The following is a 56,924-nucleotide window of genomic DNA, read 5'->3' as shown; positions in this document are numbered from 1 at the left end:
CTTATTATCTAAAACCCAGCTGTTAATCAAAGGAACGCTCACGCCTGTTTTTCCAGACGAAATGGTGGTGCTGCGTGAACGGTATTACGGAGAAATTGAGCGAACCATTCAGCTTCCTGAAGCCACCGAATCCCATTTATTACAAATTCAGCTATTAAACGGGCTTCTCCACATTTCGTACCCAAGACAAGTCGAAACCATCCCGTTGCAAAAAGGGCTTTAAGATGGTTCCTTTCATTCCTTATCCACAGGGGCTGATATATGGTCTTTATATTGATCCACATAAATATCCCCATTACCAAGCAGCACTGCGTATACGGTCTCTTTCACCTTTATGTCTCTTTTTCGCAATTCTTCCAAAAGCCAGGATTCTGTCAATCGATTCTGCTGTAAATTATTCTGAATGATTTCTCCGTCCATAATAAGCTCTATCGGAAGCCTGTGTTCTTGGTTTACCGCAATCATTAAATCCTGTTTGGTTACATGCCGGAATTGCGGTTTTCTTAACACAGTCAGCTGACCATTCGTTTCAAGGATTGCAAAAAGTACTTCTTCGATATTAAATATTTCTTTTTCACGTAATTGCTGATTTAAATAATCAAGTGTGTAACGCATTTTCCTCATATTCGATTCAAGTATCTTCCCGTTTTGAATCAGCACTGTAGGATCTCCGGCAAAAAATTTTCTCAGCTTCCTGTTCTTTATCGACAGGAACGAAATAAGAAAAATGGTTAGCACAAAAATACTAAACGAAATGGCCATATTGTGCGGTTTTATTGAAGTATTGTAAGCTAATCCGGCAGCAATCGCCCCTAATGTGATCGCCGCAATAAAATCAAAAATCGTCATTTGAGAAATTGTCTGTTTGCCTAAAATCCGTTCTGCGATTAACAGCAATCCAAAGCTGGCAATCGTTCTAATGACAACTTCTAGTTCAATCATGTTATGGCGCTCCCCGCTTCCCAGATTGTGTTGGCCAAAAAACTCCTGCCGATATCATTGTTGGGCTTAATATATCCCATCTACCCCAAAAATATTGTTCGGTTTAGAGCAGAATGAACCGGCTGCCTTTCGGATATATTAAATTGCGATTGGCCAGAAGGAAAGCCAATCCCAGGACAAATCTAATTCCTCATTGGTCAGGTGGTAGCATGAAGTTCACTTGGGAATCTCTTGTTCTCATTGTAGCCGGGGTCATTTTGCTGAGAATTTCAGGAAGGAAATCAATCGCACAAATGACGTCAACTCAAACGGTTGTCATGATTTCGATCGGAACGATTATCGTTCAGCCAATCATCGAGTACAGCCTCTTCAAAACATTAATTGCAGCGGCAATTTTCACAAGCACACTCATCGTTATGGAATGGATCCAAATGAAATCGAACACCATTGAAAAGATGTTAACCGGAAAAGCAAAAATCGTCATTGAAAACGGACAGCTTCATATCGAAAACTTAAAGAAGATGAGACTTACAGCTGACCAGCTTGAAATGCAGCTAAGGCTTCACGGCGTTACGGCTATACAAGATGTTAAAATAGCGACATTAGAGGCCAACGGGCAATTAGGAATAGAATTGACTGATGACGCCAAGCCTTTAACAGTCAGGGATCTGAAAAAACTCATTCACCCGGATTTTCTAAATAAGGATGGACAAGCCCAGTCTGGCAATCAGAATATTTTTGATGAAGTTGGTAAAAAAAATAAAAAAAACGTCCCTAAAAAGCTGCATTAACAAAAGGCGCTTGTGGCATTTTGCAGGTTTTTGTCTCTTACTGAAAGTTTTTGCCGTTTTGCTTAAGCAACTGCTGCTCACACACCATATTGTATAAACAGTCATAACGGAGAGGAGAGATGAATGATGAAATGCCCAGTTTATATTCATTCGATATCCGGGAACAGCGTTTTTAATAACGGATTTGCAGTTTCCATCAGCCCGTTCTCTGTGTCTAAAACAACAGAGGGTTCCGGTGGGAGTAATACAGGTTTGGTTTTTGAATCCAATACTTTAAGCCAAACAAGCTCCGCCAATCAAGCCCAAAATGTAACATATGCGATCCAAGAGCTGCTTTCCAAGCTTTTAGCGTAAAAATTAAGAAATAAACACTTCATGAGGTGCCATATGGCTTTTCCAATTATTCATACAAACTTTTGGGATGCTGTGATAGCCATTCCAATCATCATAGTGATAACCCAAATCCTCAAAATATTATTGAAAATCCCCAAAACTTTTGTGCCATCGGTTGCTTTAATAATAGGTCTTGTCATTTCTGTTTTCATAAGCCATCGACACAGCCTCTTTTCCGGCGTGTTTATGGGCTGGTTTTATGGCTACGCCGCTATAGGCTCCTACTCATCATTAAAAACGACCATCATATCCTTCAGACAAACGAAAAACGATACATCAAATTCATAGATGACATATAACGATCTGCCGCCTCTTGATCAGGCGGCTTTAATTCTGCTGATAGGTTTGAGTGCTGTTACGTTCATCTTCAAAAGAGATGCTCATTGACTCGCTTAAAGAGGCACTATTATTTTTACCATTATGTTGATGCAATGAAATAAAAACGAAATATCATAGAAGTAAATAGACTGCCAGCGTCCTCTATGACATCTACTTCTGAATGAAAGGAGCTTGAAACATGCGATCTCAAATCAACATCTCAAATCTCACGATAAATGGGATGACACAAAACGCCAATACAGATATCGGACAAAACTTGCAAAACAGCCATACTGCGAACAGCAAAAACTACGGTGTCAATTTCACATTAGGAGATTACTCTCCTTCTAATTCCATTATTATTTCAGCAAGTTGTGATAATGATACAAGTGATCAAGGGCAGAATGATAACCCTTCTTCACCTAGTGAAGAATAACATGATCCACAAAAAAAGAACTCATATGAGTTCTTTTTTAAACGTTTGTCTCGTTTGATACTTCTTTTCTGAAAAGCCCAATGATGTTCCACAGGATGAGTGCTGCGGATATGATAAAGTGAGGACTATTCATATGCTGATGGGTTCATGACGACCAATAAAGAAGCGAAAAGATCTAAATGGATAAACCATTTATTCGCCTTCATATAATCGATAAACCCTATCCAGCTTTTGTTCAAGCTGTTCAAAATGAACAAAGCGGGCTTCTCTCAAATACTCAGTCCCATCAATGAACAAAAGAAGCACGGGAACAGTAAAGACTGAAAATCTGCCGGCGACCTCTGCTACATCGTCAGCATTGATATGCCCCAATTTGATGTTTGGATACTGATCCAACACTATTCTAAGCTGCGGCAGAACTGCGTGACATACTGTACAGCCAGGCCTTGATATATAGATAAAACTGAATTGGTGCTGTTTGATAAAATGATCTATAGAATCTAATGAATGTAATGCTGTCATTTCTTTCATCCATTTACTCCTTCAAATAGGTCTGCCTTTATGGCCAAGCTAATATATACCATTCACTATACAGATTTATATTTAGTATTTCCGCTTTTTTGCTTTTCAGATTACCTGCAAGCTTGCCGAAAATGTAAATACAAAAGAACAGTTACTGCATGACAGTAACTGTTCTGATTTACTTTCGTATTAAAAATGCAAAGTGTAAGCTCCTGAACCGATGAGTGCAACCCCTATGGAGACGGCAATGAGCACCACGTTATATTCAAAACCGCCGGCGCCATTCGCAAAGCCTTTCGCTCCATGAACTTTTACGATCGCACCTAGCATAATGATTGTGATGATAGCAGCTCCAAGCGGGAGGAACACACCTAAAATAAATAGAATTCCGCTTACTAACTCCCCAAGGCCTGACAGAGCGGCCGCAGCGTTACCTGGTTTTACCCCAATTGATTCGAACCATTGTCCGGTCCCTTTAATTCCGTATCCCCCAAACCAGCCGAATAATTTTTGTGTGCCATAAAACAGAAACACCACACCAATCATAATCCGAATTAGCAACAGTCCTGCATCTTCCATTTTTATCTCTCCTCATCTTTGATTTCATCTGATTCTTTGCTGCAATACCATCCAGCAATCATCAATTGAATATATGTTTCTTTATTTTTTTATGTGTCAAATCAATCTAATTCTCTTACTTCAAACGGCAGCAGCCCTTGTTCAATTTGTGCCCGATGCGGTTCATATTGCACAGGCAGCATCAATTTTCCGCCCATTGTTTCGTGTGATTCATCATGGGCAAAGCCCGGTGGATCAGTTGCGATTTCAAACAGAATTTCCCCGTGTTCCCTGAAGTAAATGGCATTAAAATAATGTCTATCCCGAACAGGCGTTACACCGTATCCGTGAGAAGCAATATATCTTTGCCAATCTAATTGATCTTGGTCATCACTAGCCCGCCAAGCAATGTGGTGCACCGTGCCGGCTCCCATTTGACCGCGGCCAATAGACGTTAACTTAAGGTCAATCACATTTCCGATATCACCGGCAGAACGATAACGAATGAAGTCTCCTTCCCTGCCGACTCGTTCCAGCCCCATAATGTTTTCCAATAGCTCCGCGGTTTTGTCAGGCTGCGCTGATAATAAAGTTGCGCCCCCAAAACCTTTAATGGCAACATCAGGCGTTACATCTCCGAAGGTCCACGTGTTAGCCGCTCCTTCTTCTCTTTCCACGATTTCTAAGTGCAGGCCATGAGGATCATCAAACTCAATATATTGTTCTCCAAAGCGCTCGATTTTGGTGTATGGAATGTTGAACTTTTCTAGTCTCTTTTCCCAAAATGCCATAGCCCCCTTCGGCACGACATATGACGTTACGCCAACTTGGCCGTCTCCAATGACGCCTTGGCTGGCTCCAGCCCACGGAAAGAAAGTGATGATTGTTCCCGGCTCCCCGCCCTCATTTCCAAAATAAAGATGATACGTACCTGGATCATCAAAATTGACAGTTTGCTTGACCAAACGAAGCCCAAGCACTCCTGCATAGAAATCTGTGTTCTCTTGAGGATGGCCGACAATCGCTGTAATATGATGAATTCCCATTGTTTTTTTAGCCATTTTTATCTGCTCCTTTTACATATACTCAACAAACTCATTCACAGGCTTACGGTAGCCGCGCGGCCTTCTGCTCTCTGTTTTTTCTTTCCCAATTGTAATCATCATGACAACCTCAAACTGGTCATCTATGTTCAAAATCTGTTTTACGGCTTCCGCATCAAAGCCGATCATCGGGCAGGTGTCCCAGCCTTTTTCTTTAGCACTCAGCATAAACATCATCGCAGAAAGTGAAGCGTTCCTTATCGCCTCATCTCTCTTAAATTGCTCTCCCCTGTTTTCATAAAACGAAATGGTGTCTTGAACCATATGGTCATACTCTTGCTTATTTAATACCCCTAACACCTTTAATCCTTCATAGATGTCAGCCGCTTGCTGATATGCCTGTTTATCCCCTAATACCAAAAGAACCGCAGATGAGCTAACCACTTTATATTGTCCGTTTGCGGCCTGTTTCAGCTTTTCTTTTACATCCGGGTCTAGAACCGTCACATATTTTGTATGCTGCAAATTAAAAGCCGATGGTGCCAATGCAACCAATTCAAACATCTCATTGAGGTCTTCTTTTGTGATTGGATGACCTGAAAGAAAATTGCTTGCAGATCTTCTTTCAGTGACTAACTGTGTAAATTCAGCCATTACGATACACTCCTTTTTATCTCGAATTCGAGATATTATTCTATAAAAAATCTCATTGAATTTTTAAAAAAGAACTGACTGCGATTGGACCTTGATCGTTGATCTTATTAACTTAATGTCTCGAATTAAAATATCTTGAATATGAGATAATAGTAAAATACAGATCATCTAATGTCAATAGTTTTTTTATAACAGATGGAATTTTTCGCTGAAGGCAGCATTATTATCGCCACTCCTTGTTGCATGAGAACTCATTTGTTTGCAGCTGAGCTTTTAGCACAGCTCCAACTTTTTTTCTGTTACCTTATTTATTAGTAACCAGGAAACAACGTTGCTATAGACCCACTCGAAATTGAATTGGTATGATAAGCAAAGTGATTACACAGAAAAGGATACGGAGAGCGTCTAAAGAGCACTCCTATTTTTTTTGTGCAGTTTTATAGGAGGAAAAAATGGCAAGTGAAAGAGAACAAATCAGCAGAAAAGTTGCTTTGATTGCATTGATCGCCAATCTGATCCTAATGGCAGGAAAGGTCTTTTTTGGACTAATAGGCGATAGTGAAGCCGTTTTTGCAGACGGAATCCATTCTGCGGCAGATGTCGTTGCTTCGATTGCGGTCTTGGCAGTGATCGGCATTTCCAATAAACCGCCCGATCAAGACCATCCTTTTGGACACGGAAAAGCAGAAGTCATTAGTGAGGCGATTGTAGGAATAATCTTAGTGATCGTATCCGTTTATATCCTCATTGAAGCGATTTTGTCCTTTGTTAAAGGGCCAAGCGTTCCCCAATACAGCGCATTATTTGCGGCTCTTATTTCGTACGTGGCTAAGGAAATCTTATATCGTTATTCTATCAAGCAAGGGGAAAAATGGAACAGCAAAGCGATTATAGCGATTGCATACGATCATAAAGGCGATATCGTTGCCTCCCTTGCCGCTTTTATCGGCGTCCTATTGGCTATCATCGGAAACACACGCGGCTGGTCCTATCTGTTGTACGCCGATGCAATAGCCAGTGCAATCGTTGCTTACCTCATTTTTAAGATTTCTATGGAATTAATCAGGCCGTCTGTTGATGTGCTTATGGAAAAGAGCGTTGACCCCAAGCTGATCGAGGAATATAAAGCTGTTATTTTTCAATGTGATCAGGTAAAACGAATCGATAGAATCCGCGCGAGAGAACACGGCCACTATAAATTGCTTGATGTCCGTCTATCTTTGGATCATGATTTGACAATTAAGCAGGGACATGACATTGCCCGCGAAATTCGAAATGAAATCAAAAGACAGTTTTCCGATGTTGAAGAAGTGCTCATCCATGTGAATCCTTATTTCGAAGAATGAAAAGCTCCTTTTGAAAAGGAGCTTTTGCTTTATGCTGTTAAACTTTCCCTTTAGAACTCGCTGTACTATATAATATGGATGTATATCAATCATAGGGACAGAAAGGTTGTTAGAATGAAGGAATTTTTTTCGATTGGAGAAGTGTCAAAGTTATTCAATGTGAAAATCTCTGCTCTTAGGTATTATGATGAAATCGGTCTTTTGAAGCCGGAATATAAAGACGAGCAAACGAACTATCGATATTATTCCACCCAACAGTTTGAGCGGCTGGATACCATCAAGTATTTGAGGGCCTTAGGCCTGCCAATCCATAAGCTGCTTGATTTTTATAACTCTCAAAATACAAATACCCTTCTTCATCTACTAAAAAGCCAGCAAGCTGAAATTGACCGCAAGAAGAAAGAATTGGAACGCATTGAACGAAAGATCTCCCGCCGCATCACACATATAGAAGATGCCGTTCACACACCGTTACATCACATTTCAAAAATCAAACTTCCCGCAATTCGTGTGGCTTATTTACAGCATGAATATGTTCTCGGCCATGATATCGAACATTCGTTAGCAGAATTGAGAACCCACCTGAATGTGAACGAAGATATATTTATAGGCAAAATCGGTTTATCTATTTCAGCAGCAAATGTGAAGGCAAAACAGTTTGACAAATATTCCAGTATATTTATGATTCTTGAAGATGAAAATGAAAAAACTTCATCAGAAATCATTTTCCCTTCAAGAGAATATCTGCAAATTAGGTTTAGAGGGTCACACCCAGAAGCCGAACCATACTACAAAACATTACTGGCGTATATGGAAGAGCATCATTATGAGGTAGCAGGAGATTCTATCGAAATCACACTCATTGATTATGGCATTACGAATAACCTAGACAATTATGTGACTGAAATCCTCTTGCCCATCAAATAATCTTATGAATATGTTTTTGATCTCCCTTGACTCTCTACTAACTAGAGGGTTTATTTTTTATGCAGGAATCATTATTGGAGGAGAAAGCTTATGTTTGGAACAATTTTTAACACAGTGATGATCATTGCGGGAAGCATAATCGGGGGGATATTCAAAAAAGGCATTAAAGATGAATACCAGGATATTTTGATGCAGGCAATGGGATTCGCTGCAGTCGCGCTGGGAATCAACGCCGTTACACAGCATTTGCCTGATAGTAAATACCCCATTCTTTTCATCGTGAGTTTAGCCATTGGAGGTTTGCTTGGCCAGATCATCAATCTGGAATTACGATTCAACAAGCTGGTGAACAAATTTTCTAAAAGCAATTTAGCGGAGGGGTTATCAACTGCGGTCTTATTATTTTGTATAGGTTCGCTGTCAATATTGGGTCCTGTTGAAGCGGCTTTGCATGGAGATTATACGTACCTTCTGACAAACGGTATGTTAGATGGGATCACCTCCATTGTGCTCGCCTCGACTTTTGGTTTTGGAATAGCGGCAGCTGCCATTGTATTGTTTGCTTGGCAGGGCTCCATCTATTTATTTGCTAAAGTAATGGAGAGCGCAATCAATACAGACCTTATTAACGAAATTACTATTGTGGGAGGCATACTCATCCTCAGTTCAGGTCTAAGCATTCTTGGAATCAAGAAGTTCAAAACACTGAATCTGCTGCCTTCCCTGTTGATCCCTCCTGTTGTGATTTTTGTAATTCATTCATTTGGATTGCATTTTTAACAAATCGCCATCAATTAAGCGGTAATCATGAATGCCGGCCATGTTTTATCACTGGAACAAACGGAGAATGGTCATATGGGCGTCAATTCATTCATCACAATCTTTGCGATCGTCTTTGTACATAAACCGATCGATGGCCGGCAGTTCACAACAAAAATACCAAGGTCGTCAAGATCCTTGGTATCATTCATGCTGAACATGCGCTGTGTTTCTGTCTCTGATCTACATTTGTAATGCTGAGTCTTTGATACCATGCATTCAAATCACAATGTACTGCCCTCTATAAGGCTTTCTCACCTCGGGGTGTGTTTTCATCAAAGTATTCATAAATGATGTCATATTCGAAATGTGTACGCCGGTTTCCTTTTCAATCCTTCTTTTCAAATCGATACTGCTCATTGGCTTATTCTGCTGCTTTAATATGTTTAATGCTGCTTCACGGGAGGCTTTTGATTCAGCTCTGCCCTGCCTTCTTTTTTTCTTTTGGATTGGTTTTGATGTTACGCGATATGTCTTTACATCATTTGCAGCTTGCTCCATGAACGCAACTTGAGATGGGCTCGTCTTTGATCGTTGTAGCTGAAACTCACGAAGGATCGATCTTTCGTGTTTATCTATGTGTGCTAATCTCATACACAAAGCTTCTCCCCCCAATTAAGCAGGCGGAAAAGAGCTTTATTCCACCTGCAGATCTGAGTCATTGTTCAACTCTTTAGAACACGGATCAGGGAAATCACCATCTATGAAGGTGAGTGGTTCTATCGGCCCTACAGCGCTAAATCATGATTTTTTTGCTCGGTACATACTCAGTATATAGCCGCCTATCCCCCCTGCAATGGCTGGAATAAGCCACCCAAGCCCTATGCTGTACATAGGAAGAACCTGAGTGAAAACGCGATTCACGACTTCAATTTTTATCCCAGCTGCATTCAAACCGTCAAATAGGCTGATGATAAACGTGAACAGTAAGCTCCCCTGATACACTTCAGCCTTCCCTTTAAATACAGAGTGCAAAAACGTTAAAAATATTAAGGAAATCGCGATTGGATACATCGTCATTAAGACAGGCTTGGACACCTTAATGAGCTCTGTTAATCCTATATTTGCAACAAGTGTGCTAAACACCGCTAACATCACAGCTATTTTTTTATAAGAAATGCCCGGAAATAATTCATGAAAAAACGAAGAGCACGCTGTGATGAGTCCGACACTTGTCGTCAAACATGCTACCGTAATCATTAAACCCAATAAGATAGAACCATAGGATCCAAAATAATAGGATGAAACCTTAGCCAAAACCTCGGCCCCATTTTCTAAAAACCCCAGCTTTTCAACGCTGGAGGCCCCCATATATGAAAGGGAAGTATAGATAAGGGCTAAAAGTGTCGCAGCAATCGCAGTGGCTTTCGCACAAATGATGATCAGCTGTTTTTTGGTGGCTGCCCCTTGTTCTTTCATTGCATTCACCACAATGATTCCAAAAACGAATGCTACAAGGGCATCCAGTGTAAGGTATCCCTCCTGAAAGCCTTTAAAAAACACATGCGATGTATACCCTTTTGATGGCGCTTGAATGGTTCCAATTGGATGAACAAGAGCTACCACTACAAGCAAACCGATAAACGTCAATTTAATTGGTGTTAAAACTTTTCCGACCACATCCACTATTTTTGTGGGATTAAGTGATAACAGACATGCAACTGTAAAAAACAATACTGTAAATATGATCAATGAAACAGGGCCTGCATCATCTGATAAAAAAGGTTTCACTCCAATTTCAAACGATACGTTCCCCGATCTTGGGATAGCGAAAAAAGGCCCGATGGCCAGATAGAGAATCGTTGTAAACACAATGCCAAACACCGGATGCACACGGCTGGCTAACGATTGTAAATTATCTTTACCTGAAAAAACAAATGCAGTCATTGCCAGCAGCGGCAAGCCGACTCCTGTCACCAAGAAACCCGCATTGGCAACCCATACATTTTTTCCAGCCATTTGCCCAAGCATAGGCGGAAAAATGAGATTTCCCGCCCCAAAAAACAATGCAAATAGCATTAGTCCTATAATGATGATATAGGAAGCAGACACTTTTTTTGACATGATAAATCCTCCGAATAAAGTAGACACCTCTTGAATGGCAAGGAAACACTACAGATGCTATATACATTGGCACGGTGCTGAGTCCAAAATAAGATTGTGTCAATTTCATTAATTTTTAAAAAGTTCAATAAAAGTTTGATCATTGATCGTTCCCCATACGGTTAAAAAAACAATTGTACCATAGCCATATAAACAACGGTTCCCCCCGCTATAGAAAGTAGCATATTTTTTTTCCAAAAGTGAAGCAATGCAACTGCAGCTGCTCCAATCAATTCAGGGATGCCGTGACTCCCAGAAAGTAGGCTCACGTCTTTAAAACAATAAATAACCAGAAGCCCGATTACCGCTGATGGCAGCACTCTGCCCAAAAATTGTATGTATTGCGGCGTCGGTTTGCCAGACGGGAAAATCATGAATGGCAGGAACCGTGTCAGCATTGTGCCAAGCACGACCATAGCAACGGTAATGATTTGCTGCGTTATACTCATCGTCATACAGAAACCTCAGCTTTCTCTAATGGTTTTCTCAGAACAGTAAGTATCCCTAAAATGGCGAGCATAGCAGGAATAATGAAATGGTTTCCGCCAAAAATGATAAGGCTGGCAGCTGAAAGCCCAAGGCCTGCGAGAGCACTGTGATGTTTTTGCTCTTTCATCCACTGCTCAATGAAGATCACAATAAAGAGGGCGGTCATCACAAATTCAAGCCCTTCGGTATTAAATTTCACATACGATCCAAAAATACCGCCTATCGCTGCTCCCGCGACCCAATATAAATGATTAAGCAATGTCACAAAAAACATAAACCAGCCCTTGTCAACATTCGCCGGAACATTAGCGGTATAATTGATAGAAAATGATTCATCGCACATCCCGAAGATCAAATAAAGCTTTTTCTTTCCAGTCCCCCTGTACTTATCCAACATGGAAATTCCATAAAACAAATGTCGGGCATTGATCATCAACGTCAAAAAAAGGGCATTCAACGGATTGAACGCGCCCAGCAAGAAATGGGCGGCAACAAACTCCATTGATCCTGCAAATATAATAAAACTCATGATGATCGGATAAATTGCACTAAACCCTATAGAATGCATAAAGATTCCATAAGCAATTCCCAAAAATAAAAATCCGGCAAAAATCGGAATCGTATACGGGAAGGCCGAACGAAATGCAGCCCCTATTTGAGTTCTTTTTGTCATAAGATTCACACCTTGCAACATTTTTATTTTAAAGTACCATATTAAATCCATACAACAAACAAGATAATTGTATGGATTACAATTATCCTTTGTATCATAATAGAGAAAACTTGCTGCACTCCTTTTAAAAACCATTCATGGAAAACGAAACAATAGAGGTGGATTATGCCGGTCAATTCATTCGACAATTACCCAATGTCTTGGAAGCCAGAAAGAGAGGCGTTAAAGCGGCCTTTCTATGAATCAATCGCTGCACTGCTTGAACACGATATCAAAAATGGTTTTTTGGCACCGGGTACAAAGCTCCCGCCCCAGCGAGAATTAGCTGACTTTCTTGACTTAAACTTCACTACAATTACCCGAGCCTATAAAGTGTGTGAGGTAAAGGGACTGATCTATGCGGTCACCGGAAAGGGAACCTTTGTTTCTCCTAGCGCCGCTCGTTCAATTACGATTTCTAAAGATAAAATCACCAACTGTATCGATCTTGGTTTAATCGCCTCTTTTGAAGAAACCAATCAAATTGTAACGGAAGTGATTTAACAGGTTGCGAGTAAACATTACGTAAAACAGTTACTCAATTACAATGATCCAACAGGCATTCCGCATCAAAAAACAGCAGGGCTAAACTGGATGAAATCGTTTGGCATTCAAACTGACCAAGACCATATCTCAATTGTTTCCGGTGCCCAAAATGCGCTGGCCATTTCATTGGCCGCGCTGTTTGAACCAGGGAATAGAATTGCCACTGACTTATACACGTACTCAAACTTTATTGAACTTGCAAAAATGCACCACATTCAGCTAGTGCCGATTCCCGGAGATGAGTATGGAATGCTGCCGGACGAACTAGAAAAGCAATGTACTCAACTCAACATTCATGGCATTTTTTTGATGCCTTCTTGCTGTAACCCAACTACTGTTATGATGTCGAGTGCCAGAAAGAAAGAAATCGCGGCAGTGATCCGCAAGCATCGTTTATTATTGATTGAGGACGATATTCATGCGTTTATGACCGCAGGCTTGATTTCTGATTATCAGGAGCCCATGTTCAACTTGCTCCCAGAACAAAGCGTATATATTTGCAGCACCTCTAAGTCAATCTGTTCAGGATTAAGAGTGGCCTATATGGTCTATGGAGATGCCTTGGGCGAGAAAATCCATCAGGCGATGTTCAACATTAATGTAAAAACGTCTTCTTTTGATGCAGAGGTCATAACAGAACTGATCTTATCAGGAAAAGCGCACGATATTGTTTCTCAAAAAAAACAGCTTGCCCAGTCGGCTAATGATATGTTTGCAGAGTTTTTTCCTGAAACAGAGCTGAATGGACATCCTCTCAGCTTTTATCGGTGGCTTTCCATCAATGATGATACCGATGCGTTACAGCTGGAAACGGATTTGAAGAAACATGGAATCCGCGCATTTCATTCTGATCGCTTTTTGAGCGGGTCTGCCACTCCTCATAAGCATTTGCGTGTTGCGCTTTCTTCAACAGAATCATTAGACGAGTTGAGAATAGGATTAGAGAGATTGAAACATTATCTCGGCTAACTTGATCAAACACACCCTATACCGCTTGATGTCCTCTACCTGCGTAAAAACAAAATGGCGGCTTCACCTTCTAAATACTGCCACATTGAGTGGCCATAGAATCGCCTACAACATGATCAGGCAATGAACGTGAAGCAAAAAAGCAGATCATAAAAGATCTGCTTTTTAAAAGGGGCTTTTTCATTATGCCGCAAACTTTACCTTTGGAACTCACTGTACTATTTAATGTGAATGTATAAATCATATGAACAGAAAGGTTGTTAAAATGAAAGAATTACGATTCAACATGCTGGTGAACAAAGCAATTTAGCGGGGGGTTTATCAACTGTGATCCTATTATTCTGTATCGGTTCCCTTTCAATTTTAAGCCCTGTTGAAGCCGCTTTGCATGGAGATTATCATACCTCCTGACAAACGGAATATTAGATGAGATCACCTCCATTGTGCTCGCTTCAACTTTTGGTTTTGGAATTGCTGCGGCGCTCCCAAAAAGGAGGTTAATATTCTGTTATATTGATTTTCAATAATCTGTTCCAATCGTTTTATTCCCTTTTTTATCTTGGATTTGACGTTGAATAACCTCTGTATTATATTGTAAATAAATTCTGTTATATCAAAATCAGACTCCCCATCACGAAACGGCACATTCATTTAAACAAAATTGAGAGGGGCACTTGTATGTCAAACCATTCATCTAGTATTCCCGAATTAAGTGACAGCGGTATCCGCTATTATCAAACTTATAATGAAAGCCTTAGTCTTTGGCCGGTCCGCTGCAAATCATTCTACATATCTACTCGTTTTGGACAAACCCATGTGATTGCTAGCGGGCCAGAGGATGCCCCGCCGCTTGTATTACTCCACGGAGCATTATTCAGTTCCACGATGTGGTATCCCAACATCGCCGATTGGAGCAGCAAATACAGAACTTATGCAGTTGATATCATAGGTGATAAAAACAAGAGTATTCCTGAGAATCTAAGCGGTACGAGAACGGATTACGCAAATTGGCTTCTTGATGTGTTTGACAATCTGGGGATCGAAAAGTCCCACATGATCGGACTTTCGCTTGGCGGTCTCCATACGATGAATTTCCTTTTACGTATGCCTGAGAGAGTAAAAAGCGCAGCTATACTGAGTCCGGCAGAAACATTTTTGCCATTTCATCACGATTTCTACAAATATGCTCTTGGCCTTACAGCTCCAAATGGAGTTGAAACATTCTTACATTGGATGATGAATGATCACAGTGTGCTGCACCCGATTTTTGTGAAGCAGTTTCAGGCGGGGGTAATGTGGCAGGATGGATCAAGAAATCCAAATCCTAAAGCCGACGGATTTCCGTATGTATTTACCGATGAGGAATTACAATCAGCAAGAGTCCCTATTCTATTATTACTCGGTGAACATGAAGTCATCTATGATCCCCACTCAGCCCTGCACCGAGCCTCTTCATTCGTTCCTGATATTGAGGCGGAAGTCATTAAAAATGCCGGACATGTTTTATCGATGAAGCAACCCGCATACGTAAATGAACGTGTAATGCGTTTTTTTAATGCAGAAAAAGACATTTCACAATAGGTGCTTATTAAGATAGTGATTCGCATTCATAAGACCTGCAATATGCTTCTAGCCAGCCATTTCAAAAAATAGAGTCTCTCTCATGGACTCTATTTTTTACACATCATTTTGTTTTTGCATTTATATCATGATCGATTGGACAAGACCCAGAACTGGTTTTGTGTGCTTGTTTCATTTGCATTTTTTACAGATCAGTTTTAAATTCCTTAATTTTTAAAAAGGATTCTCAAGATCCTTGGCATCAAGGAGTGAATGCAAAGTCAAAAAAATCATTTGATGTGCTTTATCACTTTTCCTAGGATGCCTGCTAGTATGACGCAGCTTCTGCCACATATCGAAAATGAGTGATGGCGCCATAAGTGTCTCCTTCACTTTCCAAATACCACCACAATGTTCGGCTATAAAATCGTTTACAGCTTGATCGGGAATAGTAAGCAAAAAAGCAGATCATAAAAGATCTGCTTTTTCTATTACATGATTTGTTTCTTTTGTTCATGAGCTATTTCTGGCTGTATTTCCTGTGTGAGTTGATGCCCTTCTATGTCCACATTCGGGATGATCTTGTCCAGCCATTTCGGCAAATACCAGGCTGCATTCCCCATCAGTTTCATCACACTTGGAATCAGTGTCATTCGCACAATAAATGCGTCAAAGAGCACACCAAAGGAAAGGGCCAATCCGTTGGCTTTCACAGTAGCTTCTCCGGCAAAGATAAATCCTGCGAAAACGAAAATCATGATTAAACCAGCCGCGGTGACAACAGGACCGCTGTGTTTTAATCCAGCCTGAATGGCTTGTACTGGATTCTTTGTTTTTACATATTCTTCACGCATTCTGCTGACAAGAAATACTTGATAATCCATAGCTAAACCGAACAGAATCCCAATCGATAAAATCGGCAGGAAGGCGAGTATCGGCCCTTTTTCAGGTATTTTGAAAAAGTCGATGAGATTGCCGTCTTGTAAGATAAATACACAGATCCCAAGAGTGGCTGTCATCGTTAAAATGAAACCTGCAACAGCAACAAGCGGCACAAGCAGCGAACGGAAAACAATGGTCAGCAATACAAATGCAAAGCCGACAATGAGTACAGCAAACACCGGTATCGCATCATTCAGGCGATCTGAAATGTCAATATTCACTGCAGTCGATCCAGTAACAAGCAAATCTACTCCGTTTTTATCTGACAAACTGCGTACATCGTGTACCAAATCTTTCGTTGCCACATCATTTGGACCTGTTTCCGGAACGACCGTAATGATGGCAAAGTTCCCTTCTTTATTAGGCATTGCAGGGGTGACACTTGCTACATGGTCTAAGCCCTTTATTTCTTTCACTGCATCTGCGAAAGCCTCCGCTTTATTTCCTTCGACACTTTCGGCATCCGCTACGATGGTTAATTGGCCATTGAATCCTTCTCCAAACCCATCGGCAAGCAAGTCATATGCCCGTCGATCCGGATTATCCTTCGCTTTCATCCCCGCATCAGGCAAGCCCAGTTCTAATTGCATAGATGGAATACTAATGACGATCAAAATGAGAATGCTGCAAACACTTAGCAGAATAGGATGTTTTGTGACAAAACGCCCCCATGCATTTGTGGCAGAGCTTTGTTTTCCTTTTTTCTTGTTTGCTTTCGGAATCATCCGTTTCCCTGCTATTGATAAGACGGCAGGCACCAGCGTGATGGAGGCAAGAACAGCCATCAGTACACTAAGCCCTGCTGTCAGCCCCATTGCAGACATAAAAGGAATGTTAACAACCGTCAATCCGCAAAGTGCGACGATCACAGTAAGTCCGGCAAAAACGACTGCACTCCCAGCTGTTCCGGTGGCTCTTGCAATCGAGTCATTCTTTTGTATGCCTTCACCTAAAAACTGGCGGTGTTTCGTAAAAATAAATAAAGCATAATCAATCCCAACAGCAAGACCAATCATTCCGGCTAATGAAAGACTGACGGAAGCAATATCGAATACTTGTGTCCCGATCAAAACCAGTCCAATGCTTACCCCTAAACCAAGCAGCGCAGTTAAAATCGGCAAACCCGCTATTAATAAAGAGCCAAACGTAATGGCTAACACCACAAAGGCCAAGATAATGCCGACAATTTCAGACACACCGCCTATTTCCATCTCGGCTCCCGGTATATCACCGCTCAGCTCCGTTTGCAATCCCTCATCATCAGCGATTTTCAAACTGTCTTTTAAGTGTTTAATAGAGTAATCTTTTATATCATCCGCTGAAGATTTATACTTGATATCAGCATAGGCAACTGTGCCGTCTTTCGCGATTGTTCCTGTCACAAAAGGACTTGCAATCGAGTCAACAGAATCATCTTTACTGATTTCCTTGAATGTTTTTTCTATTGCCTTTTTCGCTGAATTTGCAGTAAGTTTTTCTCCATCTTCAGCTCCGAAAATCACCCGTATGCTTCCTTTATCAGGGCCGTGCGGAAATTCTTTCTGAATCACATCCATCGCTTTTTCCGAAGGTGTGTCAGGTATAGACATATCCTCAGAAAAACTTGGTTTTAACGTGATGGCAAGCCCTATCGAAGCAACTAACAAAACGATCCACGCGCATATGACTTTTACGCGATGCCGAGCAACCCATCCTCCTAATGTATATAACATTTTTGACATGATAATCTCCTTTCAACACATTGCTTAATCACATTCTTTCTCATTGTAGTTGACCACGAAATAAAAAAAACGTACATTCGGGCATGTACGTTTGGGCAATTTTCAAATATGCAGTTTATTTGTCTAATGTCAGAATACCTTTTTGCATGGCAATCGTTACTGCTTCAGTTCTTGAATTCGCGCCTAATTTATTGTAAATGGACGTTAATCTGGCCTTTACTGTTCGCTCAGAGACGCCCAAATCAAAGGCAATCGCTTTGCTTTTAAGCCCTTTAGCAATTGCTTTTAAAACAATGACTTCCTTTTCTGTCAGCTGCGTCTCACTGCTCTGCTTCTTCATCCGCTCAAATTGGATTTCCTGCAAGCGTTTAAGGATATCAGGCTGCAATAGCACATTTCCTCTTATCGCTGCATCCATTGTGTGAAAAAGGGTTTCTGAACTCGTATCCTTTAACAGATATCCTTTCGCTCCTAATTCGATCCCTTCAATCATTAGGTGATCTTCATTATATGTAGTCAAAATAATGATGGGGATATCGTGTATTTCTTTTATTTTTTTAATGGCTTCTAACCCGCTCATCTCCGGCATATACAAATCCATAAGAATGATATCCGGTTGCAATTCATCTGCTAGACGGACTGCTGCTCTGCCATTTTCCGCCTCTCCTATAATGGTGTATTGATCGTTCGTTTCAATTAAAAGCTTCAGACCTTCCCTCACGACAAGATGGTCATCAACGATTAAAACCTTATTCATCTTGCATCTCTCCCTGAATTGGTACAGTAATCTCAATTTGTGTCCCTTTCAATTTTGTACTCTTTATATTGAATTGGCCATTCATGGATCTGACACGTTCTTGTATGCCAAGAAGCCCATAATGCCCTCTCTTTTTCTTTCCTTTTTCAACATCAAATCCTTTGCCGTTATCCTTAACTGTTAAATGGAGCCTCCCCTTATCGTCATCCCAAATGGAAATCCAGATTGTTTTTGCTTCAGCATGCTTTGCCGCATTCGTCATGCATTCTCCAATGATGAAATAACAGTTTTCAGCTGTACGCACATCCAGCACCTGATGCAATCTGTAATCTAATAAACAAGCCATGCCTGTCGACTCTATAAAATGATCCATCAGTGAGGTAATTCTTTCTTTTAAAACACCGATTTCTTCTGATTTGCTGCGAAGATCATCAATTGCTGAACGTGCATCAGCTAATGTGCTTTTCACTCTTTTCATCGATTGTTGTATGATTTCCTTCGCTCTCTCTGTGTTGCCTTTGGAGAGATGTACATGAATCGCGTCCAGCTGCATATTTAAACTGACCAGTCCTTGAGCAAGCGTATCGTGTAAGTCTCGGGCCATCCGCTGCCTTTCGTTCTGCAGCGTCAGCTGTTCGACCTGCTGATGAGCTAGCTCCAGCCTTTCAAGAGTCAATTGAGCTTTTATTTTTTCATCGACTTGGGCAAAAAATGTTGCGGCATAAGTGATGATGACAATCATGATCGGCGCAGCAATAACAATAAAATGCAGCACTTCACCTTTATTAAGGTGATACGCCGAATTTATGCCCAGCAGCAGCAATAGATAAAGAATGGGAAAAGCCCTTCTTCTGTCTGCCATTCCTATGATTTGCCCAATTAAAAATGCATAAAGGCCGATAATGACAAGTATAAAGAAGCCAGTCATGAGATTAGCAAGTGCAAAGGTGATCAAACCTTGTACCACGAAATACAGAATCACTCTTTTCTTAACCCAGCGATATGAGTGCCAATGAAGCAAAGCAAAAATGGCGATTAATATGGTAAACACATAAAACAATAAAATGGACCAGCTCCCAGAAACAAATTGCAGCACGATAGAGGCTGTATAGATCATAAGAATAAAAGCCAGGCCAGGCACTCTAAGCGCAAGCATGTTTAATGCACGCCTATCATGTGAGTAATATTTATCTTTGAAAGGATTCCTTATCAGCAAACCTTATCCACTTCCTTTACCTGTTTCACCACATCAAAATTCATGAGAATCGAACCCAACATTAGAGTTTCCAACAAAAGATCATTGCCCAAACGTACATGAACGTTCTGCCTTTATGTACGTTTTATCTTTTCAAATTTATCTTTAAAATCATAAGGAACATACTATTCATTGAAGGAATGATCATCATTGAAATCAATTGATCTTACAATTTTATCATTAAAAAGAAAAGGAATCCGGACTGAGAAGGTATTAAAAAATCAATATCCTGATCGATTAAGCCATATGACAGATAAAAATACGCAGCCAAAAATCAGATGCAAGGAAAAAGAGGAATGAACATGTATTGGTTTTTAGGTGCTTTATTATATTTTCTCATCGGTACTTGTGTATTCATTGGAGTCATTAGAGACAGCCACTCAGGCTCGTGGACCCTGCTTGCCTTAGCAGCTCCACTCATCATTTTGGGTTACCCTTATTTTTATTCTAAGCAGCTTTTTGCCAAAAAATAGTGAAATAACGCCATACAATTCGCACATTGGTAAAGATATCAATATCGAGATACAATTTAGATATACGACGGAAAGGAGTTTTGCCTGATGAGTCAAAGAGTGTCCTACTATGAGATTGCACCTGAAGGTATGAAAATCATGATGGATATGGAGAAATACACGAAACAATCCTCAATTAACCGAACTACGAGAGAACTAATCAAAATCAGAGTTTCTCAACTAAACGGCTGTGCCTTCTGCATAGATATGCATACTTCCGATGCCCGTAAAATGGGAGAAACTGAACAGCGAATTTACTGTTTACATGCTTGGAATGAATGTGATTTTTACTCCCCTGAAGAGAAAGTTGCTCTCGAACTGTCTGAACACATCACGCTCATTCCATCTAAAAGGGTTCCTGATGAGCTATATCATCGGGTGCGGGAACATTATGATGAAAAACAATATGTTGACCTTGTTCTCATCATTAATCAAATAAACAGCTGGAACCGCATCTCTATTGCAATGGGGAATCGAGCTGCTTCAAAATAAGAAGAAGGAGTAAGATTAGAACGAATCTTACTCCTTCTCCTGGATATCGTGCCGCATCACCATGTGTTTCCGTTTCAAAATCCTAAAGCTTCACGTTTAGGTGCTTTTCAAACGCAATTTTCCCGCTTTGTGTAATCCTAATCGCTCTCGTTTTAGGCATACGAACGATCCATTCTTCTTCTAACATGCGCATCAATAGGGCGTTTCCTAATGCTCCTGCAATATGATGCTGCCGTTCACTCCAATCCAAACAGCAGCGGGCAAAGGCTCTCCTCTTATTCCGTTGTTGCTCTTCATTGATGCCTAACTTCGAAAAGAATAAAGCACCCTCTGAAGTCACCTCAAAGTTTAAACCAACTTTTTTTAACATCCCCTGCTCAACTAGTGAATGTGCCATTTGCACGCCCACATAACCTGCCAAATGATCATAACAGGTACGGGCGAAATGCAAGTCCTTTTTCTCTTTTGACTCTTTTAAAGATTTGACTTTACCTTCAGGCGCAATATGAAGCAATTGTTCAATCATGTTGGCAGCATCTGAGTTAGACAATCTGTAATACCGATGTCTTCCATGCTTTTCTACGCTAATCAGCTTCGCATCAAGCAATTTATTCAGGTGAAAACTTGCGGTTTGAGGTTTAACGTTAGCGAGATATGCAAGCTCTCCCGCAGGGTGTATCCTTCCATCCATTAGACTCAAAAGTATGGAAGAACGCGAGGGATCTGATAGCAACGAAGAGATTTTTGCAATATTAGGATTCATGGTTTTCCTCCTTACATTCATATTTCGATGATAGTTGAAATGTTAATCCTTTACAATATAAATGTAAGCATGACAAGGAGGAATAGCGTTGGACATTAAAAAGCGAGACAATCTTCGTTTTAAAGAAATCAAGCCAAAGATCATGTATTATGGAACCTCGACATTTCTTCTAACCACGTTGAATGAGGATGGAACCACCAATATCAGTCCTATGTCTTCTTCTTGGGCTCTTGGACATTATATAATCCTTGGAGTAGGACTGGGCGGAAAAGCCATCGACAATTTGGAAAGACACAAAGAGTGTGTCATAAACTTGCCTGGCCCGGATTTATGGGAAAACGTAGAAAAAATTTCATCTTATAGCGGAAAAAAAAGTATACCGCCTTTAAAGAAGCAGCTCGGATTTACATATAAAAAAGAAAAATACGAGGCAGCAGGGTTAACGCCTTTACAATCAAAAACAGTATCACCAACACGAATTAAAGAATGCCCTATCCAAATCGAAGCCGAAGTGAAACATATTCGGATTCCAGAATATGATCAATCATTTGCCATTGTAGAGACGCAGGCACTGCACTTTCATGCCGATGAAAGTATTATACTGGACGAAAACCATATCAACCCCTCCAAATGGAGCCCACTGATCTATAATTTCAGACATTACTTTGGTTTAGGAAGAGAAGTCGGAAAGACCTTTCGTTCAGAGACATGATTATTTTAAGACCGAACCATGATTTGGTTTATTCTAGTAACTCTTGTTATTATCAGATCAAGCGATCTTTAGGCTTGATCTCTTTTTTAGTGAAACATCCATTTAAGGATATAAAAGTTACTTACTTGCCAATTCTTTTACCATCAAACCCAACTCATAAATCCCTTTTTGAAGGTCTTCAAGAGTTGCATAAGCATATGATAAGCGAATATAATTCCCTTTTTCCTGAGCATAGATACTGCCGAGATTGAGTAGAATCCCTTTTGATAAGGCTTTAGTATAAAGTAATTTCATTGATATGGAAGGCAATATTTTTATCCAGACAAAAAACCCCCCTTTTGGGATATTCCATGTCGCCACATCTTTCAAATGAGTTTCTAAAGCACTCAAGGCCAATTCTCTTCTCACCTTTAAATGCTGCCTAACCTTTTCTACATGCTGCTGGTATTGGCCGGAAGTAAACCACTCCGCCGCTACTCTTTGGGATAGCGAACTGGATCCGTAATCTGTTTGCATTTTAATGTCAGATAAACGTTCAATCACCGGTTCCGGTCCGACGATCCATCCAATCCTCAAACCTGGGCTTAAAGTTTTCGATAAACTTCCTATATACAGTACATGTCCATTTTTATCAATTGTTTTAATAGGATATGGCGGAATTTCATCGATCCATAACTCACGATAAATGTCATCTTCAATAATAGGAAGCTGTGTATTCTCACTTACTGCTAGGATTTCTTCCCGCCGCTTTTTAGACATAAGAATACCAGTCGGATTGTGAAAACATGGATTTGTATATAAGATAGCCCTTCCACGCTCTCCTCTTGTTAAATGAACATTTTCAGGCAAAAGTCCTTCATTATCCATAGGAAGTCCAGTCAGCTTCATACCAGCTGATTGAAATACGTGTAATGAATAAAGGTAGGAGGGCTGATCAAGATATACGGTTGATCCTCTTTGTAACAGCCCCATTGATATCAGCTGCAAGGCTTGCAATGCTCCTGAGACAATCAGAATGGAAGAAGATGAGACGTTGATTCCAATGATTTTTAAATAGTTGCTCAATGCCTCCCTCAAAGGTAAGTAACCTTTTGGTTCTTCATATCCGAATGCCTCCATGTGTTGAGATACCTTCCCCATCATCTCTTTCATAACAGCCAAAGGAAAAATCTCAGCTGAAAGTTCACCTTTACTGAGCTGTATAAGATCTGTATTTGATTCTGATTGATTGATCTCTTGAACGATTTTTCGGCTTGGCATCTGAATGCCAGAGGTGACATATCGATCCCAATCGGGAGCAGAATTCTTAGCCATCAGTGTCCATGTGTTGTTGATAACAACTGTGCCTTTCCCCATTGTGCCTTCTATTAACCCATCGGCCATCAATTCCTCTAAGGCTGTAATCACTGTGCTCCGATTCACCTGAAAATCTTTTGCAAGCGTGCGCTGGCTTGGAATCTTGCTTCCAATCGGCCACTCTCCATTTCCTATTTTCTCTTTAATAAAATGAACGATTTGTCTGTACTTAGGGAGCTTTTTCATCTTTTTTTCTTCTGGAAAGCTCATAAAATCGGTCTCCTTAAAATAAATTGGTTGGGTCAAAATCCGTTTAACTGGTTGAAGCCATATCACCAAATCTTTATTAATATAAAAACACATTAAATAACTGGTTGGTTTTTGTAAAGAGGAGAGGGGAATATGCAAAAGAAAACAGTTCAATTGATCACCTCAAACAGTCTGATGATCTGTTTATGGGCATCTGCTTTTCCGGGAATTCGCGCAGGTCTGGAAGGGTACACACCAGAACACCTTGCTTTATTTCGCTTGTTAATCGGCTCTATGGCATTATTGCTTTTTGCTGTTTTGACTCGGATGCGCCTACCCGACTTGAAAGACATTCCTGCCATTTTTCTTTTAGGGTTTTTAGGTTTTGCACTCTATCACATTTTGCTGAACATTAGTGAAAAAACAGTTAGTGCCGGAGTTGCAAGCTTACTCGTTACTACAGCACCGATCTTCTCAGCCATGCTATCCCGCCTGTTTTTTAGAGAGCATTTTGGATTTGCGAAATGGATTGGCTCTATGATCAGTTTATTGGGTGTGTCATTGATTGCATTTGGGTCTGGAGACTATACTTATTCAATGAAAGGTATTTTGTTCATCCTGCTGGCCGCTTTTTCGGAGAGTATTTATTTCGTTTTTCAACCCCGCTATATAAAAAAATATGGATTTATCCGATTCGTTACATTTTCAATTTGGGGCGGAACAATACCTATGCTTATGTTTCTGCCAGGCTTAGGCGGAGAGATGATAAACGCCTCTACGAACGCAACATTGTCAATTGTTTATTTAGGTTTATTGCCAACAGTTGTGCCATACTTTGCCCTTGCATATGTCACTTCACTCGTCGGGGCTTCAGAAGCAACCCTTTCACTTTATGTTACACCCGCTTTAGCCTTGGTCATATCTTGGATTTGGATCGGCGAGATACCCACATTGATCTCTCTGCTCGGCGGAGTGGTTACAGTTGGCGGGGTATGTTTTACCTACCTAAAAGTAAATAAAATGAATAAAATTTTCATCACCCATTTTTCTGCTAAAAGGATTAAAAAACTCTAAAACAAAAAAGATACCAACATCGTTTGGTATCTTCTTTAAAGGCTCTTTCTTAAGATTATCCAGAAAAGTAAATAGAGTATTCAGTTACCGGCTTAAATCCTAGTTTAGCTGCTAATGCAATGGACGATTTGTTGCAAACATCACAATCCCAGCCAGGAACAATCCCATTTTCCATACAAAACGCTATAAACCTATTTGCTACGCAATAAGCTAAGCCCAGTCCTCTGTATTCTTCAAGTGTATAGATATCCATTTCCGCTAATCCATGCCCTACAAATATAGAAGTACACTCACTTACTACATGATTGCCATGTAATACTGCAAATCCAAAGCCTTTTGAAGAAAACTGTGAGACAGAATCCCAATACTCCTCATAATAAGCGCTGTTAAAAGCTGTGCTGTTTGACATGATGTCTTCATCTATTCTTTTCAATACAAGCCCCTTTGGAAGTTCAAAAGGCGGTTTAGAGGGTTTTTGCCGAAAAGAAAATGCCATTCTCCTCATTTGGTTCATGTCATCTTTCAATATGGTTTTCAGTACGCTATCCCATCGATCACTGGAAGAAAACAGGGTAAATCGTTTTGTTGATTTCGCTTGTTTTTCATAATATTCAGCAATGAAATCATTAAAAACTTGATTCCCCGGGTCTCCCGCAAGAAAATAAATGCCTGATTTCGTTCCTATAAAAAACGATCTAGCAAATGTTTGGTCATCTACATAAACAACTCCCGGAATGGCTTGGTCTAATATTGAATAGACAAATGTGGGACAATATTTGTCAGCAAACGTTGTTTTTAAGCTGCTATATTTTTCTTTCGTTAATTCCTTCAAACAAACAACCCCTTTACAACTCTTCTCCTTCATGATTCTGTTAACAAAATCAATTTTCCTCCGTCACAAGCTAAATAACTTCTCTGTTACGGATCTCAGACAAATGAAAACAAAAAACAGGTCTCTGCACTCAGCTCGCAGACACCTGTTGAACAGCACATTTATTCCCCAGTTTCAGCAAACGGTTTTAAACGGTCACCAATTTCAGCACGGACTCTTTGGAAAAACGTCTTCTGTTCCGTGTGCTTTTGCCGGATCATCAAACCCCCAATTTATCTGCTGCACCCCGCAGAGTGTAACAACGAAATCAGCATTGTTTAAAATGTTCGGATCAATGATATCCGTTGTTGATTTGAAATATCAATCCCTGCTTCTTTCAATGGCTTTGACAGCATTCGGATGTCATCTATGAACTTCGATTGCTGCGCTGTACACATTCCACTTGTCTCCAAGTATTTCCCCCCCACCCTTCAGCCATTTGGCTGCGGCAAGAGTTACCTGTGCAATGTTTTCCTTGATATATTGACTTGTCCTTTTAGAAACAAGAATGGATGATCAGCAGCCAAATATACAGGCCGACAAGTGTGATCAATAAAGTGGGTATCGTGAGGATAATTCCTGTTTTAAAATACGTGCCCCAGGAAATCTTCATACCTTTTTGCGAAAGGACATGAAGCCATAATAATGTCGCCAAGGAACCAATCGGCGTTATTTTGGGCCCTAAATCTGAACCGATCACATTTGCATAAATAAGCGTTTCTCTCATCATCCCATGTGTATCTGTACCGGCAATAGCCAATGCGTCAATCATAACAGTCGGCAAGTTATTCATAATGGAAGAAAGAATGGCCGCAATAAAGCCCATTCCAATTGTCCCGGCAAACATCCCGTGATCAGCTGCGGCTTGAATGACGTCTGAAAGGACATCAGTTAATCCGGCATTTCGGACACCATACACAACAACATACATGCCAATTGAAAAGAATACGATAGCCCATGGCGCTTCTTTCACCACTTTCTTTGTATGGACGGCCGGACTCTTTTGCGCAGCGATTAAAAAAATGATTGCAATACTGCCAGCTACCATTGATACAGGGATAGATAAAAATTCACTTACAAAATATCCAACCACCAGGAGCCCCAAGATATACCACGATAGTCTGAACATGTTTTGATCTTTAATCGCTTCAATAGGTTTCTTCACCTCAGACAGATCATAACGTTTTGGTATGCTTTTTCTAAAGAAAAGGTAAAGCACAATGATGCTCGCCAGCAGCGAAAACAAGTTCGGGACAATCATTCTGGATGCATATTCAATAAATGTAATATGAAAATAATCCGCTGAAACGATGTTGACCAAATTGCTCACTACTAATGGAAGCGAGGTCGTATCTGCAATGAATCCGCTGGCAATGATAAAAGGAAAAACTAATTTTTCATTGAAATGTAATGCTCTGACCATCGCTAATACAATTGGTGTCAATATAAGAGCGGCGCCGTCATTTGCAAATAACGCAGCGACGATAGCTCCTAATATAGATACATAAACGAACATCCGCACACCGTTTCCTTTTGCAGCCTTAGCCATATGAAGCGCTGCCCATTCAAAGAAACCGATATTATCAAGAATTAACGATATCAGTATGATAGCCACAAAAGCCAATGTCGCATTCCAAACAATCCCTGTCACAGTTAACACATCATGAAAATTGACAACACCTGCTACTAGAGCTAAAGCTGCGCCTCCACAGGCTGACCACCCTATAGATAAATTTTTCGGCTGCCATATGACCAATACTAGAGTTAATAAAAAGATGAATACCGCCAAAATCATTGATGTCAATCTAATGCCTCCTTACTGGCAACACGCTTGAGTTTCCTTTTGTTTGATGTGGTTTAACAATTCACCCTCCTGATCGATTTGATGTAAGATCAATTGCAATGTATCAAACTCAGGACATGAACCATTTATTGAATAATAACGCCATTGGCCTCTTCTGTCCTCATTCATAAACCCTGCGTTTTTTAATTTTCGCAAATGCTGGCTTATGGCGGGCTGGCTTATTTCGAACATATCAACCAATTGACAGACACGATATTCTTGTTCAAGAAATCATTTCATCATTATAAGCCTTGTTTGATCACTAAGTGTTTTTAAACAGCGAGTCATCAAGTCATATGCACTCGTCCTTCTCAACTCGTTATAAAAGCAACAAATGTCTATACATTCCCCTTTACGTTTTTTTATACAGCGCTCTGTTTGTCTAAACGAAAGCATAAGCATGAGTCTCTCCCCGCGTTTTTTAGCGCCTCCGCCATTATATAAACTATTATTTATATAAACAATCCCTTATATTTGGAACATCAAGGCTTTTTGATTCCTTAACACCAACCTCATTCTGAAAACCCTTTGCATTGCTTCATTACACATTCGATTTGATTATTAAGATATAGGACCGGCTGTTTTCAATCATGATCCAGATCATGATAAAAATGAGACGATTTCAAGTTGCAGGGAGTGGTCATTCAGCCAAAGCTGAAAATAGACGGATCATCCGGTCATAAAAAAACAGGCCTCTTTAGAGACCTGTTTTATACTGCAAGTATTTTCTCCATTGCCATGACATCTACAAAATGGCCGTTGATTTCTCCCTGTTCTTTGAAGGCTTTCTGTACCAAATCTTTCACGTAGCTTGAACTCCCTTAAACGCATTCATCACCAAATCATGCACATAGGAGTCATTCACCTCGTCCCCTGTTATAAGCAGACGATAGAAAATCGGTCCGTATATGAGATCTATACTTACTTCAATATCAAGATTCTCTCTCAATTCACCTTTTTGAATTCCCTTTTCTAGAAGGCCTTTCGCTTGGAGGCGGCGAGGCTGGAAAAATCGTGTGCGATATTCTTCTGCCAATTTTTCATCCAACTGCCCTGCCCCTATTAATTCCTTAATAACGGTTCCTTCCCTGCTTGTCAAAAACCTTGCTAAATTCGTGGCGTGGGTTACTATATCATGTACTGACGACCCTGTATCAGGCACAGGCAGCCTGTCCGTCGCGGTCGAAAGAAAGCTGTCCATGATAACGGCAGCCTTGTTAGACCACCATTTATAAATCGTTGCTTTACTCACTTTCGCACGCTCGGCAATTTTATCGACTGTCACCGCATCGAAGCCTTTTTCCAGCAATAGGTCATAGGCTGCAGAGAGAATCGCCTTATGCGTTCCTTCATCACGCGGCCGCCCTCGTTTACTCTGCACATAAATCATTCCTTCCCGAAATATAAACGATACGTTCAGTATACTTAACCGGAATAAAAAAAGAAAACAGAAACCCATTTACAAAACTAAACGTTTAGTATATTATTTTCCTTAATAAACAAAACTAAACGTTCAGTTTAGAAATTAACATGAGAGAAGTCATGTTACACTCAAAAACCACTTAAAAAGGAGTTCATTCTTATGGCTAATGGAAACAAACAAGCAGGTCAGAAGATCTCACCCAGTTTAACCCTTCTTCTCGCAACAGCATGCGGTATCATTGTTGCTAATCTTTACTATGCACAACCCTTGGTCGGATTAATTAGTAAGGCAATTGGACTTTCTCCAAGCAGTGCTGGATTGATTGTCACACTAACCCAAATCGGATACGTTGCTGGCTTACTATTTCTTGTCCCTTTAGGAGATATTATCGAAAACAAAAAACTTGTCGTTGCATCGCTCCTTCTAAGCGCAGCGGCTTTGACACTAACAGCATTTGTGAAGCATGGAGCACTATTTTTAGCAGCTTCATTTTTCATCGGATTGGGGTCAATCGCAGCCCAGGTGCTTGTTCCATTTGCATCATACCTTGCATCAGACGCTGCACGAGGCCGGGTTGTTGGCAATGTCATGAGCGGCTTATTACTCGGTATTATGCTTTCCCGGCCGATATCCAGTCTAGTCGCTGATATCTGGGGGTGGAATGCAATATTTGCTTTGTCCGCCGTGGTAAGTGTTGCCCTGGCCATCGTATTATCAAAAGTGCTTCCTGCCAGAAAACCAACAGCCAATACAAACTATACGGCATTACTCGGTTCAATGTGGAAGCTGCTGCGCACGACTCCAGTCTTACGCCGCCGTGCCATCTATCATGGATTTGTATTTGGAGCTTTCAGCTTGTTTTGGACGACTGTTCCTTTATTATTGTCCGGTCCTGCTTTTCATTTTTCTCAGAAGGCAATAGCACTCTACGCATTGGTAGGCATTGCGGGTGCAGTCGCTGCACCAATAGGCGGCCGTCTGGCTGATCGCGGCTTGACCAGGATTGCCACTGGAATCGCTCTCGGTGTTGTCATTGTCTCTTTATTACTGCCGCTCATGATTCAGAGCAGCTCCCCCTTCGGCATAACAGTTCTAGTGGCTGCCGCTATTCTGTTAGATATGGGCGTATCTGCAAACCTTGTGCTCAGTCAACGTGCCATTTTTTCGTTGGCGCCTGAAATTCGCAGTCGATTAAACGGATTATTCATGGCAATCTTCTTTCTAGGCGGTGCTATAGGGTCATCTATTGGAGGATGGGCATATGCCACAGGCGGGTGGAGTACAGCATTATGGATTGGTATCGCTTTTCCGGTCATCGCTTTGCTTTATTTCGCCACAGAGAAATAATCTTTCACCAAAATGGCTTATTTTTGGCAGAAAAAATACCAAGGGTTTTGACACCCTTGGTATTTCTATAATTCAGGCCTTCACCGGTTACACCCACAAAACCCTCAAGAGTGTTTTTGATTATATGTACCGGCGGCATGTCAGTTACCGCTTTTTTCTAATGATGATTGAGATTTCTAAAATTGCTGCCCTTCACTTCAGCTACATCATACACGGTAACAAAGGCAGTTTTATCAATATCATTAATAATTTCCTTTAGTTTGGTCTCTTCTAAGCGGTTGATGACACATGTGATTTCTTTAAATTTCTCGTGGGAAAAACCCCCGTAAGCTTCTTTATATGTGGCGCTTCGGCCTAATTGTTCACGTATTGTCTCTACCATTAATGCGGGTTCTGTTGTAATGATTTGGAAGGTTTTGGACCCGCTTAAACCTTCCTCAACAACATGAATCACTTTGGATGCAATGTAGTAAGCAATGACTGAAAGCAATGCCCCTTGTAAGCCAAATACTGTGGAAACAAAAATAAACACAAAAAGGTTTAAGAATAGGATGAGATCGCTCGTTCCAAACGGCAGTTTTCGGGATAGCAGCACAGCAAGCATGTCAATGCCATCTAATGCACCTCCATTACGCAGCGCCAGCCCCATTCCGAATCCAAGGATAATCCCGCCGACAACGGTAATTAACAGGGTATCTCCTTCTATGATAGCGGGTGTGTGGTGGAAAAAGCTTGTCCCCGCGGCAAGCGATATGATTCCGATAATTGATAATAATGCAAAGCTTTTCCCAATTTGCTTATATCCTAACCAGACAAATGGAATATTGATAACCGCAATCAAAATCCCCAGCGGCAAGTTGAAGAGCTGTGAACCAACGATGCTAAGACCCGTTACCCCTCCATCAGATACACTGTTTGGAATGAGTACTGTTTCTAGTCCATATGCCGCTATGATTCCTCCAATGATAACCATGATGATTTGGAAAATCATTTTCGCTTTAAATTTCTTATGTTTTTTGGGTGTATTCATACCATTCCTCATTTCTCTTATATTTCGTTATATTTAAATATACCATAATAGTTATTTTCAGCTAAAAACATGCGTTTTTTTAAATAAAGTAATTAACAGTAAGGTAACCCTCTTTGAATGAGAACATTCATGTACGCGGCCGAGAGAACTTGCCCCCTCAGATTTACCCGCCAGGCCCTTCAAACCTCAACACCGAAAATCCTGGTTTATTCTGATATGATACTTAAAAAAGGAGGGTTAATGACAATGAATAATCTTTGCCGCAGTAAACAAGCCCCGTTTGAATACACCTTATCTCTTATAGGGGGAAAATGGAAAATGAGAATTCTCTATGAGTTAGGGTGTGAAAAAACGATGAGATACGGCGAGCTGAAAAGGGCTATGCCCTCCATTACCCATAAAATGTTAAGCGCACAGCTTAAAGAGCTGCAAACTGACGGCCTTATTCATCGGTCTGAGGTTTCTCAAACACCTCTGAAGGTAGAGTATTCGTTATCTGACAGAGGGCTGTCTTTGTATCCCCTTATAGATGAAATGTGTAAGTGGGGAATGGCACAAAGAATGCCTCATACGTAAAAGCTACTTACAAAAAAGTGCGTACTTGTTTCCCAATGAGAGGAATTTTATACTGAATGAAAATATTTCTTAGGAGGAAAAAATGACAAAACAAGTCTATATCATTCATGGCTACAGAGCCTCCTCAACAAATCATTGGTTCCCTTGGCTGAAAAAACGTCTGCTCGCAGATGGGGTCCAAGCAGACATTTTAAACATGCCTAATCCGTTTCAGCCAAAACTTGAGGATTGGCTGGATACACTCTCTTTATATCAGCACACTTTACACGAAAATACGTATTTGGTTGCGCACAGCTTAGGGTGCCCCGCCATTTTGAGATTTTTAGAACATATTCAATTACGAAAACAGCTTGGCGGAATCATCCTTGTTTCCGGCTTTGCCAAATCGTTGCCCACTTTACAGATGCTAGATGAATTTACACAGGGATCGTTTGATCATCAAAAAATCATCGAGTCCGCGAAGCACCGTGCTGTCATTGCTTCTAAGGACGACCAAATTGTGCCTTTTTCATTCAGCAAGGATCTGGCACAACACATTGACGCTGCGTTATATGAAGTTCAGCACGGAGGTCATTTTCTAGAAGATGAGGGATTTACTTCTTTGCCTATTGTTTATGATGTTTTAACCTCTTATTTTTCAAAAGAAACTTGCTAAAATCTTTCGCCTGCTTTAGGAAAGCGGGCTTTCTGAGTTATCGTTTTATCAATACGGATAATTCACCTTCAAATACTTTTTCTTCTTTTTGATTATAAGTAGATAACAATACAGTGAGTATTCCCAATCCATTTCTCTTTGGCTGCTTATCAATAACTTCAACAATTGTAAACAATTCATCATCCGGATATACGGGTTTTATGAATGTCATATGATTCATCTCTGTTCCGGCTATAATATCGTCTCCATAGAAACCTTCTTCAATCCAAAGTTTAAAAGATATGGCCAGTGTTTGTATGCCCGAAGCGATAATTCCATTAAACCTGCCTTTATTCGCTTTTTCTTCATCAACATGCATATACTGAGGGTCAAATTCACCCGCAAACCGCATAATATCATCTTTTGTTACTTTTAATGATTTCGTTTTGAAAATCTGGCCAATTGTAAACTCATCTAACTTCATTCTTACACCTCTATTTTTTCAATTATCTATGTTTAGTTTAGCACTGTGATGAGCAAATCAAAAACTCTGGTTTTCGTTTAAGAGAATGGAATGACGCAAGGCTTATCATAGACTGGAAACTGAACATCTCTCAACACTTAATCGTCACTTGGGTTTTTCGCAAAACTGAAAGCTCCCTCATATCTCCCAAGCGGCTTTGAGTTTTTTTATGCCTTCTCTTATGTCTGATTCAGACACCCCTGCAAATCCAAGTGAGATCCTTTTTACAGGAGGATGATGTTGATAAGAAGGAGAAACAGGATAAACTTTTACGCCATGTTTTTTCGCCTTCTCAATTAACTCTTTTTCACCAAACGGCAAATAAACGTCAAGTAAGATACGAAGTCCAGAGTTTTCTCCGCGAATCCTAACATGCTCTCCTAACTCCCTTTGCACTGCCTCTAATACAATGGCTCTTTTTTTACGGTAAAGTTTTCTCATTCTGTTGATGTGTTTCTGCCACTCTCCATTTTTTATAAATTCAGCTAGCGTTAACTGACTGTGGCAGGACACTGTCTGCTTATATAAGGACGTGATTTCATGGCCTTTTTTTAAAAGAGGCAAAGGAAGAATCATATAACTGATACGCAGCGAGGGCAAAAGAGACTTAGAAAAAGTGCCCATATAAATGACGCGGTTATGCTGATCAAGCCCCTGCAGAGAAGGAACCGGCTGTCCTGTGTACCTAAATTCCCCGTCATAGTCATCCTCTATGATAAAGGATTGATTTTCAGCCGCCCATTTGAGGAGCTGAATTCTTCTATTGATCGTCATGATTGTTCCCAGCGTAAATTGATGGGAAGGTGTGGCATATACAAGATTTGGCTGCTGTTCTTTGATCTTCTGTATACAGATTCCTTCATCATCAACTGGTATTGGAACAATCTTCATGCGATTGGCTTCAAAAATCTTGCGTGCTCTTGGATAACCAGGGTCCTCATATCCCATAGAAATATTCGGCTCAAAAACTTGGCACAAGATTTGCAGAAGAATAGGGTTCCCGGCACCTATAATCACTTGTTCAGGGGCACAATGAACTCCCCGAGATTGATACAAGTACTCTGCAATGAGTGTTCTCAGCTCAAACTCCCCTAACACATGTCCCGGCCGATAAAGCTCGTGTCCATATCGGTCCAAACTATTGACCATGCTTTTTCTCCATGCGGAAAAAGGGAAGTAAGAAGAATCTACATTTCCATAGTGAAAATCAATCCATTGTTTGCTTTCTTCTGTTTCTTGTTGAATGGGTGCTGTGGTTGGCATTCTGCCATAGGCAAAATCAGAATTATGATAATCAGCAAACCACCCGCTTCTTGGCTTGCTCACAATATAGCCCTCAGCAGCGAGCTGTTCATAGGCACGTTCTACAGTCGTTTGACTGATGGAAAGCTGATTCGCCAGGAGCCTTTTTGAAGGAAGCTTCATTCCTTTTTGAATACGGCCCTGATGCATATTTTCTTTAAAATACCGATAAAGCTGCTGATAAAGCGGACTATCCAGATTTCTATTCAAAAAAGGCGTGATATCCATTTGCACATTGTTCTCCTAACTGGTATGCATTTTTTTATGAAAACTGGCCGTTTAAAAAAGGCCAATTCCAGTTTATAGTCATTGTAATCCTTAGCTACCGGCTTTGTTAAGAAAATACAGACAATGAACAAGAAACATATGTGGAGTGATTATAATGAACAAAACAACAAATGGCTGGATAAATGGTTTTATAGGCGTACTCATTTTCAGCGGCTCGCTGCCTGCGACCCGTATGGCTGTGTTAGACTTCGATCCGTTATTTCTCACCGTTTGCCGTGCTGCGATAGCTGGTGTACTGGCGGGAGGTCTCCTTCTCATCTTCCGGCAGCAGCATCCTGCCAAAAGAGACCTCATTTCATTGTTAGTGGTCGCGTTCGGCGTAGTGGTTGGTTTCCCGTTGCTGACAGCTTTAGCGCTTCAGCATGTCACATCCGCACACGCCATTGTCTTCATTGGACTCCTTCCACTCGCAACGGCGGTTTTCGGCGTACTGCGCGGGGGTGAACGCCCTCAGCCCGTCTTCTGGATTTTCTCAGCTGCCGGCAGCTTGCTGGTAGCAGGTTTCGCCCTGATTCAAGGGGGAGGTTCATCTCCGCTAGGCGATGTGTACATGCTGGCTTCTATTGTCGTATGCGGTCTCGGTTATGCAGAAGGGGCAAGGCTTTCACGGCGTCTGGGGAATTGGCAGGTGATCTCATGGGCACTCGTTCTGTCGCTTCCTCTTATGCTGCCATTGTCGTTCTTTTTTACACCAGACTCCTGGTCGGGCATCGGCGTTCCCGCGCTGCTCAGTCTTGCATATGTATCCTTATTCAGCATGCTGATCGGCTTCGTGTTCTGGTATCGAGGTCTTGCCCAAGGGGGGATTGCGGCGGTTGGGCAGCTCCAGCTTCTCCAGCCTTTTTTTGGATTGCTGCTTGCCTCAGTGATTCTGCACGAGAAAGTGGGCTGGACACTCGTAGCAGTAAATATCGCTGTTATCATATGCGTCGCTGCTGCTCGGCGATTTGCAAAGTAAGGCAGACCTTTAGCGTAAACCTCAATAATACATGAAGGCATAAAAATACCAGGGGCCAGCAACCCTTGGTATTTTGTATGCGGTCGAGGCGGATAAGGCATATCGTATTTGTTTTGCATTTATATCCCACTCTACATTCAAAACCTGAAGAAAAAAGGGACAAAACTTCTAAAGAATTCTTAAGTTTTGGCGATGCTATTTAAGATCGCTTCCTCTTCTTAAACCGTTTTAACATCCTATCTATTCCATGGTAATATTTAGATAGATAAAACTTATATATGAAGCTGACTTGAATTAATGGAGAGGAATGAAAGAATGAAGAAACGCAGAATGATATGTTATTGCAATACTGCCCTGCTGCTCATGATTTTACTTGCTGGATGTACGGGCAGTAAGGATGAAGAAGCACATCAACCTTCAAATCAAGCTTCTGCTGTACAATCTGACGAAAAACACACTGAGACTGAAGACAGCACCAAAATACGCAAGGATGAATCCGAGCTAAAAACAGGATCAGAAGAACCCGCAACAAAAGCTTCAAATGAGACCACTTCAGAAGAAGAGAAAAGCAAAGAAGACAATGTATTGGCAGCATACTCTTCTGAGAAAATCGAATATGCCAGAGTTTGGCTTCAACTTGGACCCAATCAAGAGATAGATGAATTAAATGTTCGGCATATTTCAGCTGGTGAGCCAATTAACCCTAATGATGATACAAGTGCCAGCTATCCAGAAGATGTGACCCAGTTAGCAGGTTCTCGTTTAGTGGATGGATCAGTCACTTATCATGGTAATGGGGATGGCACGATTCATGTATACAATGTGCCTTTACGCTGGGATTCCGCTGATCATCTCGAAAAAGGCGTCATGCGGGAAGTGACTGAGAGTATCATAAAAAACACAAAAAAAGTGTACGTTGATACAGGCGATGATGAAAAAATCAAGCGGCTCATTACTATCATGATGATTCATTAAACAGTTTACGTTTGCCTGCACCTGACTAATTCATAATGGGCAGATAAGAAAAAACAAGCATCTTACTATGCTTGTTTTTTCTTCTATAGAAACTATCCTATTAAGCTGCGTTTGCCTATATAGGCACTGTTTATCGTCGTTCGAATAGATCATTCCTAATCCTTTAATCCCTTTCCATCGAGAATTTTTTGCACATATTTTTCAACTCTTGATTCTCGGGTTTTGGATTGTTTGGCTTGAGAAAAATAAAGAGTGTATGCTCTTTGCCGTCCCGGGGTCAATGCTTCAAAAGCAGTTTTCAATTCAGGGATTTCATCGAATTTATTTTGAAGTTCTTCAGGAATGCTCAATTCAATATTGTTGTTAACTTCCACCTTCAAACCCGCTTTTTCAACTTCAATGGCTTCTTGAATATAGGCTTTCAAAATGGTTTCCATCTCATTTATTTCCTGAACACTGGTAAACCGAATCTGGCGCGCCGCCTGTACATTCTCCGTTTGTTGAATAAGAATTCCGTGGGCATCCTGTAATAAGGCACCTTTGTGAAACAGAAGCGCACAATATTCTTTAAAACCGTGTATTAAAACGACATTTTTATTATTGTATGTGTAACAAGGATGCATCCACTTAAAATCTTCAGTCAGCTCACAGTCAAGAATGATGGCTCTCAACTTCTCAAATTCTTCCTTCCACTTTTTCGCTTTATTTAAAAAATCATCAACCTTCGGATTCGTTCTGCTATTTGTCATGAAGGAATTCCCCTCTTTCCAGGCATTTTTAATTAAGGCTTATTGGTTCCTCGTCTTCTATATGTTCCTGCTCTTATTATGTAATAGATTAAGCTGAAAGTGGAGATGATGCAACAACATAAAAAGAGAAGGCCCACATAGCCTTCTCACCTTGTTTTGTTCCCAATACATAAAGTCACTGCAACACTAGCTATACTGACTAAAGTGCCTGCAATAGAAACCATAATTGTCCAAAAACCATTGGGAATAAGAAATCCAATTGGAATGAGCCCCAGAAAAGTGAAAACGATAAAACATTGGTATACCCCTGATATGATTCTTACAACCCCGTTATCGAAAAAAGACATGGCTAATGGCGGGATAAATAAAAATACAACGATCCCAATTGAGATCAATAAGATAATAGGCTGCTCAAATGAAACGACGTGATCTCCAGGGGAGTCTTTGGCAGCCACTAAAACAGCAACGATGGACATCATTAATGTAACAAAAACAAGAGAAATTCTTTTTAACAACGTTATGACTCCTTCACCTAAAGCGAGTATTCCGGCCTTTTTTTAACGCCGATTACCATTTTATGTTACCTAATGAAAGGTATGCATTCATATGTCACAGCGATAAGTCATATTTAGCAAAATGGCTTATTTAACTAGATTTAAAGAAAAAACTCATATTTGGTTAGAATATTAAACGACTCACAAACCTTTATCTAACAATATAACAAATTAATGGAATTTACACAATCCTACACCTTAGCAGCCCTAGACCATACCACCACCGGAATGAGTAATAAGGACAAAACCCCTCCAGTAAGTGATAATGCGAGGAAACTTGAACCGGCCACAATCATTCCAGATAATGCTCCGCCAGCAGCTCCTGACAAGGCAATCAGAACATCCACTGTCCCCTGCGTTTTAGCTCGTGTGGCAGTATCAGTTGAATCTACAATAAGGGCAGTCCCGCTTATCAAGCCAAAATTCCACCCTAATCCCAGTAAAGAAAGAGCAATGACGAGAAGAACCATAGAATCTCCCGGAGCAAATGCTGCTATTACACCTGACAGAAGAAGCGTCGTTCCAGAAGCAATCGCCATCGCAGTACGTCCCAGCTTGTCAACAAGGGCACCTGTAACCAGTGAAGGGAGATACATAGCACCTATATGAAAACCAATAACAAGACCGACTGCACCCAAGTCATGCCCGTGATGTCTCATATGAACCGGTGTCATTGTCATAATAGCTACCATTACTATTTGAGTAAGAACCATAACCGTTGCCCCAACAATGATGCCTTTTTTGTTTTCTGTATGCTCAGCTGCCGCCAAATGTCCTTTATCATCAGGCTCTTCATTTGCCGCTTCTATTGTTCTTGCTATAACTAATGGATCTGGACGAAGCATGATGAAAAGGACCACACCTGCTAACATATATGCTGCTGCGGCTAAAATGAAAGGGCCAGCAAGTGATGGAACACCAATAGAAAGAGCAAAATCACCCATCACATTCACTAAGCTTGGACCTGCCACTGCACCAAATGTAGTAAAAACCATTGTCATACTAACAGCTGTCGCTCGCTGCTTATGATTTGCTAAGTCTGTACCTGCATAACGGGCTTGTAAATTTGTGGCTGTTCCTGCACCGTAAATAAGCAATGAAGCAAATAACAAGAAAATACTATTTAAAATTGCTGCCATCAACACTCCTATTGCTCCAAGTCCGCCAATCATAAAGCCAGCTGAAAGACCTGTGCGACGGCCGTAACGTTGAGAAAGCCTACCAACAATGAATGCGGATCCTGCTGACCCTAAAGTAAATAAAGCAGAAGGCAGACCCGCAAACGCATCGGTGCCTAGCATTTGCTGTGCAATAAGCGCACCGACAGTCACCCCTGCCGCCAGCCCTGCACCGCCAAAAATTTGTGAGATACTCACAACGAATAATGTACGTTTGTATAACGATTTTTGTTTTTCTGGGGAATTGATGTAGCTTTGTAACGAAGCTGTATGGACGTCTATTGCTTTTACGCTGTCCTTGTCTGCCATATTCTGACCTTCCTTTCTAAAAGCCTAAATTTGTATAAACCTTCCTCTAGATGTGGATCATCATAACATGCACAAAAAAGCCATACAATGTCATAATTGTATGGCAAACAATATTAGGTAAGGCCGTCTAGCAAACGTCTTAGGATCATTAACCCTTGCTCAAGCTCTTCAAGTGTTTTCGGTGCACAGACAGAAACCCTAACAGCTCTTTCAGGACAACTATTTCCCACTACAAAGCGTTCAGCCGCATACACTTGCACGCCATGTCGCGCAGCCAACTCTTCAAATTCGGCACCAGTCATTTTACCCGGTAACAACAACCAACGAAAAATGCCTGTTTCAATGCCTAAACATGTATATCCCGCAACATATCGGTTTACGAGTTGATTTCTGCGAATGGTTTGTTCACGATGACGCTCAATTAAGACTTCAAATTGATTTGATACAATCGTGCGAGCAGTAAGTTCAGCTAATAGCGGGGAAACGGTTATATTAAAATTATAAAGCGCCTTTGATAGTGGCTCCTTATATTGCCTCGGCACTGCTACATAAGCCAGACGCAGGCCTGGCGCTAACGATTTTGATAAACTTGCAATATGAATAACCTGTTGCGGTGCGAACGAGGCGAGTGCCGGAAGCGGATGTTTGTTGAGAAGATGGTACGATGCATCTTCAATAACAAACAGATTATATTTCTTTGCAATGTCTGCAACCATTCTTCGATTCTCAACAGACATAAAGGAAGTCGTCGGATTATGATAATCCGGGATTAAATACAAACCTTTAATATTTTCGTTTTTACACGCATATTCAAGTGACTCCGGACTCATTTCATCGTTTTCTGATTTTATCGGTACAATTTGCACACTAAGCAATGATGCAACAGTTTTTAATCCAGGGTACGTATGATGGTCAACACCGATGCGATCTCCAGGCTTACAAAGACTCGCCAATGTTGCAGCAATCGCATTTTGCCCTCCATTTGCAAATAAAATGTGATCAACAGTTGTTTCAAATCCGCCTCTTTGGATGAGCTTTACAGCTGCATCTTTTTGCCAAAGGCTTTCACCTGCCCGGCCGTAGCTAAACCATTTTTCATAATCCTCCTCCTGAACCATGTTTTTCAGCTGGTGTAACAAGGGCTCATATGAAGCGTGATCTGGAAGTATTGCTCCCATTTCAATTAAATGTGTCGGCTTTGTATCCTCAAGTAAATACGCATTCGATAACGCATCATACGATACAAATGTGCCGCTCCCTACAGCCGCACTCAGCAGCCCCTTTAACTCACACACTTTAAATGCTTTGGAAATCGTACTCACATTTAAATCTAAATAATCGGCCAATTCTCGCTGCGGAGGAAGTTTTGTTCCAGGTAATAATACTCCGTTTATAATATCCTGTTCCAATTGCCCTGCAATTGCTTTATAAATAGGCTTTTCAGCTTTATCAATCGATGGCTTCCAGCTCATCGGATAGTTTTCAAAAGAATTGATAGGCATGATTCGCATCCTTTTTCCCTCAATTATAGGAATGTGCTGCTTATAAGACAAATATAACTTTCTTTTATTGATGCCTTTTGTGAACAGCATGCTTCAATAAAACCTGTACAAATACAAGTGAATCACTTACTTTATTTCATATAAGTCATCCTGCAAAACTGTGCACAGAATGTCGGGTATATACATTTCACTCCTGTTATTCTTTGGTTAAAGGAGGCCAAATAAATGGATTTGCTTAAAAGTATGAACAGGGCATTACAGTATATTGAGGAAAATCTCACTCATGATATTGATTTTAAAGAAGCAGCAAAGCTTGCTTTCTGCTCTGAATATCATTTTAAAAGGATGTTTTCCTTCCTTGCAGGTATTTCATTATCGGAATATATTCGTCGCAGACGACTTACTCTTGCAGCTTTTGAACTGAAAGACAGCCATGCGAAAATGATTGATATCGCAATCAAGTACGGTTATAACTCACCAGATTCTTTTACACGGGCATTCCAAAACTTACATGGCGTAAACCCATCAAAAGCCAGGCTTAATGGCCATTCGCTTAAAGCTTATCCAAAAATGACCTTCCAATTATCAATCAAAGGAGGAAGTGAAATGAACTATCGCATTGAAGAAAAAGAGGCATTTCGCATTGTTGGGATTACAAAAAGAGTTCCTATTATTTTCAAAGGGATTCATCCGGAAATTGCAGCTATGTGGGAAAGTTTAGATGAAGAAGCAATAAGTGAACTAAAAGCGATTTCTAATGTAGCACCATTAGGGCTCATTAGCGCATCCACAAATTTTTCTGAAGGTCGGGCGGAGGAAAAAGGAGAACTTGATCATTATATTGGTGCAGCTACAACAAAGCAGTGTCCAAATCACCTCTCACAGCTAGAAGTTCCTGCCTCAACATGGGCGGTATTCGAAGCCATCGGATCATTTCCGGATACACTGCAAGAAGTGTGGGGACGCATTTATTCCGAATGGTTTCCATCGTCAAATTACGAACAAATAGAAGGCCCCGAAATACTGTGGAATGAGCATAAGGATGTAACATCACCATCATTTAAAAGTGAAATTTGGATACCAATTGCAAAAAAGTAATACTGTTTTCGATCAGGGAAGAGGCATTGAAGGTTCTTGAAGAAATCATACCAAGGGCGGCAATCCCCTTGGTATCCCTGATGCAGCCGAGAGGGCTCAAACTCCACCAGTGTTTTTCATTGCTGGACCGTTCAAGCCCTTATATATCCCGATTTGCATGATTCCTAATCTTTCATATCGACTTTTTACTCTGCATAGAAGTCTCTTTATTTAAAGCCAATATTAAAGTTATCCCAATAATACAGAAAGCACCGACCCATTGAAAAAAACCAAATGGCGCTTTTAACCAAACGACAGTTGTTACAACTGCTGATAGAGGCTCTAGACTGCCAAGCAGGCTTGTTTCTTTGGGAGAAAGGCTTTCCAAGCTTTTTATGAAGAACCAAAACGCAATCATTGTTCCAAATAATATCACGAATAAGATATATGCATACGCCTCAACGGGTAAACGCTGAAAATCCAGCTGCCATGGCGGGTGGATAAAGCTCAATGCAACACCGCCGATTATCATTGCCCACCCCACTACAACAAGAGAATCAAATTTATGTAATAAACCAACGGCATATAAAGTATAAAAAGCTGCCGCGAATCCTGATAAAACTCCCCATACTACTGCAGCTGCCGGCACTGAAAGTTGAGACGTTGACCCATTTGTTAACAAAAAGAAGCAACCCGCTAAAGCAAGTACAACAGTAATGATATCTTGTTTAGTAAGAACAGTTTGTTTTCGCACAAGCGAGTAGATAATAACGATTACTGGGGATAAATATTGCAATAATGTAGCAACGGCAGCATTCCCGTGTTGAATGGATGCCATATATGTGTACTGCACAGCAAGCATTCCCAATAAGCCAAAAATTAGAAGCTGACCAGCTGACGCTTTGTTTTTCCAAACCCCAATAACCTGAGACCGGTCCTTTCTGAACAATTGAAGCATTAAAAGTAGCATTCCAGCCGTAAGCAAGCGTGTCGTTACAAGCCAATTGACATCAATTTGATAGTCTTGAAAAAGTTTTTTTTGCTACCGTGCCTCCAATTCCCCAACATGTAGCCCCTGTTATAACATAGAACAATCCCATTCCTCTTTTGGAAGTATTCATACATGACTCCTCACTAATAAATATAATAATAGTGTTATGATAAATGCATACCTTTATAAAAAATACTCAAATATAATAAAAAAATATAAATATATTGAGGTGGGGATGTCCGAATGAAGAATTTTGTGATCGATCAAAATTTAAAAGAATTAACAGAGCACCGGACGGTAGAATTACCGGTTGCCTGTTACGAGACAAGGATCAATCAAAATATAAATGGCTATATTCCGCTTCATTGGCATGATGAAATTCAATTTGTTTTGATACTAAAAGGGATAGCTGTCTTTCAAATAAATGAAGAAAAAATAGTGGTTCAAGAAGGGGATGGATTATTTATCAATAGTGGCTGCCTGCACATGGCAGAAGAAAAAGATGGCTCGGATTGTACGTATATTTGCTTAAATGTGTCACCCCATTTCGTTTTATCTCAAGAACTTTATTCAAGCTATGTTCAGCCCTATATGTTTTCAACCAATTTATCCTATTTATATTTGGACGGAAATCAACATTGGGCAAAAAACATTCTAGAAGCTGTAAAAAAAATAAATCAATTGATTCAACAAAAGACATCACTTTATGAGATTGACATTACCATGCAATTAACGTTAATGTGGAAAAACCTGGTCATTAATGGCTTTCAATTGGAGTACGATCAATCTGAAATGATAAAAAGCCATCGAATGAAACAAATGTTAAATTGGATCCATCTCCATTTTGCTGAAAAAATCACATTAGAGGACATTGCAAAAGCTGGCCAACTGAGCCGTTCTGAATGCTGCCGTTATTTTAAACGAATGCTGAATCAAACGCCATTACGTTATGTAATGAATTATCGAATTCAAAAAAGCTTATTATTACTGCAGCACCCTGACTCCAATGTGACAGAAGTGTCTTATCAAGTTGGATTTAACAGTACCAGTTATTTTATAAGTAAATTTCAACAAGCGATGAAAATGACACCATTAACATACAAAAAAATTCATACGAAGCATTAATTTATAAAGTTTAGAAATGGGGTTCCTGTTAATGGTACCCTTTAAAGTGTTTACGGTTTTAAAAACGGCATTGTATAATGAGAAACAACTTAAAAATCGAGGTGATATCAACATGTTTTTAGCTCCACTATTTGAAAATGATGTTCCAGTAGCACTTCTCCGCCCTTAATGGAGTAAAGTGACTACTTCTCTCCGTTAGGGCATGTAATGACCTAATTTTAAATACGGAGGGAACAAAAAAATGAAAAATACCTTGTTAGGTTCTATATATTTAGCTTTAGCCGCTAGTATCTGGGGTGGCATGTATGTTGTGGTTAAGGTTGTTGTCGCAGTGATTCCGCCTTTTGAATTGGTTTGGATGAGGTACGTCATCGCCATCCTTGCACTTCTAATCATTGGTTTCATAAAGAGACAATCTTGGAAAATTCATAAACGCGACCTTTTATTAATAATTGCCATTGGAATTGTTGGCAACACGATTTCAATTGTTACACAAGAATATGGAACGATGTTGTCTACAGCACAAATGGGAGCAATTATTACGTCTTCAACACCAGCGTTTATGGTTATATTCGCTCGTCTATTACTCAAGGAACCATTGACTATCAAAAAAGGAATCTCAATTATTTTAGCGACCATAGGTGTATTATGTATTGTGGGAAACGGACATATTGATACATCTCATCAGCTTGGCGGTATTTCTCTGCTTGTTGCAGCACTTACATGGGCACTTATGTCAGTGCTGATCAAACGCGTTCCAAGCAGTTATTCACCTATACTTGTTACAACGTATTCAACTTTTGTTGCCATTGTGGCGCTAACTCCTTTTGTAAAACCTAGCACTATGTTTACGTCACAACTGCTTGACCCTAAAATTCTAGGTGGTCTTCTGTATTTGGGAATTGTTTCAACAGCTTGTGCCTTTTTATTGTGGAATCGCGGGTTACAGCTATTAAACGCTTCAAGTGGAGGCCTCTTTTTCTTTTTTCAGCCTCTGGTTGGAACATTACTTGGGTGGCTTCTGCTGGGAGAACAAATAGGCGGGACATTTTGGATAGGTTCGTTTTTAATTCTTAGCGGTGTTTTATTAGTGATTAAAGAGAAAGAAAAACAAGTGAATTCATAACCAAAAAAAGCAAACTATTTTATATAGTTTGCTTTTCAATTAACTTTGTTTCTTTCCACTTTACTTCTTTATGTTTCTGGTCTTCATTTATAATCTCTCCTTTCTTTATTTTTCTTTTCGCCTCAATACTCATTTGATGGTTGTCAAATTCCCTGTCAGCAAACCTTTTTCTGTCCGCAAGATAAGTGAACATGCATCTGAAGTAAGTGGCCGTTTGTGGGCAGTAGATCATTTAAAAATAAGCACAAAAAATACCAAGGTCTTCATCCCTTGATATCATTGGTTGGGCCAAGAGACTTGAACCATCACGGGTTATTCATCAACTAAGTCCTCAACATTTAAAACCATATCACTAGTTATGAAAGCTTGTTTTCATTACACTCTCTATCCACGAATTATGGTTAGAAATTTATGATTAAATTTGTGCCCATATCGATTAGCAAACATGCCACTGGTAACCTGTCTGTTAAAGTAACCGCCTGTCTAATTTCATACCAACATTTTTTTATGAGCCAAGTCATGAATTCCTAAGGGAGATTGAATAACTCATTTTCAATGAAAAACTGATCTTTGTTAATTAGTCGAAGTTTTAGGATATACACGGATCAATTGACCTTTTCCTTGATTGGAAATCCGACACGTTCCCTATTGTTTTTGCTTGATCTGTTTTTTTAAAAAAAGTTATTGACATCAAAAATTCGATCATGTTATTATTAAAAGTTTGATATTCCACCTCCATATATGGTAATCTTAAGAAGGTTACCATATATGGAGGTGGATGATATGTTTCAAATTGGCGATAACATTGTTTATCCAATGCACGGAGCAGGTATAATTGAAGCCATAGAAGAAAAAGAATTCTTAGAGGAAAAACAACAGTATTATGTCATAAGAATGTCAATCAGTAATATGACAGTTATGATTCCAACGCGTAAAATATTGAGTTCAAGTATACGACCAGTTACTGATATCCGTGCATTAAAACACATTATACACATTTTTCAGCATGGAGAATCAGATAGGTTACTGCCGTGGAAGCAAAGGTATATAGTAAACACGAACAAAATAAAAACGGGTGAAATACAAGAAGGCGCTGAAGTCGTACGTGATTTAATGCGCATGAAGAAAGAAAAAGCACTTAATTCAAGCGAAAAAAAAATGTTGGAAAACGCATATGAATTTTTGATTAGTGAACTGGAAGTAATTAAAGGAATCACTGAAAAACAAATAAAAAGTTTCTGCTAAGGTTAATTATGTATTGCATGAATACCCTGAATTTTCAATAATATTATGTTAAAAAAGTAAATCCATTTCAAAACGTTCAACTTCTTCAACTTACTTTTAGAGTATTAACCTCTTTTGTTATTCTACAATCTAATCCATTTTATTATATTAAATTTCTTCTACGAACTTTTGAAGTTTTATCAAAAAACTCGATAAAATAGTCACTTTGCTTTTATAATCCTGATTCACACTGGCACGGACAAGGAGCCGTAAGGATGGAAGAGAGGTAGGGCTTCCATTGTTTTAGGTATCTCTAAGTGATTATTTCTAGAAGAAAAAAGAATCAATTTCCACTCTATCTTTAAGAATTTCTTATATCCACTGGTTTTTTGCTTCCTCGCTAAAATAGTATTGGTCCCGGCTAACGGCTACTAAGCATTTGGACAGGAAAAGAAAATATCTTTTTCAATCGAGGTTATCTGAAAATGGTTTGTAGGACTTGAGATTATGAAGTCTTGTACTTACATTTACGGGCAGTTAGTGAAAAATGAAAATGCAGTTGTATTCGAAAAGAAAAGTAATTAATTTATATACATTCCGCATATTGTCAACCCAGTATGTTATACTGTAAACAAACCTTTGAAGTTTTAAATCTTTTTCTATTACCTTGTAGCATCTCCCTACTCGAACGTTGAGTAGGGTTTTTTATTGGGTATGATATAGACATAAAAAAACAGGCCCTGTATAAAGAGCCTGTTTGTATAAACGATTGAAGATTAAGCTTTTTGAACGTTAGCAGCTTGAGCTCCACGAGCACCTTGCTCAACGTCAAACGTTACTTTTTGACCTTCGTCTAAAGATTTGAATCCGTCACTTTGGATTGCAGAAAAGTGTACGAATACATCGTCTCCATTTTCGCGTTCGATAAAGCCAAAACCTTTTTCTGCATTAAACCATTTAACTGTACCTTGTTCCATTTTTGTTGCCTCCTAGTGTGTGAACACACAATATATACTATCCTTGCCCAAAGTATCATCAAGACGAAAAGTCAATATTCATACTATCCTTTACACCGAACAAAAATAATTCTTCTTTATTATATCAGGAATCGGAAATAACTGCAAATTAATATTTTCGTTTTATTCATAGCATTATTTGTTAAACATGTGGATACCCCCATTACTTCATTATCACTGTCCAAAACCTCTATTCCTCAAACATTCAATGTTCACGGTTCAAATAAATCCCTTCCCATAGGGGAGCAGTGAGAGAGTTTGGCCCGGTAAAGAGCCGGGTATAATCTTCATACGCTTTTTGTATTCCGGCTGATTCGCTAATAAAGATGGAATTGAACTGGAAATCAGTTTATCATTTCCAATAATTTCACAGATGGATGGGAAGAATACTTATCATATATGTGGTGTATGACGCTGGGCCTTCAAAGGCTATAAAACGTTTTCTACACTTAGAAGATCACCAGGGAAGGAGAAACTTTTAAAAATGAAAGAACAAAACCTAAGGACTTTGAGAAAACTGGTTACACCTTATGAAAAGTCCGATTTACACAAAAGTATTTGTCAAATCATTAACACATTGGCACCGTTTTTTCTGTTATGGTATTTGGCATATAAAAGCTTGTCGATCTCTTATTTCCTTACATTAGCGATTTCTGTCGTTGCGGCAGGCTTTTTAGTAAGAACCTTCATCATCTTTCATGATTGCTGCCACTATTCCTTTTTTAAGAACAGAAAGGCGAATCGAATCCTTGGCACATTAACAGGAATTCTGACTCTGCATCCTTTTGATCATTGGGCACATGACCATTCTGTCCATCATGCGACAAGCAGCAACCTGGACAAACGCGGTACAGGCGATATTTGGGTACTGACCGTTGAGGAATATAAGGAAGCCTCAACTAAGACAAAAATAATGTACCGTTTGTACAGAAATCCGTTTGTTATGTTTATTATTGGACCGATTTATGTCTTCGGAATTACCAATCGTTTTAATCGAAAAGGGGCAAAACGCAAAGAACGGATGAATACGTATGTAACGAACTTGGGGATCGTCGCTTTGGCAGCACTTTTAAGTTGGGCTATTGGCTGGCAGAACTTCCTGCTGGTTCAGGTGCCGATTTTTATGATATCGGGCTCTCTAGGAATTTGGATGTTTTATATTCAGCATACGTTTGAGGATTCTTATTTTGAAGAAGATGAGCATTGGGAATATGTAAAAGCAGCAGTTGAAGGAAGCTCTTTTTATAAACTTCCAAAAATCATGCAGTGGCTAACAGGCAATATCGGTTTTCATCATGTTCATCACTTAAGCCCAAGAGTCCCAAACTATAAGCTTGAAAAAGTGCATAACAACACTGAACCATTGCAAAACGTCCCGACCATTACACTGGCAACAAGTCTTAAGTCGTTAAAGTTCCGCCTATGGGATGAAGAAAGCAAAAAATTTGTTGGTTTTAGCCACTTAAAAAAAGCCTCTAAAAGCCAAGTATCAGCGCGGCTAACAACGGATTAAAATAAACTCCCCCATAATCGATGATAAGGGACAGTGTATCTTGCAGAATAAAAGTGCAGACTCGCGCAACGATGTTGTGCAGAGGTCAGCACTTTTTCAGTTCCAAATACACTCATATAAGGAGACGATATGACATATACTTGGAGGCTGCTTTAAGGAGTAGACATTTATGACTACCCCTAAAAATTATTTTTGACTAACCATCAACTTACAGCCAAGAGCAATAAATACTGTTCCAGATACTTTATTGAGAATATGATTGAATTTTTTGTTGTCTTTAATTGTTTTTGTGGCCATCGTTGAAAAATACGTTACTAAGATGTACCACAATAAGGCTATAACAGCGAAGATGCTTCCTAAAATAAGAAATGACAATGACACAGTCGACCCTGATGTTGATGCAAACTGAGGCAAGAACGATAAATAGAACAGAATGTTTTTAGGGTTAGCGATATTTGTAATAACCCCCTGGGTATAATGTTTTTTAAGCGTCTCATTAGCTGTATCCTTTAAAGTTATTCCGTCACTTTTCTTAAGAAGTGCTTTCATTCCAATGTAGATCAAATATAGCCCACCTACTATTTTTATCGCAGTAAACAGAACAACCGATTTCGCTAAGATAATGGATAATCCGACAGTAGCAAGTATTGTGTGAACAAAAGCGCCGGAAGCAATTCCAGCAGATGCAGCAAAACCACTAGCTCTGCCGTTCGAGATGCTTCTGCTTAATACAAACACAGCGTCTATGCCAGGAGCAGCTATAAAAACAAATGATGACAATACAAACAAAAAAAGATCATGAATTCCAAACATAAATTTCAACTCCTAAAATTCCACATTTCATCTAGTCAAATTTCAATAACTAAATATCAATGAACCAACTTTTTTGCACAACTCCATGCTAAAAACTCACAACAGTTTTAAAAATCTTTTCCGCCAATCCTCTGCGAGAGCATCGATTTTCAATATTTCTTCAATTGATTTTTGATCCTCTTTTTGATGAAAAAGAACTTGCGTGGTAGAAAGTACAGATATGTCACATGGGTCCTTTTCAACAAGCTCTATGTCTGAATGAGAATCAATCGTCCCTTCTTGGAGCACCCGAAAAAAATAGCCGGTTAAACATGTTTCGACCACTTTCTTCAGAAAATCTCTCTCTTCATTGTATTTCGATATAGTTGCACATGGCACTCTTCCTTGTGTTACTTGAATGATGGTACCACCTATTCTATACACATCACCTATACAAACCTGTTCTTCCAACATGCCTGTTGCAGTAATGTTTTCTCCAAAAATAGGCGGAGTCATTTTTTTGTTAAACATTCGTTCCCAATACGCATAATGCTCAAATGGATATAAACATACTGCTCGATCAACGCCGCCGTGAAATTTGTGGTTTGCAACATCATCACCAACAATGCCGGCTTTTTTCAGCTCAATAGATGATACAGTCGACTTACCTATCGCGGACATTTCTTTTCGATGATTCCAATCATATTCCTTAGGTTTTCCAACAGCTAAATGAATGATTTGTCTATTCATGATACCCCTTCCATCGCCATGAGTTAGTTTGTCCAGTATTCAATCAAGATCTCACTCGTTATTTGACTTACATACAGTTTCTTTAAGCGCACTAATAAAAGCATGGGTTGCAGCACTCAAATATTTATCTTTTCTATACACAACTCCAATTTCACGAGAAAGATTAGGTTTTAAAATTGGAATGATTCTTATATGAGGGTGATTAAGGTACTCTAAATAAGGTTTAGGAAGGATTGTTACTCCTACCCCTTTCATAACCATATTGATTAAAGACTGCATGGTTGTAATTTCAAAAATCGGCTTCGGAAGGAATCCTAAGTCTTTACAAGCTTCATCTATAAGATTCCTAATAAAATACTGTTGAGGGAGTAAAATTGAGGGTGTTGTCTTTAACACCTCTACATCTAACATATCCTGATTCTCTAACGGGTGACCTTCAGGCACTGCAAAAGCCATTTCTTCTGTGGATAAAGAAATTGATTCTAATTCATCGCCTTTCATGGGCAAGAATACAATTCCCAAATCCAACTTATTTTCTATGAGTTGTTTGTGAATGTCCCCGGTACGCAGCCCAAAAACGGATACCTTCACACCAGGGTATTTTTGATGAAAACTCAGTAAAGTAGGCGTGATCAGGTAATCCTCGACTGTCAGCAAAGTGCCAACCAAAATTGTCCCTCTTTGAAGTCCATTTAATTCATCTATTGAGGTCTTAGCCTGTTCTACCTCATAAAAAATTTTGCGAGTATACTGTAAGAGAAGCTTTCCTGATTCAGTAAGTGCTGTTTTTTTACCAATACGATCAAATAAAGGAGTGCCAATTTCATGTTCTAATAGCTTAATTTGTTGACTTAAAGAAGGCTGAGAAATTCCTACTTTTTCAGCTGCTCTTGTAAAATGAAGTTCTTGGCATACTGCATAGAAATATTCAAGTTGTTTTAATTCCATCTCGCGCCTCCTTTAGGAAATGAATAGTACTTTATAGTCTGTCTCTATTAGATTGACTTTAAACTCGAGCCCTTGATTGGCACATATTCGTTTTTCGCTGCCCTTATTCCCGAGATCAAAACAATTACTGAAGTAAAAACTAACATATATAAAGGAGCCGTCCAACTATGTGTAACGTCATGTAACCAACCAAATAAAACAGGCCCTATAGCAGATAGAAGATAACCTAAAGATTGAGCCATACCTGAAAGTTCAGCTGCCTCGTTCGCATTTTGAGTACGCAAGCTAAAGAACATCATAGCTAAACTAAATGCACATCCAATTCCGATTCCAATTATGATCATCCATAAAGGCATAAGAAGTGTATCCCCATACATGATAGCAACAAACCCAAAAATTAATAGAGAAGCAGCTGCAGCTACTAATAACCGCTGGCTTTTTAAACGTCCAGCTAAAATAGAAACGAGAAATGTTACAGGAAGCATAGCAAGTTGCATTAAAGACAACGTCCAGCCAGCTTCATGAGTGTTTACCCCTTTCTCTTCAAGAATTTCAGGTATCCATGTAATCACTGTGTAGAAAATGAAAGATTGAAACCCCATAAATAACGTCACATTCCACGCTAGCCTAGAACGCCATAAGCTTATGGATTTCACTTCCTCTCCTGTTTTTTCAACCTGAACAGACTTTTGTTGATATTGCAGTTGTGGCAGCCAAATAAAAATGGCGAGCAGAGATAAAAGCCCCCAACATCCAAGAGCCCCTGACCATCCCAAACCTAAAGATGACGAAATCGGAATACTTATACCAGAGCCAACAGCTCCAAATAAATTCATAGATACTGCATAAAGTCCTGTCATCATACCTATTTGTTTCATAAAGTGATATTTGATAAGACTGGGTAATAAAACATTGCAAATGGCAATTGATGATCCGATTAAAATCGTTCCTATAAATAATGTTTCTTTTCCAACAAACGAACGTATTCCAATCCCAATTGTTAATATCACTAAGGACATCAATAGGGTTAACTCCATACCAAAACGCCGAGCTAAATGAGAAGCAAAAGGGGATAAAAATGCAAAAGCAAGTAAAGGTATTGTGGTTATGACTCCTGCCAGTGCATTAGAAATCCCCAAGTCATCACGAATTGCAGCTATTAGCGGACCAACCGATGTTAGTGAAGCTCTAAGATTTGCGCCAATTAGGATGATACCTATGATAAGCCATCCTATCCTAGGCTTTAAATCCAATCGCGATTGTCCTCCGTAATTTGTTAATTGTGAATTACCCATGATCAATATTGCCCCTCCGTATCACGCAATGACACCATTAAGTTTCAGAATGTTTACTGTTTCAACAGTACTTGTGTTTATCTGTAATTACGGCAGTGAAATCGTCACTGGTTTGATTCTTACAATCAATTTATCGGAGAACGACATGGCCCTACTTTTATTCCCAACGAGTTATAGTGGTTCTTTATATTCATTATTGCTTGACCGCTTGTAACTTCAATTATGATATTGTTTAATTTCCTAAGATCAACTGGTTGATTCAACATTAATTGATGAAATAGTTGTTTAATCTCCTTTGGATATACATTCCCAACCATACTGGACAGCCCATTACAGCCATTAAGTATTTTTTCCGGAAGATTGACATCACCACCAGCAAACATCACAAAGTCATCCGGTAGTTTTGTACTTGAATGACGTTTGGCATCGCTCTCTTCTTTAAGTCCTACAAGATTTGAATGTTTTTGATTGATGAGCGTTTCAAATGATTCAGCACTTAGCTCAAATCCTGTTCTAAAAGGATTATTGTAAAGCACTACATGTTTAGTTGTGTGTTGCAGCAACTCATTCATATAGCTGATAGCCTGTTTTTGAGTTGGTTGAATATAAGGTGGGAACTGAATCAAAATGGCGTCAAAGACAGAGTCCTCAAGCTCCTTAATGAGTGTTATGGCATCTTTGGTCCTTGTTGCTGATACACCAAACATAAGCTCAACATTTTTGAATTGTTTTTGATTAAAATAATGAATAATCTGGATTCGTTCTTCAATGCTCATTGAATTTTGTTCACCAGTAGTAGCAGATACAAGAACAGAATCAATCCCATTATCTTTTAAATAGTCCAGAATGTCATTAAAACCTTCTACAAATAAACTCTCGTCGTTATGAAATGGAGTTGGAATTGCAACATTAAAATTTTTCATACAATACCTCCGTGGTTTTTTCGGAATTAGCATTTAACAATTGTCTTATACCTTGATGGTTTCTCACAAAGTCAATTTTCAATAAAAGTATAGGTCAGCCTAACTTATAATACAATTCAATTATTTATATAGAAATGATAGGTATGGCCTATCGTTTATAATCAAAAAAATAAAGTTAAACCGACTAAATTGTTAAAAACCGCATTGAATTCACAGGACATCATTTTATAGACAGAAAAAAAGAGGAGCAAACACATGGTTTACTCCTCTCATTACCTTTGGCTTCTTCTTATGGTGTTTTCTTGCATAAGCTAAGACGATCCCATCCAAAAACTGCAAAAGACACCGGTGTAAGACCAATTAACATGATTTCCAACAACACATGCCGTCCTTTTAATAATCATTTATAAATATAAAATGGAAACCCCTATTGTCTTGGAGCTCCCTTATTATATTAAAGCCCCTATTCAGGAAAATCATTTCCCGCAGATGAATCAACAAATGGATTTCCATATTTATCACAAAATTTATAAAAACCATAACGATTCATATACATCAATTTCTCTATGTTCTCAGGAGTATCAAAATCAATCATCTCTAAAATCAAACTAGTAAATTCAATAGGGGCGGTTCCATTTGCGGTAACCAAATTTTTATCTCTTACTGCTTGTTTCTCTACAAAACTGCTAATCGGTTTATATTGTTCATAATCCTTCCATAAGTAAACTAAATTACCTGTATGGCTATGATTATTCAGCAAACCATTCTTCGCCATAAAATCCACTGCACCGCATATCGCTGCTATTGGAATGTCTTTTTGAAATGCAGTTTTTACGAAATGTAAAAGTTTTTTATTATCATTACTCCAAGAATCTCCGCCAATCATAACTAGTAAATGAAAATTCGCAGGTTCTAACCCAATTATGTAATCGACAGATGTTTTAAAACCACCTATAGAACTGACAATAGGGTCTAAAGAAACAGTATGAACCGACCAATCTTCTCTTTGATTTAATGCTGATGCTAAGTAAGCACCTTCCCAATCTGCATACTTGTCTAATATAAGAAATAACGCCTTTTTCATAACTATGTACCGCCTTAGATTATAAGTTTTTTATGCCAATCTTATCGATTTCCGTATCTTCCAGTCTCCCACAATTTGAGGCGGGTGAGTGCGATAAAGAGGAGTGTTTATCACATCCCTTTAATCTTTACGTAACGTTTCATCTTGCTTCAATACTCATACGATAATATTCATCAGAAAGCATTAAATCTCCTTGTTCATGAAAATAATCAGCGACTTCAAATGAAAGTTTTAAATCAGCAAACATTTTTCTCAAAGCCAGAAATGCATACTTTATATGTTGAGTTCACCATCAGATAAAACCTAATATTTTTAATTTCGCTGAGTATTCCTTATCCTTACTTTATCGGCAATAAATCGACCATCGAACGTTCCTAAAGTATGTCAAAACAACGCCCTAATAGTGTTCTATTGATATGAATGAGAAGGAAATACATAGCTAGGGCTCTTGTAAAAGAAACTATTGACGTATACGGACATTTTATATCCTAACAAACGAAAAGACATGGCGGACAAATTAGACGCTCACTTCTGATAACAAACCTCATTTTCTTCGTGAGATGCGGCCGAGAGAACTTGAACCTCCCACGGGTTATTCACCCACTAGACCCTCAACATAGTGAAAACGTATCATGTATTACATAAACCTTATAAATAAAGCATTCTTTATCTTCATTTCTACCTATTTCTTCTTTTTTCATGAATTTCGGAAAAAATTAGGTACTACTTTTTTAAAAAATAATTAAAAATATTGGCTTTAAATTATAATTCCAGCTAAGACCTAAGAAACCACTAACAAAAGGAGTAATGTGGTCTCGCACACTGGGTGCGATAGTTTTTTGTTTTGGTAGTATCTTGACCTGTCCGATTTTGTAATTCAGTGTAGATAGACAGAGTAAAAAAGAGTACGTATTAATCTTGAATAGCACAAAAAACACTACCCTTTTTGTTACTTTAGAGAATGGATAGTGTTTTTTCGTTTTGCGGGTATCGGAAAATCTTTGCTAGTAGCAGTACCTCAATAAGGAGAACGCAATTTCCACTTACCTATCCTATATCAAGGCTTACTTGTCTGATTTGGGATGTTTGGGATACAAAAGTTGAGTTACAAACATCATTATCCAAAAAAATATTTACTGTAATTATTTTACATGGTATTATTTGTATTATACATACAGAGTATGTATAATACCGTAAATGAAAAAGGAGTGCTTGATCGTGAATCTTAAGTCCATTTTCAAAGGAGTATCATCTACTCTGATAGCTGGTGTAATTGTTGGAACTTGTACTATACCTGCTTTTGCAGAGTCGACTACAAGTGTATCATCGAAAAATTATACTGTTACAAGTAGTGGAGAATTCAAAGCTCTAAACAAGGAGGTTTCAGAGGGCTCTGTTGAACAATCAAGCTGGAGCCGGGAGTTCGAATTAGATGAGAATGACGGAGCACAAGTGAACTTCTGGATTTCAAATACAGGGAGTAATGACATAAAAATATCAATTGATGGAAAAGTCTCAAGAACCATCGCACCAGGCAAGCAAGGCAACATTTCGACTGAGGTTAAAAATGGTTGGTTTGGTTGGACATACAATTACACATTTACAGCTTCACCACCGGCTCAAGGTGGTAGTGTTAAGATGAACTATCGTATTGCTCAAAGAGATAATTAACGAATTACGGAAAGGTAATCACTCATTACCTTTCCGTAATTTCATCATTTTTTAGTTTTTTAAAAGATTCCTTAGTTTCTATACTTTGGAGATAAATTTACACCAGGTTTTTCATCTTCTCTTTTTCTAAAAATAAAAGGTTTTTATATTAAATCCTATATGATGCAAATCAGTCCCCTTAGTAATTACTTTTCTCCAATTTTCTGCTCCTGCTTTTCCTGCTCTTTTCCCTTAACCTTATGAAATCTTATCATGTCCTATATTTAAGGGTTATACAGCGCTCATTATCATTATTTACACCTTTTTTGATGTTTTTCATATTTCTGGGCAGTAAAAAAAAATTGACCACTCGCCAAGATAGGTAAAATAAAAAACGAAGGCATGAACCTAGTAAAAACATACCTTGAGTTACAAAAGCTTTTATTC

The 56,924-nt window shown here is 39.5% G+C and carries 57 protein-coding genes and 6 pseudogenes (1 of these 63 running past the window's edge); 27 read left to right on the top strand and 36 right to left on the bottom strand.

The window, feature by feature from the left end; genetic code table 11:
* Positions 1 to 223: the 3' portion of a spore coat protein CotP gene (gene cotP / locus BFW96_RS19860; RefSeq protein ID WP_014662972.1), read on the top strand. It extends 209 nt beyond the left edge of the window; the window shows 223 of its 432 coding nt (coding positions 210-432); its start codon lies beyond the left edge, outside the window; it ends in the stop codon at positions 221 to 223.
* An 11-nt stretch (positions 224 to 234) separates the two neighbouring features.
* Here the strand turns inward: cotP and BFW96_RS19855 are convergent, their stop codons facing one another.
* A complete protein-coding gene (locus BFW96_RS19855) occupies positions 235 to 942 on the bottom strand; it encodes a DUF421 domain-containing protein (RefSeq protein WP_014662971.1) in 708 nt (235 codons plus the stop codon).
* A 209-nt stretch (positions 943 to 1,151) separates the two neighbouring features.
* Between BFW96_RS19855 and BFW96_RS19850 the strand changes: the two genes are divergently transcribed.
* The 4 genes from BFW96_RS19850 to BFW96_RS19835 all read left to right on the top strand — a co-directional run bounded on the left by BFW96_RS19850 (position 1,152) and on the right by BFW96_RS19835 (position 2,880).
* Positions 1,152 to 1,733 carry a DUF421 domain-containing protein gene (locus tag BFW96_RS19850; RefSeq protein ID WP_069840389.1) on the top strand — a complete coding sequence of 194 codons (582 nt, stop codon included), beginning with the start codon at positions 1,152 to 1,154 and terminating at the stop codon, positions 1,731 to 1,733.
* A 123-nt stretch (positions 1,734 to 1,856) separates the two neighbouring features.
* Positions 1,857 to 2,087, top strand: a complete 231-nt coding sequence (locus BFW96_RS19845) for a spore germination protein (RefSeq protein ID WP_014662969.1) — start codon at positions 1,857 to 1,859, stop codon at positions 2,085 to 2,087.
* 33 nt (positions 2,088 to 2,120) lie between these two features.
* The gene (locus tag BFW96_RS21755; RefSeq protein WP_069840388.1) at positions 2,121 to 2,414 is read left to right on the top strand and encodes a hypothetical protein; all 294 of its coding nucleotides are present in this window, start codon (positions 2,121 to 2,123) and stop codon (positions 2,412 to 2,414) included.
* Positions 2,415 to 2,643: 229 nt separating this feature from the next.
* Entirely contained in the window at positions 2,644 to 2,880 is a 237-nt protein-coding gene (locus tag BFW96_RS19835) for a spore germination protein (protein ID WP_014662967.1), read from the top strand.
* Between the two features lie 192 nt (positions 2,881 to 3,072).
* On the opposite strand, the gene BFW96_RS19830 is transcribed toward BFW96_RS19835, so the two are convergent.
* The 4 genes from BFW96_RS19830 to BFW96_RS19815 all read right to left on the bottom strand — a co-directional run bounded on the left by BFW96_RS19830 (position 3,073) and on the right by BFW96_RS19815 (position 5,657).
* Positions 3,073 to 3,411 carry a thioredoxin family protein gene (locus BFW96_RS19830; RefSeq protein WP_069840387.1) on the bottom strand — a complete coding sequence of 113 codons (339 nt, stop codon included), beginning with the start codon at positions 3,409 to 3,411 and terminating at the stop codon, positions 3,073 to 3,075.
* A 180-nt stretch (positions 3,412 to 3,591) separates the two neighbouring features.
* Positions 3,592 to 3,981, bottom strand: a complete 390-nt coding sequence (locus BFW96_RS19825) for a DoxX family protein (RefSeq protein ID WP_069840386.1) — start codon at positions 3,979 to 3,981, stop codon at positions 3,592 to 3,594.
* A gap of 101 nt (positions 3,982 to 4,082) precedes the next feature.
* The gene (locus tag BFW96_RS19820) at positions 4,083 to 5,021 is read right to left on the bottom strand and encodes a ring-cleaving dioxygenase (RefSeq protein ID WP_069840385.1); all 939 of its coding nucleotides are present in this window, start codon (positions 5,019 to 5,021) and stop codon (positions 4,083 to 4,085) included.
* Positions 5,022 to 5,036: 15 nt separating this feature from the next.
* On the bottom strand, positions 5,037 to 5,657 hold the full coding sequence (locus tag BFW96_RS19815) for a nitroreductase family protein (RefSeq protein WP_069840384.1): 621 nt from the start codon (positions 5,655 to 5,657) through the stop codon (positions 5,037 to 5,039).
* Positions 5,658 to 6,109: 452 nt separating this feature from the next.
* On the opposite strand from BFW96_RS19815, the gene mneP reads away from it, so the two are divergent.
* From mneP to BFW96_RS19800, 3 genes are all read left to right on the top strand, one after another.
* Entirely contained in the window at positions 6,110 to 7,003 is an 894-nt protein-coding gene (mneP, locus tag BFW96_RS19810) for a manganese transporter MneP (RefSeq protein ID WP_014662962.1), read from the top strand.
* Positions 7,004 to 7,117: 114 nt separating this feature from the next.
* Positions 7,118 to 7,930, top strand: coding sequence for a MerR family transcriptional regulator (locus BFW96_RS19805; protein WP_069149037.1), 813 nt, complete (start codon positions 7,118 to 7,120; stop codon positions 7,928 to 7,930).
* 90 nt (positions 7,931 to 8,020) lie between these two features.
* The gene (locus tag BFW96_RS19800; protein ID WP_069840383.1) at positions 8,021 to 8,710 is read left to right on the top strand and encodes a DUF554 domain-containing protein; all 690 of its coding nucleotides are present in this window, start codon (positions 8,021 to 8,023) and stop codon (positions 8,708 to 8,710) included.
* A 258-nt stretch (positions 8,711 to 8,968) separates the two neighbouring features.
* Here the strand turns inward: BFW96_RS19800 and BFW96_RS19795 are convergent, their stop codons facing one another.
* From BFW96_RS19795 to azlC, 4 genes are all read right to left on the bottom strand, one after another.
* Entirely contained in the window at positions 8,969 to 9,343 is a 375-nt protein-coding gene (locus tag BFW96_RS19795; RefSeq protein ID WP_069840382.1) for a Rok-like winged helix domain-containing protein, read from the bottom strand.
* A gap of 147 nt (positions 9,344 to 9,490) precedes the next feature.
* On the bottom strand, positions 9,491 to 10,813 hold the full coding sequence (gene brnQ / locus BFW96_RS19790) for a branched-chain amino acid transport system II carrier protein (protein ID WP_069840381.1): 1,323 nt from the start codon (positions 10,811 to 10,813) through the stop codon (positions 9,491 to 9,493).
* A gap of 161 nt (positions 10,814 to 10,974) precedes the next feature.
* The gene (locus BFW96_RS19785; RefSeq protein ID WP_069840380.1) at positions 10,975 to 11,307 is read right to left on the bottom strand and encodes a branched-chain amino acid transporter permease; all 333 of its coding nucleotides are present in this window, start codon (positions 11,305 to 11,307) and stop codon (positions 10,975 to 10,977) included.
* Positions 11,304 to 12,065 carry an azaleucine resistance protein AzlC gene (azlC, locus tag BFW96_RS19780; protein ID WP_080488072.1) on the bottom strand — a complete coding sequence of 254 codons (762 nt, stop codon included), beginning with the start codon at positions 12,063 to 12,065 and terminating at the stop codon, positions 11,304 to 11,306. Before azlC ends, BFW96_RS19785 begins: the two co-directional genes overlap by 4 nt.
* Before the next feature lie 114 nt (positions 12,066 to 12,179).
* Here azlC and BFW96_RS19775 point away from each other — a divergent pair.
* The 3 genes and pseudogenes from BFW96_RS19775 to BFW96_RS19770 all read left to right on the top strand — a co-directional run bounded on the left by BFW96_RS19775 (position 12,180) and on the right by BFW96_RS19770 (position 15,149).
* Positions 12,180 to 13,568, top strand: a pseudogene (locus BFW96_RS19775) (aminotransferase-like domain-containing protein).
* A 271-nt stretch (positions 13,569 to 13,839) separates the two neighbouring features.
* Positions 13,840 to 14,050: pseudogene (locus tag BFW96_RS21330) on the top strand (DUF554 family protein); the annotation flags it as partial.
* Between the two features lie 196 nt (positions 14,051 to 14,246).
* Positions 14,247 to 15,149, top strand: a complete 903-nt coding sequence (locus BFW96_RS19770; protein WP_069840379.1) for a carboxylesterase — start codon at positions 14,247 to 14,249, stop codon at positions 15,147 to 15,149.
* Between the two features lie 470 nt (positions 15,150 to 15,619).
* Here BFW96_RS19770 and BFW96_RS19765 read toward each other — a convergent pair whose 3' ends face one another.
* The 3 genes from BFW96_RS19765 to ydfH all read right to left on the bottom strand — a co-directional run bounded on the left by BFW96_RS19765 (position 15,620) and on the right by ydfH (position 19,764).
* Positions 15,620 to 17,791, bottom strand: coding sequence for an MMPL family transporter (locus tag BFW96_RS19765; protein ID WP_069840378.1), 2,172 nt, complete (start codon positions 17,789 to 17,791; stop codon positions 15,620 to 15,622).
* A gap of 115 nt (positions 17,792 to 17,906) precedes the next feature.
* Positions 17,907 to 18,548, bottom strand: a complete 642-nt coding sequence (gene ydfI, locus BFW96_RS19760) for a two-component system response regulator YdfI (protein WP_069840377.1) — start codon at positions 18,546 to 18,548, stop codon at positions 17,907 to 17,909.
* Positions 18,541 to 19,764: a two-component system sensor histidine kinase YdfH gene (gene ydfH / locus BFW96_RS19755; RefSeq protein ID WP_083252928.1), complete on the bottom strand. Its 1,224-nt coding sequence runs from the start codon at positions 19,762 to 19,764 to the stop codon at positions 18,541 to 18,543. The genes ydfI and ydfH overlap by 8 nt, the downstream gene beginning before the upstream one ends.
* Positions 19,765 to 19,953: 189 nt before the next feature.
* On the opposite strand from ydfH, the gene BFW96_RS19750 reads away from it, so the two are divergent.
* From BFW96_RS19750 to BFW96_RS19745, 3 genes are all read left to right on the top strand, one after another.
* On the top strand, positions 19,954 to 20,103 hold the full coding sequence (locus BFW96_RS19750; RefSeq protein WP_014662946.1) for a hypothetical protein: 150 nt from the start codon (positions 19,954 to 19,956) through the stop codon (positions 20,101 to 20,103).
* Positions 20,100 to 20,276, top strand: coding sequence for a hypothetical protein (locus BFW96_RS21325; RefSeq protein ID WP_080348091.1), 177 nt, complete (start codon positions 20,100 to 20,102; stop codon positions 20,274 to 20,276). Before BFW96_RS19750 ends, BFW96_RS21325 begins: the two co-directional genes overlap by 4 nt.
* Positions 20,277 to 20,363: 87 nt before the next feature.
* Complete coding sequence (locus BFW96_RS19745) at positions 20,364 to 20,807, top strand: carboxymuconolactone decarboxylase family protein (protein WP_069840375.1); 444 nt, start codon at positions 20,364 to 20,366, stop codon at positions 20,805 to 20,807.
* An 82-nt stretch (positions 20,808 to 20,889) separates the two neighbouring features.
* Here the strand turns inward: BFW96_RS19745 and BFW96_RS19740 are convergent, their stop codons facing one another.
* Positions 20,890 to 21,570: an ArsR/SmtB family transcription factor gene (locus tag BFW96_RS19740; RefSeq protein WP_069840374.1), complete on the bottom strand. Its 681-nt coding sequence runs from the start codon at positions 21,568 to 21,570 to the stop codon at positions 20,890 to 20,892.
* 88 nt (positions 21,571 to 21,658) lie between these two features.
* Here BFW96_RS19740 and BFW96_RS19735 point away from each other — a divergent pair, with 88 nt between their 5' ends.
* Positions 21,659 to 22,282 (top strand): flavin reductase family protein, encoded by a 624-nt coding sequence (locus BFW96_RS19735; protein ID WP_069840373.1) that lies wholly within the window; start codon positions 21,659 to 21,661, stop codon positions 22,280 to 22,282.
* A 117-nt stretch (positions 22,283 to 22,399) separates the two neighbouring features.
* On the opposite strand, the gene BFW96_RS19730 is transcribed toward BFW96_RS19735, so the two are convergent.
* Complete coding sequence (locus tag BFW96_RS19730; RefSeq protein ID WP_069840372.1) at positions 22,400 to 23,848, bottom strand: aminotransferase-like domain-containing protein; 1,449 nt, start codon at positions 23,846 to 23,848, stop codon at positions 22,400 to 22,402.
* Positions 23,849 to 23,980: 132 nt separating this feature from the next.
* On the opposite strand from BFW96_RS19730, the gene BFW96_RS19725 reads away from it, so the two are divergent.
* Positions 23,981 to 24,901 (top strand): DMT family transporter, encoded by a 921-nt coding sequence (locus BFW96_RS19725; protein WP_069840371.1) that lies wholly within the window; start codon positions 23,981 to 23,983, stop codon positions 24,899 to 24,901.
* Positions 24,902 to 24,956: 55 nt separating this feature from the next.
* On the opposite strand, the gene BFW96_RS19720 is transcribed toward BFW96_RS19725, so the two are convergent.
* The 5 genes and pseudogenes from BFW96_RS19720 to BFW96_RS19700 all read right to left on the bottom strand — a co-directional run bounded on the left by BFW96_RS19720 (position 24,957) and on the right by BFW96_RS19700 (position 28,996).
* Positions 24,957 to 25,766, bottom strand: a complete 810-nt coding sequence (locus BFW96_RS19720) for a GNAT family N-acetyltransferase (RefSeq protein ID WP_083252927.1) — start codon at positions 25,764 to 25,766, stop codon at positions 24,957 to 24,959.
* A 128-nt stretch (positions 25,767 to 25,894) separates the two neighbouring features.
* Positions 25,895 to 26,211: pseudogene (locus BFW96_RS21320) on the bottom strand (arsenate reductase/protein-tyrosine-phosphatase family protein).
* A gap of 57 nt (positions 26,212 to 26,268) precedes the next feature.
* The gene (locus BFW96_RS19715; protein WP_069840369.1) at positions 26,269 to 27,576 is read right to left on the bottom strand and encodes an arsenic transporter; all 1,308 of its coding nucleotides are present in this window, start codon (positions 27,574 to 27,576) and stop codon (positions 26,269 to 26,271) included.
* A gap of 12 nt (positions 27,577 to 27,588) precedes the next feature.
* Positions 27,589 to 27,903, bottom strand: a pseudogene (locus tag BFW96_RS19710) (ArsR/SmtB family transcription factor).
* 514 nt (positions 27,904 to 28,417) lie between these two features.
* On the bottom strand, positions 28,418 to 28,996 hold the full coding sequence (locus BFW96_RS19700; protein WP_080488103.1) for a TetR/AcrR family transcriptional regulator: 579 nt from the start codon (positions 28,994 to 28,996) through the stop codon (positions 28,418 to 28,420).
* A 201-nt stretch (positions 28,997 to 29,197) separates the two neighbouring features.
* On the opposite strand from BFW96_RS19700, the gene BFW96_RS19695 reads away from it, so the two are divergent.
* Complete coding sequence (locus tag BFW96_RS19695; RefSeq protein ID WP_069840368.1) at positions 29,198 to 30,385, top strand: MFS transporter; 1,188 nt, start codon at positions 29,198 to 29,200, stop codon at positions 30,383 to 30,385.
* 157 nt (positions 30,386 to 30,542) lie between these two features.
* Here BFW96_RS19695 and BFW96_RS19690 read toward each other — a convergent pair whose 3' ends face one another.
* A complete protein-coding gene (locus tag BFW96_RS19690) occupies positions 30,543 to 31,415 on the bottom strand; it encodes a YitT family protein (RefSeq protein WP_014662926.1) in 873 nt (290 codons plus the stop codon).
* A 246-nt stretch (positions 31,416 to 31,661) separates the two neighbouring features.
* Here BFW96_RS19690 and BFW96_RS19685 point away from each other — a divergent pair, with 246 nt between their 5' ends.
* Both BFW96_RS19685 and BFW96_RS19680 read left to right on the top strand, forming a co-directional pair.
* Positions 31,662 to 31,991 (top strand): winged helix-turn-helix transcriptional regulator, encoded by a 330-nt coding sequence (locus BFW96_RS19685; protein WP_069840367.1) that lies wholly within the window; start codon positions 31,662 to 31,664, stop codon positions 31,989 to 31,991.
* Between the two features lie 82 nt (positions 31,992 to 32,073).
* Positions 32,074 to 32,646 carry an alpha/beta hydrolase gene (locus tag BFW96_RS19680; RefSeq protein ID WP_069840366.1) on the top strand — a complete coding sequence of 191 codons (573 nt, stop codon included), beginning with the start codon at positions 32,074 to 32,076 and terminating at the stop codon, positions 32,644 to 32,646.
* 37 nt (positions 32,647 to 32,683) lie between these two features.
* Here BFW96_RS19680 and BFW96_RS19675 read toward each other — a convergent pair whose 3' ends face one another.
* Both BFW96_RS19675 and pdxR read right to left on the bottom strand, forming a co-directional pair.
* On the bottom strand, positions 32,684 to 33,109 hold the full coding sequence (locus BFW96_RS19675) for a MaoC family dehydratase (protein ID WP_069840365.1): 426 nt from the start codon (positions 33,107 to 33,109) through the stop codon (positions 32,684 to 32,686).
* 177 nt (positions 33,110 to 33,286) lie between these two features.
* Positions 33,287 to 34,678: a MocR-like pyridoxine biosynthesis transcription factor PdxR gene (gene pdxR, locus BFW96_RS19670; protein WP_069840364.1), complete on the bottom strand. Its 1,392-nt coding sequence runs from the start codon at positions 34,676 to 34,678 to the stop codon at positions 33,287 to 33,289.
* A 154-nt stretch (positions 34,679 to 34,832) separates the two neighbouring features.
* Here pdxR and BFW96_RS19665 point away from each other — a divergent pair, with 154 nt between their 5' ends.
* Both BFW96_RS19665 and BFW96_RS19660 read left to right on the top strand, forming a co-directional pair.
* Positions 34,833 to 35,696 (top strand): DMT family transporter, encoded by an 864-nt coding sequence (locus tag BFW96_RS19665; protein ID WP_069840363.1) that lies wholly within the window; start codon positions 34,833 to 34,835, stop codon positions 35,694 to 35,696.
* A 315-nt stretch (positions 35,697 to 36,011) separates the two neighbouring features.
* Complete coding sequence (locus BFW96_RS19660; RefSeq protein ID WP_069840362.1) at positions 36,012 to 36,671, top strand: hypothetical protein; 660 nt, start codon at positions 36,012 to 36,014, stop codon at positions 36,669 to 36,671.
* 155 nt (positions 36,672 to 36,826) lie between these two features.
* Here BFW96_RS19660 and BFW96_RS19655 read toward each other — a convergent pair whose 3' ends face one another.
* The 4 genes from BFW96_RS19655 to BFW96_RS19640 all read right to left on the bottom strand — a co-directional run bounded on the left by BFW96_RS19655 (position 36,827) and on the right by BFW96_RS19640 (position 40,963).
* Entirely contained in the window at positions 36,827 to 37,420 is a 594-nt protein-coding gene (locus tag BFW96_RS19655) for a YdeI/OmpD-associated family protein (RefSeq protein WP_069840361.1), read from the bottom strand.
* Positions 37,421 to 37,566: 146 nt separating this feature from the next.
* The gene (locus BFW96_RS19650; RefSeq protein ID WP_014662918.1) at positions 37,567 to 37,935 is read right to left on the bottom strand and encodes a hypothetical protein; all 369 of its coding nucleotides are present in this window, start codon (positions 37,933 to 37,935) and stop codon (positions 37,567 to 37,569) included.
* Between the two features lie 230 nt (positions 37,936 to 38,165).
* Positions 38,166 to 39,461, bottom strand: coding sequence for an MFS transporter (locus BFW96_RS19645; RefSeq protein ID WP_069840360.1), 1,296 nt, complete (start codon positions 39,459 to 39,461; stop codon positions 38,166 to 38,168).
* Positions 39,462 to 39,574: 113 nt separating this feature from the next.
* On the bottom strand, positions 39,575 to 40,963 hold the full coding sequence (locus BFW96_RS19640) for an aminotransferase-like domain-containing protein (RefSeq protein WP_069840412.1): 1,389 nt from the start codon (positions 40,961 to 40,963) through the stop codon (positions 39,575 to 39,577).
* A gap of 225 nt (positions 40,964 to 41,188) precedes the next feature.
* Between BFW96_RS19640 and BFW96_RS19635 the strand changes: the two genes are divergently transcribed.
* Positions 41,189 to 42,061: an AraC family transcriptional regulator gene (locus tag BFW96_RS19635; RefSeq protein ID WP_069840359.1), complete on the top strand. Its 873-nt coding sequence runs from the start codon at positions 41,189 to 41,191 to the stop codon at positions 42,059 to 42,061.
* Positions 42,062 to 42,233: 172 nt separating this feature from the next.
* On the opposite strand, the pseudogene BFW96_RS19630 reads toward BFW96_RS19635, so the two are convergent.
* A pseudogene (locus tag BFW96_RS19630) lies at positions 42,234 to 43,161 on the bottom strand (DMT family transporter).
* A gap of 113 nt (positions 43,162 to 43,274) precedes the next feature.
* On the opposite strand from BFW96_RS19630, the gene BFW96_RS19625 reads away from it, so the two are divergent.
* The 3 genes from BFW96_RS19625 (at position 43,275) to BFW96_RS19610 (ending at position 46,527) form a co-directional block, all read left to right on the top strand.
* Positions 43,275 to 44,156 carry an AraC family transcriptional regulator gene (locus BFW96_RS19625; RefSeq protein WP_069840358.1) on the top strand — a complete coding sequence of 294 codons (882 nt, stop codon included), beginning with the start codon at positions 43,275 to 43,277 and terminating at the stop codon, positions 44,154 to 44,156.
* A gap of 241 nt (positions 44,157 to 44,397) precedes the next feature.
* A complete protein-coding gene (locus tag BFW96_RS19620) occupies positions 44,398 to 45,282 on the top strand; it encodes a DMT family transporter (RefSeq protein ID WP_069840357.1) in 885 nt (294 codons plus the stop codon).
* A 783-nt stretch (positions 45,283 to 46,065) separates the two neighbouring features.
* Complete coding sequence (locus BFW96_RS19610) at positions 46,066 to 46,527, top strand: CarD family transcriptional regulator (protein ID WP_080488105.1); 462 nt, start codon at positions 46,066 to 46,068, stop codon at positions 46,525 to 46,527.
* Positions 46,528 to 47,282: 755 nt separating this feature from the next.
* Here BFW96_RS19610 and cspC read toward each other — a convergent pair.
* Positions 47,283 to 47,483: a cold shock protein CspC gene (gene cspC, locus BFW96_RS19605; protein ID WP_013351108.1), complete on the bottom strand. Its 201-nt coding sequence runs from the start codon at positions 47,481 to 47,483 to the stop codon at positions 47,283 to 47,285.
* A gap of 244 nt (positions 47,484 to 47,727) precedes the next feature.
* On the bottom strand, positions 47,728 to 47,826 hold the full coding sequence (locus BFW96_RS22145; RefSeq protein WP_418657552.1) for a molecular chaperone TorD family protein: 99 nt from the start codon (positions 47,824 to 47,826) through the stop codon (positions 47,728 to 47,730).
* 180 nt (positions 47,827 to 48,006) lie between these two features.
* Here BFW96_RS22145 and desA point away from each other — a divergent pair, with 180 nt between their 5' ends.
* A complete protein-coding gene (gene desA, locus BFW96_RS19600) occupies positions 48,007 to 49,035 on the top strand; it encodes a Delta(5) desaturase DesA (protein ID WP_069840354.1) in 1,029 nt (342 codons plus the stop codon).
* A 186-nt stretch (positions 49,036 to 49,221) separates the two neighbouring features.
* Here the strand turns inward: desA and BFW96_RS19595 are convergent, their stop codons facing one another.
* From BFW96_RS19595 to BFW96_RS22140, 7 genes and pseudogenes are all read right to left on the bottom strand, one after another.
* Positions 49,222 to 49,848 carry a LysE family translocator gene (locus BFW96_RS19595; protein WP_069840353.1) on the bottom strand — a complete coding sequence of 209 codons (627 nt, stop codon included), beginning with the start codon at positions 49,846 to 49,848 and terminating at the stop codon, positions 49,222 to 49,224.
* Positions 49,849 to 49,944: 96 nt separating this feature from the next.
* The gene (locus BFW96_RS19590) at positions 49,945 to 50,577 is read right to left on the bottom strand and encodes an MOSC domain-containing protein (protein ID WP_069840352.1); all 633 of its coding nucleotides are present in this window, start codon (positions 50,575 to 50,577) and stop codon (positions 49,945 to 49,947) included.
* A 51-nt stretch (positions 50,578 to 50,628) separates the two neighbouring features.
* On the bottom strand, positions 50,629 to 51,525 hold the full coding sequence (locus tag BFW96_RS19585) for a LysR family transcriptional regulator (RefSeq protein ID WP_069840351.1): 897 nt from the start codon (positions 51,523 to 51,525) through the stop codon (positions 50,629 to 50,631).
* A 47-nt stretch (positions 51,526 to 51,572) separates the two neighbouring features.
* Complete coding sequence (locus tag BFW96_RS19580; RefSeq protein ID WP_069840411.1) at positions 51,573 to 52,820, bottom strand: CynX/NimT family MFS transporter; 1,248 nt, start codon at positions 52,818 to 52,820, stop codon at positions 51,573 to 51,575.
* A gap of 125 nt (positions 52,821 to 52,945) precedes the next feature.
* Positions 52,946 to 53,743 carry a dihydrodipicolinate synthase family protein gene (locus tag BFW96_RS19575; RefSeq protein WP_069840350.1) on the bottom strand — a complete coding sequence of 266 codons (798 nt, stop codon included), beginning with the start codon at positions 53,741 to 53,743 and terminating at the stop codon, positions 52,946 to 52,948.
* 463 nt (positions 53,744 to 54,206) lie between these two features.
* The gene (locus BFW96_RS19570; RefSeq protein WP_069840349.1) at positions 54,207 to 54,827 is read right to left on the bottom strand and encodes a type 1 glutamine amidotransferase family protein; all 621 of its coding nucleotides are present in this window, start codon (positions 54,825 to 54,827) and stop codon (positions 54,207 to 54,209) included.
* A gap of 142 nt (positions 54,828 to 54,969) precedes the next feature.
* Positions 54,970 to 55,190: pseudogene (locus BFW96_RS22140) on the bottom strand (tetratricopeptide repeat protein); the annotation flags it as partial.
* Between the two features lie 855 nt (positions 55,191 to 56,045).
* Here BFW96_RS22140 and BFW96_RS19565 point away from each other — a divergent pair.
* The gene (locus BFW96_RS19565) at positions 56,046 to 56,498 is read left to right on the top strand and encodes a hypothetical protein (RefSeq protein ID WP_069840348.1); all 453 of its coding nucleotides are present in this window, start codon (positions 56,046 to 56,048) and stop codon (positions 56,496 to 56,498) included.
* The last annotated feature ends 426 nt before the right edge of the window (positions 56,499 to 56,924 follow it).

It is taken from the genome of Bacillus sp. F56, assembly GCF_001748205.1.
In the GTDB taxonomy this organism is placed as follows: Bacteria; Bacillota; Bacilli; order Bacillales; family Bacillaceae; genus Bacillus; species Bacillus stercoris.
This window is presented reverse-complemented; position numbering and strand designations above follow the sequence as displayed.

What these genes read in the sequence shown, in the direction of transcription:
- BFW96_RS19855 (WP_014662971.1), bottom strand. Translation starts at nt 942, where the DNA reads ATGATTGAACTAGAAGTTGTCATTAGAACGATTGCCAGCTTTGGATTG.
- BFW96_RS19850 (WP_069840389.1), top strand. Translation starts at nt 1,152, where the DNA reads ATGAAGTTCACTTGGGAATCTCTTGTTCTCATTGTAGCCGGGGTCATT.
- BFW96_RS19845 (WP_014662969.1), top strand. Translation starts at nt 1,857, where the DNA reads ATGATGAAATGCCCAGTTTATATTCATTCGATATCCGGGAACAGCGTT.
- BFW96_RS21755 (WP_069840388.1), top strand. Translation starts at nt 2,121, where the DNA reads ATGGCTTTTCCAATTATTCATACAAACTTTTGGGATGCTGTGATAGCC.
- BFW96_RS19835 (WP_014662967.1), top strand. Translation starts at nt 2,644, where the DNA reads ATGCGATCTCAAATCAACATCTCAAATCTCACGATAAATGGGATGACA.
- BFW96_RS19830 (WP_069840387.1), bottom strand. Translation starts at nt 3,411, where the DNA reads ATGAAAGAAATGACAGCATTACATTCATTAGATTCTATAGATCATTTT.
- BFW96_RS19825 (WP_069840386.1), bottom strand. Translation starts at nt 3,981, where the DNA reads ATGGAAGATGCAGGACTGTTGCTAATTCGGATTATGATTGGTGTGGTG.
- BFW96_RS19820 (WP_069840385.1), bottom strand. Translation starts at nt 5,021, where the DNA reads ATGGCTAAAAAAACAATGGGAATTCATCATATTACAGCGATTGTCGGC.
- BFW96_RS19815 (WP_069840384.1), bottom strand. Translation starts at nt 5,657, where the DNA reads ATGGCTGAATTTACACAGTTAGTCACTGAAAGAAGATCTGCAAGCAAT.
- mneP (WP_014662962.1), top strand. Translation starts at nt 6,110, where the DNA reads ATGGCAAGTGAAAGAGAACAAATCAGCAGAAAAGTTGCTTTGATTGCA.
- BFW96_RS19805 (WP_069149037.1), top strand. Translation starts at nt 7,118, where the DNA reads ATGAAGGAATTTTTTTCGATTGGAGAAGTGTCAAAGTTATTCAATGTG.
- BFW96_RS19800 (WP_069840383.1), top strand. Translation starts at nt 8,021, where the DNA reads ATGTTTGGAACAATTTTTAACACAGTGATGATCATTGCGGGAAGCATA.
- BFW96_RS19795 (WP_069840382.1), bottom strand. Translation starts at nt 9,343, where the DNA reads ATGAGATTAGCACACATAGATAAACACGAAAGATCGATCCTTCGTGAG.
- brnQ (WP_069840381.1), bottom strand. Translation starts at nt 10,813, where the DNA reads ATGTCAAAAAAAGTGTCTGCTTCCTATATCATCATTATAGGACTAATG.
- BFW96_RS19785 (WP_069840380.1), bottom strand. Translation starts at nt 11,307, where the DNA reads ATGACGATGAGTATAACGCAGCAAATCATTACCGTTGCTATGGTCGTG.
- azlC (WP_080488072.1), bottom strand. Translation starts at nt 12,065, where the DNA reads ATGGATTTAATATGGTACTTTAAAATAAAAATGTTGCAAGGTGTGAAT.
- BFW96_RS19770 (WP_069840379.1), top strand. Translation starts at nt 14,247, where the DNA reads ATGTCAAACCATTCATCTAGTATTCCCGAATTAAGTGACAGCGGTATC.
- BFW96_RS19765 (WP_069840378.1), bottom strand. Translation starts at nt 17,791, where the DNA reads ATGTCAAAAATGTTATATACATTAGGAGGATGGGTTGCTCGGCATCGC.
- ydfI (WP_069840377.1), bottom strand. Translation starts at nt 18,548, where the DNA reads ATGAATAAGGTTTTAATCGTTGATGACCATCTTGTCGTGAGGGAAGGT.
- BFW96_RS21325 (WP_080348091.1), top strand. Translation starts at nt 20,100, where the DNA reads ATGAACATGTATTGGTTTTTAGGTGCTTTATTATATTTTCTCATCGGT.
- BFW96_RS19745 (WP_069840375.1), top strand. Translation starts at nt 20,364, where the DNA reads ATGAGTCAAAGAGTGTCCTACTATGAGATTGCACCTGAAGGTATGAAA.
- BFW96_RS19740 (WP_069840374.1), bottom strand. Translation starts at nt 21,570, where the DNA reads ATGAATCCTAATATTGCAAAAATCTCTTCGTTGCTATCAGATCCCTCG.
- BFW96_RS19730 (WP_069840372.1), bottom strand. Translation starts at nt 23,848, where the DNA reads ATGAGCTTTCCAGAAGAAAAAAAGATGAAAAAGCTCCCTAAGTACAGA.
- BFW96_RS19725 (WP_069840371.1), top strand. Translation starts at nt 23,981, where the DNA reads ATGCAAAAGAAAACAGTTCAATTGATCACCTCAAACAGTCTGATGATC.
- BFW96_RS19720 (WP_083252927.1), bottom strand. Translation starts at nt 25,766, where the DNA reads ATGAAGGAGAAGAGTTGTAAAGGGGTTGTTTGTTTGAAGGAATTAACG.
- BFW96_RS19695 (WP_069840368.1), top strand. Translation starts at nt 29,198, where the DNA reads ATGGCTAATGGAAACAAACAAGCAGGTCAGAAGATCTCACCCAGTTTA.
- BFW96_RS19690 (WP_014662926.1), bottom strand. Translation starts at nt 31,415, where the DNA reads ATGAATACACCCAAAAAACATAAGAAATTTAAAGCGAAAATGATTTTC.
- BFW96_RS19685 (WP_069840367.1), top strand. Translation starts at nt 31,662, where the DNA reads ATGAATAATCTTTGCCGCAGTAAACAAGCCCCGTTTGAATACACCTTA.
- BFW96_RS19680 (WP_069840366.1), top strand. Translation starts at nt 32,074, where the DNA reads ATGACAAAACAAGTCTATATCATTCATGGCTACAGAGCCTCCTCAACA.
- BFW96_RS19675 (WP_069840365.1), bottom strand. Translation starts at nt 33,109, where the DNA reads ATGAAGTTAGATGAGTTTACAATTGGCCAGATTTTCAAAACGAAATCA.
- pdxR (WP_069840364.1), bottom strand. Translation starts at nt 34,678, where the DNA reads ATGGATATCACGCCTTTTTTGAATAGAAATCTGGATAGTCCGCTTTAT.
- BFW96_RS19665 (WP_069840363.1), top strand. Translation starts at nt 34,833, where the DNA reads ATGAACAAAACAACAAATGGCTGGATAAATGGTTTTATAGGCGTACTC.
- BFW96_RS19660 (WP_069840362.1), top strand. Translation starts at nt 36,012, where the DNA reads ATGAAGAAACGCAGAATGATATGTTATTGCAATACTGCCCTGCTGCTC.
- BFW96_RS19655 (WP_069840361.1), bottom strand. Translation starts at nt 37,420, where the DNA reads ATGACAAATAGCAGAACGAATCCGAAGGTTGATGATTTTTTAAATAAA.
- BFW96_RS19645 (WP_069840360.1), bottom strand. Translation starts at nt 39,461, where the DNA reads ATGGCAGACAAGGACAGCGTAAAAGCAATAGACGTCCATACAGCTTCG.
- BFW96_RS19640 (WP_069840412.1), bottom strand. Translation starts at nt 40,963, where the DNA reads ATGCCTATCAATTCTTTTGAAAACTATCCGATGAGCTGGAAGCCATCG.
- BFW96_RS19635 (WP_069840359.1), top strand. Translation starts at nt 41,189, where the DNA reads ATGGATTTGCTTAAAAGTATGAACAGGGCATTACAGTATATTGAGGAA.
- BFW96_RS19625 (WP_069840358.1), top strand. Translation starts at nt 43,275, where the DNA reads ATGAAGAATTTTGTGATCGATCAAAATTTAAAAGAATTAACAGAGCAC.
- BFW96_RS19620 (WP_069840357.1), top strand. Translation starts at nt 44,398, where the DNA reads ATGAAAAATACCTTGTTAGGTTCTATATATTTAGCTTTAGCCGCTAGT.
- BFW96_RS19610 (WP_080488105.1), top strand. Translation starts at nt 46,066, where the DNA reads ATGTTTCAAATTGGCGATAACATTGTTTATCCAATGCACGGAGCAGGT.
- cspC (WP_013351108.1), bottom strand. Translation starts at nt 47,483, where the DNA reads ATGGAACAAGGTACAGTTAAATGGTTTAATGCAGAAAAAGGTTTTGGC.
- desA (WP_069840354.1), top strand. Translation starts at nt 48,007, where the DNA reads ATGAAAGAACAAAACCTAAGGACTTTGAGAAAACTGGTTACACCTTAT.
- BFW96_RS19595 (WP_069840353.1), bottom strand. Translation starts at nt 49,848, where the DNA reads ATGTTTGGAATTCATGATCTTTTTTTGTTTGTATTGTCATCATTTGTT.
- BFW96_RS19590 (WP_069840352.1), bottom strand. Translation starts at nt 50,577, where the DNA reads ATGAATAGACAAATCATTCATTTAGCTGTTGGAAAACCTAAGGAATAT.
- BFW96_RS19585 (WP_069840351.1), bottom strand. Translation starts at nt 51,525, where the DNA reads ATGGAATTAAAACAACTTGAATATTTCTATGCAGTATGCCAAGAACTT.
- BFW96_RS19580 (WP_069840411.1), bottom strand. Translation starts at nt 52,820, where the DNA reads ATGGGTAATTCACAATTAACAAATTACGGAGGACAATCGCGATTGGAT.
- BFW96_RS19575 (WP_069840350.1), bottom strand. Translation starts at nt 53,743, where the DNA reads ATGAAAAATTTTAATGTTGCAATTCCAACTCCATTTCATAACGACGAG.
- BFW96_RS19570 (WP_069840349.1), bottom strand. Translation starts at nt 54,827, where the DNA reads ATGAAAAAGGCGTTATTTCTTATATTAGACAAGTATGCAGATTGGGAA.